This window comes from Corynebacterium sp. (assembly GCF_030532325.1).
Lineage (GTDB): Bacteria > Actinomycetota > Actinomycetes > Mycobacteriales > Mycobacteriaceae > Corynebacterium.
Genome location: NZ_JAUNLS010000019.1, coordinates 1 through 42,865, shown reverse-complemented (window position 1 = coordinate 42,865; position 42,865 = coordinate 1). Strand labels below are relative to the sequence as shown.

General features: G+C 64.9%; 36 protein-coding genes, 1 tRNA gene and 2 pseudogenes. 23 read left to right on the top strand and 16 right to left on the bottom strand.

Annotated elements, in window-relative coordinates; all coding sequences use genetic code 11:
• Position 1: 1 nt before the first annotated feature.
• Together Q4E25_RS09795 and Q4E25_RS09790 are read right to left on the bottom strand one after the other, a co-directional pair.
• A tRNA-Arg gene (locus Q4E25_RS09795) sits at positions 2-75 on the bottom strand.
• A gap of 76 nt (positions 76-151) precedes the next feature.
• Positions 152-436 carry a LysR family transcriptional regulator gene (locus Q4E25_RS09790; protein ID WP_303156620.1) on the bottom strand — a complete coding sequence of 95 codons (285 nt, stop codon included), beginning with the start codon at positions 434-436 and terminating at the stop codon, positions 152-154.
• A 77-nt stretch (positions 437-513) separates the two neighbouring features.
• Between Q4E25_RS09790 and Q4E25_RS09785 the strand changes: the two genes are divergently transcribed.
• The 5 genes from Q4E25_RS09785 to Q4E25_RS09765 all read left to right on the top strand — a co-directional run bounded on the left by Q4E25_RS09785 (position 514) and on the right by Q4E25_RS09765 (position 6,668).
• The gene (locus tag Q4E25_RS09785) at positions 514-2,610 is read left to right on the top strand and encodes a cytochrome c oxidase assembly protein (RefSeq protein ID WP_303156619.1); all 2,097 of its coding nucleotides are present in this window, start codon (positions 514-516) and stop codon (positions 2,608-2,610) included.
• 287 nt (positions 2,611-2,897) lie between these two features.
• The gene (locus Q4E25_RS09780; RefSeq protein WP_303156618.1) at positions 2,898-3,605 is read left to right on the top strand and encodes a single-stranded DNA-binding protein; all 708 of its coding nucleotides are present in this window, start codon (positions 2,898-2,900) and stop codon (positions 3,603-3,605) included.
• Positions 3,606-3,716: 111 nt separating this feature from the next.
• Positions 3,717-5,387: an energy-dependent translational throttle protein EttA gene (gene ettA / locus Q4E25_RS09775; protein WP_303156617.1), complete on the top strand. Its 1,671-nt coding sequence runs from the start codon at positions 3,717-3,719 to the stop codon at positions 5,385-5,387.
• Positions 5,388-5,501: 114 nt separating this feature from the next.
• Positions 5,502-5,930 (top strand): acyl-CoA thioesterase, encoded by a 429-nt coding sequence (locus Q4E25_RS09770; protein WP_368502626.1) that lies wholly within the window; start codon positions 5,502-5,504, stop codon positions 5,928-5,930.
• An 18-nt stretch (positions 5,931-5,948) separates the two neighbouring features.
• The gene (locus Q4E25_RS09765) at positions 5,949-6,668 is read left to right on the top strand and encodes a hypothetical protein (protein ID WP_303156616.1); all 720 of its coding nucleotides are present in this window, start codon (positions 5,949-5,951) and stop codon (positions 6,666-6,668) included.
• Here the strand turns inward: Q4E25_RS09765 and chrA are convergent.
• Positions 6,665-7,897, bottom strand: a complete 1,233-nt coding sequence (gene chrA / locus Q4E25_RS09760) for a chromate efflux transporter (protein WP_303156615.1) — start codon at positions 7,895-7,897, stop codon at positions 6,665-6,667. The genes Q4E25_RS09765 and chrA overlap by 4 nt on opposite strands.
• A gap of 183 nt (positions 7,898-8,080) precedes the next feature.
• Between chrA and ald the strand changes: the two genes are divergently transcribed.
• Complete coding sequence (ald, locus tag Q4E25_RS09755; RefSeq protein ID WP_303156614.1) at positions 8,081-9,163, top strand: alanine dehydrogenase; 1,083 nt, start codon at positions 8,081-8,083, stop codon at positions 9,161-9,163.
• Positions 9,164-9,174: 11 nt separating this feature from the next.
• Here ald and Q4E25_RS09750 read toward each other — a convergent pair whose 3' ends face one another.
• From Q4E25_RS09750 to Q4E25_RS09740, 3 genes are all read right to left on the bottom strand, one after another.
• On the bottom strand, positions 9,175-9,564 hold the full coding sequence (locus tag Q4E25_RS09750) for a globin (protein WP_303156613.1): 390 nt from the start codon (positions 9,562-9,564) through the stop codon (positions 9,175-9,177).
• A gap of 5 nt (positions 9,565-9,569) precedes the next feature.
• Positions 9,570-10,550, bottom strand: a complete 981-nt coding sequence (locus Q4E25_RS09745; RefSeq protein WP_303156612.1) for a mechanosensitive ion channel family protein — start codon at positions 10,548-10,550, stop codon at positions 9,570-9,572.
• 75 nt (positions 10,551-10,625) lie between these two features.
• Positions 10,626-12,563 (bottom strand): FAD/NAD(P)-binding domain-containing protein, encoded by a 1,938-nt coding sequence (locus tag Q4E25_RS09740; protein WP_303156610.1) that lies wholly within the window; start codon positions 12,561-12,563, stop codon positions 10,626-10,628.
• 203 nt (positions 12,564-12,766) lie between these two features.
• On the opposite strand from Q4E25_RS09740, the gene Q4E25_RS09735 reads away from it, so the two are divergent.
• The 7 genes from Q4E25_RS09735 (at position 12,767) to Q4E25_RS09705 (ending at position 20,986) form a co-directional block, all read left to right on the top strand.
• Positions 12,767-14,440 (top strand): TIGR04028 family ABC transporter substrate-binding protein, encoded by a 1,674-nt coding sequence (locus tag Q4E25_RS09735; protein WP_303156608.1) that lies wholly within the window; start codon positions 12,767-12,769, stop codon positions 14,438-14,440.
• The gene (locus Q4E25_RS09730; RefSeq protein WP_303156607.1) at positions 14,441-15,457 is read left to right on the top strand and encodes an ABC transporter permease; all 1,017 of its coding nucleotides are present in this window, start codon (positions 14,441-14,443) and stop codon (positions 15,455-15,457) included.
• Positions 15,454-16,341: an ABC transporter permease gene (locus tag Q4E25_RS09725; protein ID WP_303156606.1), complete on the top strand. Its 888-nt coding sequence runs from the start codon at positions 15,454-15,456 to the stop codon at positions 16,339-16,341. Before Q4E25_RS09730 ends, Q4E25_RS09725 begins: the two co-directional genes overlap by 4 nt.
• 3 nt (positions 16,342-16,344) lie before the next feature.
• On the top strand, positions 16,345-17,970 hold the full coding sequence (locus Q4E25_RS09720) for an ABC transporter ATP-binding protein (protein ID WP_303156605.1): 1,626 nt from the start codon (positions 16,345-16,347) through the stop codon (positions 17,968-17,970).
• A 62-nt stretch (positions 17,971-18,032) separates the two neighbouring features.
• Entirely contained in the window at positions 18,033-19,346 is a 1,314-nt protein-coding gene (locus Q4E25_RS09715; protein ID WP_303156604.1) for an alkylhydroperoxidase domain protein, read from the top strand.
• Between the two features lie 52 nt (positions 19,347-19,398).
• Positions 19,399-20,109 carry an SDR family oxidoreductase gene (locus Q4E25_RS09710; protein WP_303156602.1) on the top strand — a complete coding sequence of 237 codons (711 nt, stop codon included), beginning with the start codon at positions 19,399-19,401 and terminating at the stop codon, positions 20,107-20,109.
• A 133-nt stretch (positions 20,110-20,242) separates the two neighbouring features.
• On the top strand, positions 20,243-20,986 hold the full coding sequence (locus Q4E25_RS09705; RefSeq protein ID WP_303156601.1) for a GntR family transcriptional regulator: 744 nt from the start codon (positions 20,243-20,245) through the stop codon (positions 20,984-20,986).
• Here the strand turns inward: Q4E25_RS09705 and pepN are convergent.
• A complete protein-coding gene (gene pepN / locus Q4E25_RS09700) occupies positions 20,983-23,535 on the bottom strand; it encodes an aminopeptidase N (RefSeq protein WP_303156600.1) in 2,553 nt (850 codons plus the stop codon). The two genes, Q4E25_RS09705 and pepN, sit on opposite strands and share 4 nt — an antisense overlap.
• Positions 23,536-23,641: 106 nt before the next feature.
• On the opposite strand from pepN, the gene Q4E25_RS09695 reads away from it, so the two are divergent.
• A complete protein-coding gene (locus Q4E25_RS09695; protein WP_303156599.1) occupies positions 23,642-24,262 on the top strand; it encodes a DsbA family protein in 621 nt (206 codons plus the stop codon).
• On the opposite strand, the gene Q4E25_RS09690 is transcribed toward Q4E25_RS09695, so the two are convergent.
• Positions 24,259-25,047, bottom strand: coding sequence for a hypothetical protein (locus Q4E25_RS09690; protein ID WP_303156598.1), 789 nt, complete (start codon positions 25,045-25,047; stop codon positions 24,259-24,261). The genes Q4E25_RS09695 and Q4E25_RS09690 overlap by 4 nt on opposite strands.
• Positions 25,048-25,132: 85 nt before the next feature.
• Here Q4E25_RS09690 and Q4E25_RS09685 point away from each other — a divergent pair, with 85 nt between their 5' ends.
• On the top strand, positions 25,133-25,606 hold the full coding sequence (locus Q4E25_RS09685; RefSeq protein ID WP_303156597.1) for a ribose-5-phosphate isomerase: 474 nt from the start codon (positions 25,133-25,135) through the stop codon (positions 25,604-25,606).
• Between the two features lie 109 nt (positions 25,607-25,715).
• Here the strand turns inward: Q4E25_RS09685 and Q4E25_RS09680 are convergent, their stop codons facing one another.
• Together Q4E25_RS09680 and Q4E25_RS09675 are read right to left on the bottom strand one after the other, a co-directional pair.
• Positions 25,716-26,546 carry an aldo/keto reductase gene (locus Q4E25_RS09680; protein ID WP_303156596.1) on the bottom strand — a complete coding sequence of 277 codons (831 nt, stop codon included), beginning with the start codon at positions 26,544-26,546 and terminating at the stop codon, positions 25,716-25,718.
• Between the two features lie 272 nt (positions 26,547-26,818).
• The gene (locus Q4E25_RS09675; RefSeq protein WP_303156595.1) at positions 26,819-28,516 is read right to left on the bottom strand and encodes an HNH endonuclease signature motif containing protein; all 1,698 of its coding nucleotides are present in this window, start codon (positions 28,514-28,516) and stop codon (positions 26,819-26,821) included.
• Between the two features lie 279 nt (positions 28,517-28,795).
• Between Q4E25_RS09675 and Q4E25_RS09670 the strand changes: the two genes are divergently transcribed.
• Positions 28,796-29,086: a hypothetical protein gene (locus Q4E25_RS09670; protein WP_303156594.1), complete on the top strand. Its 291-nt coding sequence runs from the start codon at positions 28,796-28,798 to the stop codon at positions 29,084-29,086.
• A 26-nt stretch (positions 29,087-29,112) separates the two neighbouring features.
• Here Q4E25_RS09670 and Q4E25_RS09665 read toward each other — a convergent pair whose 3' ends face one another.
• From Q4E25_RS09665 to Q4E25_RS09650, 4 genes are all read right to left on the bottom strand, one after another.
• Positions 29,113-30,084: a DUF2891 family protein gene (locus tag Q4E25_RS09665; protein ID WP_303156593.1), complete on the bottom strand. Its 972-nt coding sequence runs from the start codon at positions 30,082-30,084 to the stop codon at positions 29,113-29,115.
• A 73-nt stretch (positions 30,085-30,157) separates the two neighbouring features.
• A complete protein-coding gene (locus Q4E25_RS09660) occupies positions 30,158-32,191 on the bottom strand; it encodes a TRAP transporter permease (RefSeq protein WP_303156592.1) in 2,034 nt (677 codons plus the stop codon).
• Between the two features lie 57 nt (positions 32,192-32,248).
• On the bottom strand, positions 32,249-32,752 hold the full coding sequence (locus tag Q4E25_RS09655; RefSeq protein WP_303156591.1) for a DUF1850 domain-containing protein: 504 nt from the start codon (positions 32,750-32,752) through the stop codon (positions 32,249-32,251).
• Positions 32,753-32,779: 27 nt separating this feature from the next.
• The gene (locus tag Q4E25_RS09650) at positions 32,780-33,754 is read right to left on the bottom strand and encodes a TAXI family TRAP transporter solute-binding subunit (RefSeq protein WP_303156589.1); all 975 of its coding nucleotides are present in this window, start codon (positions 33,752-33,754) and stop codon (positions 32,780-32,782) included.
• Positions 33,755-34,087: 333 nt separating this feature from the next.
• Between Q4E25_RS09650 and Q4E25_RS09645 the strand changes: the two genes are divergently transcribed.
• The 6 genes and pseudogenes from Q4E25_RS09645 to Q4E25_RS11440 all read left to right on the top strand — a co-directional run bounded on the left by Q4E25_RS09645 (position 34,088) and on the right by Q4E25_RS11440 (position 39,557).
• On the top strand, positions 34,088-34,897 hold the full coding sequence (locus tag Q4E25_RS09645; protein WP_303156588.1) for a PTS sugar transporter subunit IIA: 810 nt from the start codon (positions 34,088-34,090) through the stop codon (positions 34,895-34,897).
• A 12-nt stretch (positions 34,898-34,909) separates the two neighbouring features.
• Positions 34,910-36,493 (top strand): PTS ascorbate transporter subunit IIC, encoded by a 1,584-nt coding sequence (locus Q4E25_RS09640; protein ID WP_303156587.1) that lies wholly within the window; start codon positions 34,910-34,912, stop codon positions 36,491-36,493.
• A 224-nt stretch (positions 36,494-36,717) separates the two neighbouring features.
• Positions 36,718-38,274 (top strand): ABC transporter substrate-binding protein, encoded by a 1,557-nt coding sequence (locus tag Q4E25_RS09635; protein ID WP_303156585.1) that lies wholly within the window; start codon positions 36,718-36,720, stop codon positions 38,272-38,274.
• A 201-nt stretch (positions 38,275-38,475) separates the two neighbouring features.
• A pseudogene (locus Q4E25_RS09630) lies at positions 38,476-38,637 on the top strand (IS256 family transposase); the annotation flags it as partial.
• A 38-nt stretch (positions 38,638-38,675) separates the two neighbouring features.
• Positions 38,676-38,924: pseudogene (locus Q4E25_RS11445) on the top strand (UvrD-helicase domain-containing protein); the annotation flags it as partial.
• A 252-nt stretch (positions 38,925-39,176) separates the two neighbouring features.
• Positions 39,177-39,557, top strand: a complete 381-nt coding sequence (locus Q4E25_RS11440) for a 3'-5' exonuclease (protein ID WP_368502627.1) — start codon at positions 39,177-39,179, stop codon at positions 39,555-39,557.
• On the opposite strand, the gene Q4E25_RS09620 is transcribed toward Q4E25_RS11440, so the two are convergent.
• Entirely contained in the window at positions 39,550-40,158 is a 609-nt protein-coding gene (locus Q4E25_RS09620; protein ID WP_303156583.1) for a hypothetical protein, read from the bottom strand. The two genes, Q4E25_RS11440 and Q4E25_RS09620, sit on opposite strands and share 8 nt — an antisense overlap.
• Complete coding sequence (locus Q4E25_RS09615) at positions 40,158-41,498, bottom strand: AAA family ATPase (protein ID WP_303156581.1); 1,341 nt, start codon at positions 41,496-41,498, stop codon at positions 40,158-40,160. Before Q4E25_RS09615 ends, Q4E25_RS09620 begins: the two co-directional genes overlap by 1 nt.
• A 194-nt stretch (positions 41,499-41,692) precedes the next feature.
• Between Q4E25_RS09615 and Q4E25_RS09610 the strand changes: the two genes are divergently transcribed.
• A complete protein-coding gene (locus Q4E25_RS09610; protein WP_303156580.1) occupies positions 41,693-42,592 on the top strand; it encodes a GIY-YIG nuclease family protein in 900 nt (299 codons plus the stop codon).
• Positions 42,593-42,865 lie beyond the last annotated feature (273 nt).

Here is a 42,865-nt window from a genome sequence, read left to right as displayed (position 1 = left end):
GTGCCCCCAGCAGGATTCGAACCCGCGACACATGGGGTAGAAACCCACTGCTCTAATCCACTGAGCTATGGAGGCGCGTGCGCAAATATCTTATCTCAGCACCGAGCGGGTACTGAAATGGCAGGGTTGCTTTGTTGTGGGCTGGCGCGGCTTAGGACTCGCTGGAGGGGGCGTCCTCGGCAAAGTCCGCGAGGCGGGCCTCGGCGGTGGCAAGGAGGTTGGCCACCTCGAGGGCCACACCGTAGAGGTAGCGGCCGGCCTGGGTGGTGGTCACGCCGGTGCGGTTGCGCGAGAGGAGCTGGACGTTGAGGTCCTGCTCCAGTTTGCGCACAGCCAAACTAAGAGAAGGCTGAGTCATGTCGAGGGATTCCGCGGCGTGGGTGAAGGAGCCATGGTCCACCACCGTGCGGAAATAGTGCAGTTGGCGCGAGTTCATAGCAATCAATGTAGACGGTTCCTAAGAAGAACATACTATTTAGGTAAGAGAATGGGTGCGGCGGTAGACTGCCAACCATGACTGAAGCCCATGATTCTGCCAGCTCAGCGGCCCGCAAGGGGCACCTCACGGAGCCGCAAATCACACCTTCCGGGCGCGCCCGCAAGGCCCGCTCCTCCCGCCTGCTGCTCCTCAGCTTCGTGGTCTTCGCCGGCTTCGTCGGTGGCTTCATCTCTCTGTTCTTCCTTGCGGACTCCCTGGCAGCACTGGGCATCCCGGACCCCGGCCGCCTGACCACCTTTGGCCTGCCCTTCTTCCGTGGAGCCGGCTGGTTCCTCATGGCGCTGACCGTGGGCTCCTTTCTGGCCAGCGCGGTGCTCATCGCCCCGGCCATCCCCGAAAATGACAACGAGCAGCTCATCCGCGCGCGCCTGACCGTCGACGGTCACATCGCCGCGCGCACCGGCGTCTTTGCCGCGCTGGGCGTGGTAGTTGTCGCCCTGCTGGAGGTCCCCATGGTGATGTCGGATCTCACCGGCACACCCTTTACCCAGGTGCTCAACCCGCAGCTGCTGGGCATGGCGCTCAACCAGATTTCCACCTCGCAGGTCTGGCTGATTACCGCCGGGCTGGCGCTCGTGGTGGCCATCCTGGGCGCGACGCTGAAAAGTTGGGCCGGCCAGGTGGTGGCCTTCATGGTTTCCCTGCTGCTCATCGTGCCGTTGGGCATGGAGGGCCACTCGGCCTCCGGCGGTGACCACGATTACGGCACCAACTCGCTGCTCTTTCACCTTTTCTTTGTCACCCTGTGGGCGGGTGGGCTCATGGCGCTTATCGCCCATGTCCGCCGCCTGGGGCCGGGGCTTCCCACCGCGGTGCGCCGCTACTCGGCGATTGCCCTGTGGTGCATTGTCGCGGTGGCGGCCAGTGGTGTGATCAACGCGCTCATCCGCGTGGAGGTCTCCGATCTGTTCACCACCCGCTACGGCCTGTTGGTCTTGTCCAAGGCTGTGCTGACCCTGGTGCTGGCGGCCTTCGGCTTTGTCCACCGCCAGGCGGCCATCCCGCAGCTGGGTACCCGCCCGGCGGTGTTTATCCGCGTGGCCGTGGTGGAGGTCTTCATCATGGCCGCCACCGTGGGCGTGGCCATCTCCATGGGCCGCACCCCGCCCCCGCCGCCGCGCAACCCGAGCCTGAACAGCATGCAGATTCTCCTGGGCTACGAGCTCACCGAAAAGCCCACCACCTGGGGCGTGTGGGGCATGTTCCGCTTTGACATCATGTTCGGCACCCTGGGCTTGGTGCTCGCCGGGCTCTACCTCTACGCGCTGTGGCGCCTCAAGAAGCGCGGGCTGTCCTGGTCCGCGGGCCGCACCGCGTGGTTCCTCCTCGGCTCGCTGGGCATGACCGTCATCATGAGCACGGGCATTGGCTTGTACATGCCGGCGATGTACTCCATGCACATGCTCGTGCACATGATCCTTTCCATGGCCATCCCGCTGTGCCTGGTGCTCGGCGCTCCGCTGACCCTGGTGATGGAGGCCTTTGAGCCGGGCAAGCCTGGCCAGCCCACCATTCACGACGCCGCCGTGGCGCTGACCAAGTCCCGCATCCTGCGCTTCATCACGCACCCGGCGGTTAACCTGCTGCAGTTCATCTTCTTCCTCTACGTGCTCTACATGGATCCGCAGCTCTACCAGTTCGCCATCTCGGAGCATGCCGGCCACGTCATCATGAACTGGGTATTCCTCATCTCCGGCTACATCTACTACTGGGAGGTCGTGGGCCCCGATCCGCTTCCTTGGCGCGCGCCGACGAACATCCGCCTGGTGGTGCTCTTTGCCTCGATGCCGCTGCACCTTTTTGCCGGCGTCTACCTTATGCAGCTGCAGTCCGTGTTGGGCGAGGAGTTCTACCTCTCCCTGGACCTGCCCTGGCCGCCTGAGCTGCTCAAGGATCAGCGCGTCGGCGGCGGCATTGCCTGGGGCTTTGGCCAGTTCCCGCTGGTGGTGGTCTTTGGCAAGCTTTTCCTGGACTGGCTTCGCGACGATCGCGCGACCGCCCGGCGCCACGACGCCAAGGCTGACATCGACGGCGACGAGGACCTCGCCCAGTACAACGCCATGCTGGAGCAGATGAGCCACGGCGATGACACCAGCTTCCGCCAGCATTAGAGGGCGTCGTCAAGCAGCCCGCAAGCAGCCCGCAAGAATTCCTTAAACAACACAGCCCCGCCTGCGTCTGCCCACCTGTGGATCACTCTCAGGGGGCGGGCCGCGGCGGGGCCTTTTTGTTGACGCGGACAACGAGTTATCCACAGCCGCGCAGATGAGGCGTTGTGCGCAGTGCGCGCGTGCGGCGATGATGCCTGCTAAGGGAGGCGTTCCTCCCGCAGCACACGCAGTCATTGCATACGCAAGCACTCACACTCAAACACTCACACAGAAGGCAAGGAAAAGAAATGTCTCAACTGCCAATCACCATGACCGGGCGCCTGACTCACAACCCAGAACTGACCAAGGTCAGCGCCGATATGTACAAGACGCGCTTTCGCATCGCATCCTCGCGCCGCTACCCGGTACAGCAAAAGGACGGCCCGATTGAGTGGCGCGATATTGACCGCATCTTCCTCGACGCGGAGGTGTGGGGCCAGACCGCCATTAACGTGAAGAAGTCCCTGTTTAAGGGCATGCCCGTCATCGTGGTGGGCTCTCTGGTGACGGATTTCTGGAAGGACCGCAACGGCGTGGAGCAATCGCGCACCTTCCTCAAGGTCAACCAGGTGGGGCTGGATCTCAACCGCTTCGTGGTCAGCGCCCTGAAGGTGGAGACCGTCTACGATCAGGAGGGGATCAAGCCGCCATGGATGGGCAACAACCCGCCGGAGCCGGACATCGACCGCACGGCATCCGCTGAGGACACCGCCGCGAAGGGCGAGAACACCGAGAGCACTGAGAGTACCGAGAGCACCGAGAGCACTGAGATCGCCGCTCACGCCGACGGTGACGCCCCAGAGCCGAACGCGGAGCAGGGCCTGGAGGCCGCCGAAGCAGAGTTGGAGGCAATGCCCGAAGTAGCAGGCGAAGCAGTGCCTGCAGCGGAGGCCGACGTGGAAGCTGAGGTCGAGGCTGGGGCTGAAGCAGAGATTCGCGAGGAGGTCTTGGTCTAGGCGGCGCGGGCCTGGCGTGGCAAAGTCCGCGCAGAAACCACGGTCTTGCCCGTGTGATGTACTCTTTGTACTGATTAGAACCATTCCACATGAGTATGTAAAGGGTGAAGCATGGGCGAGTTCATCTACACGATGAAAAATGTGCGCAAGGCTATCGGCGATAAGCTGATCCTTGATAACGTCACGATGGCCTTTTATCCAGGCGCCAAGATCGGCGTTGTGGGCCCCAACGGTGCAGGTAAGTCCTCGATTCTGAAGATCATGGCCGGCCTGGATCAGCCTTCCAACGGCGAGGCCTTCATCGACCCCGGCAAGACCGTGGGCATCCTCCTGCAGGAGCCGCCGCTGAATGAAGAGAAGACGGTGCGCGAGAACGTCGAGGAGGGCCTGGGAGAGATCTTCGAAAAGAAGCAGCGCTTCGAGGAGATCGCCGAGGAGATGGCCACCAACTACACCGACGAGCTCATGGAGGAAATGGGCAAGCTCCAGGAGGAGCTCGACCACGCCGATGCGTGGGAGGTTGACTCCAAGATTGAGCAGGCCATGGAGGCCCTGCGCTGCCCGCCGTCCGACGCCCCCGTGACCAACCTCTCCGGTGGTGAGCGCCGCCGCGTGGCCTTGGCCAAGCTGCTGTTGTCCGAGCCGGATCTGCTGCTGCTCGACGAGCCCACTAACCACCTCGACGCCGAGTCCGTGCAGTGGCTGGAGAAGCACCTTGAGGATTACCCGGGTGCCGTGCTGGCCGTGACCCACGACCGCTACTTCCTCGACCACGTCGCCGGCTGGATCTGTGAGGTTGACCGCGGCAAGCTCTACCCCTACGAGGGCAACTACTCCACCTACCTGGAGAAGAAGGCCGAGCGCCTCGAGGTGGCTGGCGCTAAGGACAAGAAGCTGCAGAAGCGCCTGAAGGACGAGCTCGCCTGGGTTCGCTCCGGCGCCAAGGCGCGTCAGGCCAAGAACAAGGCCCGTCTGCAGCGCTACGAGGAGATGGCTGCGGAGGCCGAGAAGTACAAGAAGCTCGACTTCGAAGAGATCCAGATTCCGACCCCGCCGCGCCTGGGCAACAAGGTCGTTGAGGTCAAGAACCTTACCAAGGGCTTTGATGGCCGCGTGCTCATCAAGGATCTCTCCTTCACCCTGCCGCGCAACGGCATCGTCGGCGTGATCGGCCCCAACGGCGTGGGTAAGTCCACCCTGTTCAAGACCATCGTGGGCCTGGAGCAGCCGGATTCCGGCACGGTTGAGGTCGGCGAGACCGTCAAGCTGTCCTACGTGGACCAGGGCCGCGAGAACATCGACCCCGAGGCCACCGTGTGGGAGGTCGTCTCCGACGGCCTGGATTACATCCACGTGGGTCAGAACGAGATGCCTTCGCGCGCGTACCTCTCCGCCTTTGGCTTCAAGGGCCCGGATCAGCAGAAGCCGTCCAAGGTTCTCTCCGGTGGTGAGCGCAACCGCCTGAACCTGGCTCTGACGCTCAAGGAGGGCGGCAACCTGATCCTCCTCGATGAGCCGACTAACGACCTCGACGTCGAGACCCTGGGCTCTCTGGAAAACGCTCTGGAGAAGTTCCCGGGCTGTGCAGTGGTCATTTCCCACGACCGCTGGTTCCTGGACCGCACCTGTACCCATATCCTGGCCTGGGAGGGCAACGTGGAGGAAGGCAAGTGGTTCTGGTTCGAGGGCAACTTCGGCGACTACGAGAAGAACAAGGTCGAGCGCCTCGGTGAGGAAGCCGCTCGCCCGAGCCGCGTGACCCACCGCAAGCTGACCCGCTAACTGCACCATCGCAAGGGCGCCCACAGACCTGGGCGCCCTTCCTTGTTCTTTGTTTGAGCTAACCCTGTTTGAGCTAACCCTGAATCATCCCCTTATCTGAAAGAGAGCACCCCCATGGCACAGGACACCGTCCACGCACACAACGTTGAGGTTCGCTGGTCTGACTTTGACATGTACGGCCACATGATGAACGCCAACTACATCGAGATCGCCCAGGAAGCGCGCCTGGCTTTTGCTAAGGATCACTTCTACTCCCAGGGCGTGGATCTCATCGCCTTCGTGCGACACATCGAGGCCGAGTTCCTCCGTCCGTTGGTGTGGGACGGCCGGCTGAGCACCATCCGCGTGGAAACCTCCGTGGTGCGCCTGGGCACCACCTCTTTCACCACCCGCCAGGAGATCAAGGATCCTCAGGGCAACGTGGCCTGCGTGGTCAACTGCACCCAGGTGACCATCGACAAGGAGACCCAGAAGCCGCGCCCGGTGAGCGAGGAGGAGAAGAAGATCATTCTCGAGCACGCCGACGTGCAGCTCGAGAGCTAGAGCGCGAGCAGCAACGCAATGGTCAGCGAGTCACTGAAGCTGCTCAGCGGCGGCGAGAGCCTGCTTGCTTTGCTCTCCCGCGCGGTGGGCATCGATGCGGCGGCCTCGGCCCGCTTGCGGCAGCTCGACGCCGAGCTTGTCGACGTCTTCGTCACCACCCCCTTCGACGTCATCGCCGCCCGGCGGGTGAAAGGGGAAGCCTCCCGTGATGGCGCCGTGGTCTCCGCGGGCAGCCTCCACGACGGCCTCAAGGCCGCGCTGCGGCAGGCGCGCGAGGATGAACACGAGGCGGACCGCCGGGAGGACCGCGAGAAAGAGAAACGGGAGAGCCCGGCGGCCGCCCAGCCGATGCTCGTGGAACTGGGCCCGCCGCGGGATCCCTCGTGGCCGGGGGCGCTGCCGCCGACCAGCGGCTTCACGCTCATCGATACGTTGCCGGTGGACGTGGTGCGCGAGCTGGCGGATCAGGGGCGCAGCCTGGCCCGGCAGTTCTCCGGGCCGCTGGGCCCGCCGACGAGCCTGCTCAACCAGGCTGTGGTGACGGTCAGCGCGGGCGAGCAGCAGGTGGAGATCCCCATGCGGATGATCTTCGCCTGCACCAGCCTGGGGCTCATCCCCGGGTTTTCCGCGCCCCTGGATATCCCGCGCTACCTGCGGGTCTCCGGCAAGGGCCGGTGGGTGCGCGTGGACGCGCCTTTTGGCAGCGTCTACCACTCCACGCGGCTTTCACTCTTCTAGAGCAGCAGGACACCGAGCAGGGCCGCGCCCACGGCCACCGACCACGGCGGCGCCTTGAGGTGCAGCGCCGCGAAGGCGGCCACGGCCACGCCCGCTGAGAGCCAGCCGGTAACCCCGTGGGTGAGGATCGGATCCCACAGCGCGGCCAGCAGCAGGCCGATGACCGCCGCGTTGATGGCGGCAAAGGCGTTGCGCAGCCACTCCAGGTGCTGCCAGCGCGCCCAGAAGTGCAGGGCGGCCACCGTCAGCAGCGCGCCCGGCAGGAAGATGAGCACGGTGCCGAGGATGGCTCCGCCCACGCCGCCGTCGACGGCCCCCAGGTAGGAGGCGAAGGTAAACAGCGGGCCCGGAACACCCTGGGCCACGGAGTAGCCGGCCAGGAACTCCTCCTGGCCCAGCCAGCCCGCGCCCACGAAGGTGGATTCCAGAAGCGGGAGCACCACGTGGCCGCCGCCGAAGACCAGCGCGCCGGACTGGTAGAAGGCGTTGGCGCGGGTGATGAGGTAGGCATCGCTCAGCCGCGAGAGTGCCTCCAGCCCCACAAGCAGCACAAAGAACGCAGCCAGGCAGACCCAGGCCACGGGCGCGCTGACCCCGCGCAGCACGGTGGCGGAGTCCTCCCGCTGCGCCACGCCGAGGCGCCCGCGGGCCACGGTGGCGCCGATGACTCCTGCGCTCACGATGACGGCCAGCTGCCAGGAGGAGCCAGCAACGATGAGCAGTACAGTGCTGAGCACGGCGAGCACCCAGGCCAGCGGCGTGCGCAGCAGCGTGCGTGCCATGCCGAGCGCCGCATGGGCCACCACACCGGCCGCGGCGGCAAGCAGGCCGGCGAGGGCGCCGTGAAGGGCGCGGTCAAGCGGGCCCTGACCGCCTGAAGGGGCGACCACCAGGCCGCAGAGCGCCATGATGAGCGCGGAGGGAAAGGTAAAGAGGAACCAGGAATAGGCCATGCCGGCAACACCCGCGCGGTGGTAGCCCAGCGCCATGCCCACCTTGGAGCTGGCCGGGCCGGGCAGGAATTGGGACATGGCCACGAGATCGGCGTAGGAGGACTCGTCGAGCCAGCGGCGGCGCTTCACAAACTCCGTGTGGAAGTAGCCCAGGTGGGCCGCCGGGCCACCGAAGGCGGTCCAGCCCAGGGGGAGGAAGGAGCGGCGAACCTCAGCGAGCGCGCGCCGGGGCGGGGGAGTGTGCGCAGGGCGCGGATGGGGAGGGTGAGACGGCATTCCTTGAATGCTAGTGGGGCCGGGGTGATCCCGCAGGGCGAGAGGAAGCGGCAGTGGGAAAAGCCACGCGAGCCATAAGTGCATCACACTGACAAACCAAAGTGTGCCGCGTTACACTGTGGGATGGAATCATAATCAGTTTCTTTTCTGTCCAACCTTTCATCCATCCCAGGGAGGAACATCGTGCGTATTGGCGTGCCCAAGGAAATCATGAACAACGAAAACCGCGTGGCCCTGACCCCGCCGGCCGTGCAGACCTTGGTCCGCGACGGCCACGAGGTCCTGGTGGAAAGCACCGCGGGCGCCGGAGCGTCCTTCCCGGACGCCGACTACGAGGCGGTGGGCGCAACCATCGTCGCCACCGCGGAGGAGGCCTGGGGCGCGCAGATGGTGGTCAAGGTCAAGGAGCCGTTGGAGTCCGAGTACGGATTCCTGCGCGAGGATCTGCTGCTGTTTACGTACCTGCACCTGGCCGCCGATAAGGCGCTCACCCAGGCGCTCATGGAGGCGGGAACCACAGCCATCGCGTATGAAACCGTGAGCGATTCCCACGGCACCCGCCCGCTGCTCACTCCGATGTCCCAGGTGGCCGGGCGCCTGGCCGTCATCGAGGGCACCCACCACCTGCTGTCCACCCAGGGTGGGCGCGGCCTGCTGCTGCCGGGTGTTCCGGGCACCAAGCCGGCGCGCGTGGTGGTCATCGGCGGCGGCCAGGTGGGTGCCTCGGCGGTGGCCATGGCCCACGGCCTGCGCGCCGAGGTCACCGTCCTGGACCTGGATCCCTTTGTGCTGCAGCGCTTCGACGATCTCTACCACGGCACGGTGCGCACGCAGGTTTCGGAGCCGGCGACCCTGGAGGAGGAGCTGCTGGAGGCGGACCTGGTCATCGGCGCCGTGCTCGTGCCGGGCGCTGCCGCCCCGAAGCTGGTGCGCGAGGAGACCGTCAAGAAGATGAAGCCGGGCGCTGTGCTTGTCGACGTCGCCATTGACCAAGGTGGCTGCTTTGAGAACTCGCGCAAAACCTCGCACGACGAGCCGACCTTCCGCGTGCACGACACCCTGTTCTACTGCGTGGCTAACATGCCGGGCGCGGTGGCCAATACCTCGGCGCGTGCGTTGGGCTCGGCCACCCTGCCCTACGTGCGGGCGCTGGCCGCCGGCGGCTACGAGGAGGCCACCCGGCGCCACCCGGGCCTGGCTGACGGCCTCATGACCCGCGGCGGCGAGCTGCTCTCCGCGCCGGTCAAGGAGGCCCTCGGACTCTAGACCCGGTGGCTCTAGCCCGGGCGGTTGATGAGCATCGCCGCTACCCGCTGCATATGATCCCAGATCATGTGGCGGTAGGCCGACGGGATGGTCTCCTCATCGATCTGGGCTAGGGAGTTGCCCATGAGCTCCAACCAGCGGTCGTGGGCGGCAGAATCCACGGGAAAGTGCGCGTGGCGCATGCGCAGGCGCGGGTGGCCGCGCTGCTCGCTAAAGAGCTGCGGCCCGCCCCAGTACTGGGCGAGGAACCACGTCAGGCGCGCCTCGGCGCCCTCCCAGTCATCGGCGGGGTACATGGGGCCCAGGATGTCGTCCTCGCGGACTTGCTCGTAGAAGCCGTGGACGAGAGCCTCGAAGGTGGGCATGCCGCCGATGGCCTCAAAGACGCTGGTGGGTTGCATGGTTTCTAGTTCTCCTTGCTGTGCGGCAGCTCATCAAAGTCCACCACTGTCAGGCCCTGGGGGTACGGGGTATCGATGCCATTGCGGTGCATGGCGTTGAGGATCTTGGCCTGCATCTTGCGCTGCACGCTCCACTGCTGGCCCGGCAGGGTCTTGACGCTGATGCGGAAGGACATGTGATCCACCTCGAGGCTGGTGATGCCGTTGACGTCCGGCTCGCTCAGCAGATCCTCGCGGATGCCCTCCTCCTTGGCGGCCTCCATGGCCGCCTGCTCGATGACGCTGAAGGCCTTTTCTGGATCGTTGGACAGGGCCGCGGGCACCTGGATGCGGGCCACGGAGTATTGGTCGGAGTGGTTGGCCACCTGCAGGATCTCGCCGTTGCGCACGTACCACAGGGCACCGTCGATATCGCGCACGGTGGTGATGCGCAGGGAGATGGACTCGACGTCACCGAACACACCGTTGCCCAGGTCGATGCAGTCACCAATCCCGTACTGATCCTCCAAGAGCATGAAGATGCCGGAGAGGAAGTCCTTGACCAAGGACTGGGCGCCGAAGCCCAAGGCGACGCCAACAACACCGGCGGAGGCCACCAGCGGGGCGATGTTGATGCCCACCTTGTCCAGGATGGCCAGGCCCGCGCAGACCCAGATGAAGATGGCCACGGCCGAGCGTCCTACGCCGGCCAGGGTCTGGATGCGGGACACGCGCCGGGCCTCGTGGGTCTTGGCCAGCGCGGTGTCCTGCTGCCGGCGGTGGCGCTTGGGCGCGATCTGCGAGCGCAGGCTGCCACTCTTGATGCTGTTGTTAGCCAGCTGGGTGATCAGCCGGCGCAGCAGCCAGTGGGCGACAATCGCGATGATGAGGATGATCGCGATGTGAATCGGCCTTTCCACCAGCCAGGTCTGCACCATCTCGTTATCCCAAAAGGAGCTCACCGTCTCCACGGCGGAGTCGGCGGCTGCAAGCGTATCTGTGTTCATACCAACTTTCGTGTCGAGGTCAGTTCGCTCTACCGATAGTAGGCGGGCTTATCCATCGCCGGTCAAGCGGCAGGTCTAGCCCAGGGCGGCGTCGAGAAGCGAGGCGGCCGTGCGATCGGTCTCCTGCAGCATGAGCGGATCGGTGCCTGGCATCGGGGAGATGGTGGTATCGGGCCACTGCGAGTAGGTGGGGATGCCGATGATGTGCAGGCGCGGATCCTCGCTGCCGTCGGGGCGCACCACGCGGCGGCGCCAGGTGGTCTCCGGGGAGCCGGTGGGGTGGCCGTGATCCGCAAAGGGGCGCACGCGCTCGCGCAGGGACACCGCCAGCGGATCGGCCGGGCGGCGCACGTCGGGGGAGTGCATCCAGGCGTCGACAAGCCAGGCGCTGCTCGCGCTGCGGGCGCCGGAGCGCAGGCTAAAGCCCTCCTCTCCCCAGTCCAACTGGGGGCGCGGGCCGAGGAAGGTGACCAGGCCGGCCTCGGCCAGGGCGAGCAGCTGGCGGGTGCGAAACAGCGGTGGGCCGGAGCCGACCATCTGGCCAAAGGCCATGAGCTCCGCGTAGGCGCCGGTGCGCGACTCCCAGGTCATGCGGCCGAAGGAGCCGGCGATGGAGGAGGGCTTGCGTGCTGAGGAGATCACCCACAGTGCGGACTTGAGCGGGGAATCGGCCGCGGCCACGGCCTCGGTGATATCGCCCGCCAGGCCCGCGGTCACGGTGCGCTGCAGTTCTTCCTGGCTGAGCTTTTCGGTGCCGCGCAGGGGCTGGGCCCAATGGGCAAGATCGAGCGGCTCGGCGGAGGCGCCCTCCAGCGCCTGGCGCAGCTCATCGGCTTGGCCGGCCACATCGGCGGCGGCGAGCTCGGTGCCATCGATGCGCTGCAGGATCTCCTCCAGCGTCCAGTCCAGGGCGGCTGGGTTCACGCGGGCCTGGGTCTGGTAGTACTCCGCGTAGGCGTCGCGCACGATGGCCGGCAGGAGCACGCGGCTGAAGTCTAGCTCCGTGCTGGAGTTGCGGCTGTCCTCCTTCCACCGGCTCAGCGCGGCACGGAAGCGCACGAGGCCGGCCTTGGGCGGCAAGGCGTGGTATTCGGACTTGGGGATGTAGGGGTAGCCGCGCCCCGAGCTGACCACAAAGTGCGGCTCGCGGCCGGAGGCCTCGTAGCGCAGCCCGGAGGCGGTGGTGGGATCCGCGTGGAAGACGCCGCCGCGGTCGATGGTGCACAGCGCCATGACGTCGAAGAAGCCCATGCCCAGCCCGCGGACTAGGACCTTCTCCCCGGCGGGGATCTGGCTCAGCGGCTGCTCCACGGGGTTATCGGGGCGCACCCAGTGCAGCGGGTGCTCGGCGGTGGCTTGGGCGAGGGCGCGCTCCTCCTCGGTGGGGCCGGGGACCTGCCAGCCGCTGGCCAGCACGGTGGCCGCGGCGCGCAGCTCGGTGTCATCGGCCAGCGTGATGAGATCCTCGTGGCCTTCCGGGGTGATGCTCACCGCGCGGGTGTGGTGGTGGCGCACCTCGACGTGCTCCGGCAGCTGAGCCAGGGCCACCTCGTAGGCCCAGCGCAGGTAGGCGCCGTAGAGCGCGCGGGAGGGGTTGGACTCGGGGCGGGTGGCGTCGAGCTCGCCGCGGAAGGATGCGTTCGCGGCGGCCGGGTGGGCGTCGTAAAGCGCCTGCACGGCGGGGGAGATGCCGGCGCGCTGCCCGCGCAGCAGCTGGATCCACTCGTAGAGGATGGGGCCCTCGAGCACCGGGGCGCTGACGGTGGAACCCGGCTCGGTGAAGAGGGTGACCGCCCCGGCCAGGGTGTTCATGCACAGGGTGCGGGTCTGGGTGGTGTCCCAGATGCGTCCGGCGCCGGGCTGGGAGTCCTCGATGAGGTGGAGGATCACGCGGGGAGAATCCGGGCGGGCGCGCAGGTGGGCCGCGAGCCTCTCGACGGTGGAGATGCCGCGCGGGCCCATGCCGACGATGGCCAGGGCGGCGGGGGAATCGGGCTGCGTCATTTTATTCATCCTTACTCAAGCGGGCGTCACGCTCGTGTTTAAGAGCATTCATGGCCCGTTGTATAGACCGTGCTGTCTGTAAAAGGAATACTAACATGTCTGTTTTGTGTTACGTTCACTAGACCGTTGTGAGATCTTGGCGCCGGTCACAGTCCAGGCGTCTGCGTCACACGCGGTGTGTACGCCAACCACCAAGCGAAAGTAACAAGACCATGACACGCATGCGTTCCCTCACCGCCCTGCTCAGCGCCGTCGCCCTGCTCAGCGGCTGTGCCTCCGGGCCCGCCACAGGCGCTGACCCCGGCGGGGGAGGCGACGGCGATAACGTGCTGACCTACCTCGAGCCGCAGTTCTTCCGCACGCTCTACCCGCCGGCGGCGGGCTTTTATCCCAACGGCGGGGTGGTCAACCAGCTCACGGACAGGCTGCTCTACCAGGATCCGGAAACCCTCGAGCTCTCCCCGTGGATCGCCACCGAGATGCCCGAGGTCAACGCGGATGCCACCGAGTACACCTTCACCATCCGCACCGACGTGACCTACTCCGACGGCTCCCCGCTGACCGCGGAGAACGTGGTGCGCAACTTCGACCTCTATGGCAAGGGGGACAAGTCCCGCACGCTAACCGCCTCGGAGCAGATCTCCCACTACGACCACGGCGAGGCCGTGGACGAGGACACCGTGAAGTTCTACTTCTCAGAACCCTCCCCGGGATTCCTGCAAGCCACCTCCTCCTACAACGCCGGCCTGCTGGCCGATACCAGCCTGGACCTGGACAATGAGGGCTTTGGCCCCGGTAACGCCGCACGCGTCATCGGCTCCGGGCCCTTCGTGGTGGACTCGGAGAAGATCGGCACCGACTTGGTGCTCAGCACCCGCGAGGACTACGACTGGGCCCCGCCGGCGGTCACCCACCAGGGCCGGGCGGACATCGACGGCATCCACTACATCCTCGCCGCCGAGGAATCCGTGCGCACCGGCGCGGTGCTCTCCGGGCAGGCGGACATCGCCCGCCAGATCTCCGCGCCGCAGGAAAACCTCCTGGAGGACAAGGGCGTGCGGATCGTCTCCCGCGGTACCAACTCCATCAACAACCAGCTGGGCTTCCGCTTCAACCACCCGCTGCTGCAGGACAAGCGCGTGCGCCAGGCCATCATCCACGGCGTGAACCGTGAGGAGATCCTGCGCGTGCTCTTCTCGCCGACCTACCCGCTGGCCACCTCCTCGGTGGCCAAGACCGGACTGGGCTACAAGGACCAGTCGGCGGCCTACACCTTCGACCCCGAGCAGTCCAAGCGCCTGCTCGATGAGGCCGGCTGGGTGCCGGGGCCAGACGGCATCCGCGTCAAGGACGGCACACGCCTGGTGCTGCGCTCCAACACCGCGCTGCCGCAGCCGCGCTCCAAGGAGGTGATGACCATGGTCCAGGAGCAGCTGCGGGAGGTCGGAATCGGCATCGAGATCAATCCCGGCGACCAAGCTGCGCAGAGCGCGGATGCCAAGCAAATAGACAAGGTGCAGATTTATCACATCATGGTCGGCCGCGCGGACTACGACGTCATCGCCTCCATGTACTCCATCAACAACCGCGACGGCCTGCTCAATCAGGACGAGGAGGGCAAGCCCATCGACGCCCACCTGGAGCAGCTGCTGGACAAGGTCACCTCCAGCCCGCGCACCGAGGATCGCGAGAAGGCCGTGCAAGACGTCCAGGACTACCTCACCGAGCAGGCCTACGTGCTGCCGCTGTTTGAGGAGCCGGTGGTCTACGCCGTGGCCCCGGGCGTGGAGGGCTTTGCCCCGGAGTCCGTGGCCCGCCCGTGGTTCTACGAGGTCAGCCTGGATAAGGAGCAATCCAAGAACAGCCGAGAGGACGGTGCGAAGTAAATGACAAGAAAGCAACTACTCGCCCGCATCGGGCAGGCCCTCCTCGTGCTGCTGGTGACCTACACCGTGGCCTTCTTCTTGCTCTCCGCCCTGCCTTCTGACGCCGTCATGTCCCGCTTTGGTGACCCCGCCCTGGGGCTCTCCCAGGCAGAGATTGAGGAGATCCGGGAGGAGATGGGGGTGGATAAGCCGCTTCTGGTGCAGTACGTCACCAGCCTCGGCGGCTTCCTCACCGGGCACTTTGGCAACTCCACGCAGTCGGGTGCGGCGGTGTCCACGCTCATTGCCGACGCCCTCCCGCACACCCTCCTGCTCGCCGTGTGCTCGATGGTGCTCGCCGCGGTGGCGGCCTTGCTCGTCGCCTTCCTGGCCACTCTGCCCGGCCTGGGCGGAATTGCCACCTTCTTCCGCGGCCTGCCCTCGTTTATGGTCTCGCTGCCGGGATTTTGGATCGGCATCCTGCTCATCCAATTCTTCTCCTTCCAGCTGGGCTGGGTGCGGGTGATCGAGCCCTCGACGGTGGAGGGGCTCATCCTGCCCACGCTGACGCTCTCGGTGCCCATGTCCGCCCCGCTCATCCAGGTGCTCATCCGCTCCATCGATGAGACCCAGGCCATGCCCTTTGTCCAGGCCGTGCGCGCCCGCGGCGCCTCGGAGGCGTGGATTTTCTGGCGCAACATCCTGCGCAACTCGCTGCTGCCCGCGCTGACCATGGTGGGCCTGCTCTTCGGCGAGCTGGTGGGCGGCGCGGTGGTCACGGAGACGGTCTTCGGCCGCACCGGCCTGGGCACCATGACCGCGCAGGCGGTCTCCAGCCGCGATACCCCGGTGCTGCTGGCCGTCGTAATCATCGCCGCCACGGCCTACGTGGTGATCAACCTGGTGGTGGACCTGCTCTACCCCGTACTCGACGTGCGGCTGCGCCGGGCCGCGCACACCCGCCAGCCGGCCGCCGACAGCCCTGATACCCATAGCTCACTCGAGCAGGCCGTACCCAAGAAGGGAGCCCACGCATGAGCACCGCAGTGACTAACTCAACTCAGTCATTCCCTGCACAGTCCTCCGCACCCCTGCGCCGCAACCGCCGGCGCGTGGGGCGCGCCCAGCGCAACCCGTGGACCGCCCCAGCCTCGATCGCCTCGGTGGTCATCCTGGTGGTGGCCTTCCTCGCCGCGCTCTTCCCCGGGCTCTTCACCACCGCCGACCCGCTGGCCGGCACGGACGTCGCCCTGCTGCCGCCGAGCTCTGAGCACTGGTTCGGCACCGACGCCGTGGGCCGCGATCTCTACGCCCGCGTGGTCTACGGCGCGCGGCAGTCGCTGCTCGGCGCGCTCATCGCCGTGGCCGTGGGCCTGGTGGTGGGCACCCTGCTGGGCCTGGTGGCCGGCACGCTGCGCGGGGCGGTGGACGCGGTGATCTCGCGCATCCTCGACGTCTTGCTGTCCATCCCCGGCATCCTGCTCAGCCTCTCCATCATCATCGTGCTGGGCTTTGGCTCCCTGCAGGCCGCGGTGGCCGTGGGCGCGACCTCCATCGCCACCTTCGCCCGGCTGGCGCGCTCCCAGGTGATCTCCGTGGCCCAATCGGAGTTTGTCGAGGCCGCCTATGGCGCGGGCTGCACCCCGGCGCAGGTGATGTTGCGCCACATCCTGCCCAACTCGCTGACCCCGGTCATCGCCCTGGCCACCCTGCAGTTCGGATCGGCCATCCTGCAGCTGTCCATCCTGGGCTTCTTGGGCTATGGTGCGCCGGCCCCCACCCCGGAGTGGGGACTCATCATCGCCGAGGGGCGCGACTTCATGGCCACCGCCTGGTGGCTCATCATCTTGCCGGGCTTGGCGATCGTGGCCGTCGTGGTCTCCGCCAACCGGCTCTCCCAGAACTTCCGAGTGGAGGCATAACACATGAGCACACATTCTTCCGCCGCACCGGCGCTGCTTCAGGTCCGCGATCTCAACGTCTCCTACACCACTGCCGCCGGCGAGGTGCCGGCCGTGCGCGGGGTGAACCTGGAGGTCTACCCGGGGGACATTACCGCCATCGTGGGCGAATCCGGATCGGGCAAGTCCACCTCTGCCATGGCCGCCATCGGGCTTTTGGCCTCCAACGCGCAGATCGACGCCGGCACCATCAGCTACCAGGGCCGCGACATCACCGATCTCAGCAACAAGCAGTGGCGCCAGCTGCGCGGGACCTCTATCGGGCTCATCCCGCAGGACCCCAACAACTCCCTTAACCCGCTGAAAACCATCGGCGCCTCGGTGGAGGAGGGCATGGCCATCCACGGCGCGGGCGACGCCGCTTCCCGCAAGGCCCGCGCCCTGGAGTTGCTGGAGCGGGTGGGCATCGACCAGCCCGAGCGCCGCTACGCGCAGTACCCGCACGAGCTCTCCGGCGGCATGAAGCAGCGCGTGCTCATCGCCGCCGCGCTCTCCCTGGAGCCGGAGCTCATCATCGCCGACGAGCCCACCTCCGCCCTCGACGTCACCGTGCAGAAGGTCATCCTCGATCTGCTCGATGAAATGCGGCGCGAGACCGGCGTGGGCATCCTCTTCATCACCCACGACCTCGCGGTGGCTGGCGACCGCGCGGACCGCATCGTGGTCATGGAGCGCGGCCAGGTCCGCGAGTCCGGCCAGGCCGTGCGCGTGCTCACCGAGCCCCAGCACCCCTACTCGCGCCGCCTGCTTGCCGACGCCCCCTCCCTGGCCACCCCCGCCAGCCTGCGCCGCCCCGAGCCCACCGGCGAGACCATCCTGCGGGTGCGGGATCTCACGCAGCGCTACGGCGACTTCGTGGCCCTCGACGGCGTGAGCTTCGAGGTGGCCAAGGGCTCCACCCACGCGCTGGTGGGGGAGTCTGGGTCGGGCAAGACCACCACGGGCAGGTCCATCGCGCTGTTCAACCAGCCCACCTCCGGCTCCATCGAGCTGGGCGGGCAGGAGCTGACCGGACTGGGCGGCAAGCAGCAGCGCGCGGCGCGCAAGCGGGTGCAGCTGGTTTACCAGAATCCCTTCTCCTCCCTGGATCCGCGCCAGCCTATCGGGGAGGCCATCGCGGAGCCGCTGCGCAACCTGGCCGGGGCCTCCAAGGTCAAGGTGAAGCGGCGCGCCGAGGAGTTCCTGGACCTGGTGGCGCTGGATCCCAAGCACTACCAACGCCTCCCGCGGGAGCTATCCGGCGGGCAGCGCCAGCGCGTGGCGATTGCCCGGGCGATGATCGTGGAGCCCGACCTCGTGGTGCTCGATGAGGCCGTCTCCGCCCTCGACGTCACCGTGCAGGCCCAGATCCTGCACCTGCTTGCTGATCTACAAGCGGAGCTGGGGCTGACCTACATCTTCATCTCGCACGATCTCGCCGTGGTGCACCAGATCTCCGACACGGTCTCGGTGCTCTCCCACGGCCGGCAGGTGGAGGCCGGCCGCACCGCGGAGGTCTTCGCCCGCCCGCAGTCGGAGTTCACCCGCACGCTCATTGATGCCATCCCCGGTTCCCGCTACCGCGCGGGCGCCTACAACCTGGGGCTCTAAGCCAGCCCCGCACGCCCCCGCCCTCCTAATATGCCCGAACCCCCCGAAAATAAGGAGCAGACATGACAGACAACAGTAACCAGACAGACCGCAGCAACCAGACCGCCAGCATCAACCCGCTCGCCGGCGTCACCCCCGAGATCGCCGCCCTGCGCGCCCGCCGCGCCGACGCCCTGACCAACGCCCAGCTTTCCTTCCAGGCCCTGCTGGAGCCGGAGGCCACCGCCGCCTCCAGCGGTTTCAGCCACACCGAGCGCTACGCCGTGGCCGCCTTCCTCGCCGGCCTCTACCAGGCCGGGCCCGCCCACGAGTTCTACGCCGATCTGCTTGCCGACGACGCCCCCGCCTCCCTCATCAGCGCCGTCGAGGCCGCCATCGCCCACGCACTCGACGAGGGAATCTCCCAGGGCCCCTATGCGGGCGGCGGCTACACCACCTTCGAGGTGCTGGGCTCAGACGCCGAGTCCCCGGGGCTCAGCCCCCGCCTGCAGGCCGCCTTCGACTTTGCCCACCTGCTCGCGCTACACCCCAAGGACGCCTCCCCGGCGGCCATTGGCCACCTGCAGGCCGCCGGCTGGTCCGACGACGAGATCGTGAGCCTGGCCCAGCTCATCGCCTTCCTCTCCTTCCAGCTGCGCGTGGTGCACGGGCTGGCGGTGCTCAGCGGGAAGAACCCAGGCAGTAAGAACCCAGCGGCACAGCGCGTGCAGGAGGCGGGCCAGGGGGACGGTGACCAGGGGGACGTCGCCAAGCCAGCGTGGCAACCCCACGCGCGCACCCTGCAGCCCGCGGTCCACGCGCCCCGGGGCTTCGTGGCGCACCCGCTGGGCTGGAAGCCGTGGGTGGCGCCGCTGCCCGCCGAGGAGTTCACGCCCGAGCACACCGACGCCCTCATCCGCCCCGAGCGCATCAGCTCCGAGTACTTCCGGCTGCTCGCCCGCGACCCGGCCGCGCTCAAGGCGCGCACGCTGACGGACCTGGACATCTTCTACAACACCGACGGCGGCCTCGGCCGCGCCGAGCGCGAGCTGGCGGCGACGGTGGTTTCGCGCTTCAACGGCTGCGAGTACTGCGCCTCGGTGCACCAGCAGCGCTCCAAGGAGGAGGGCGGCGATGCGCAGGCCATCGACAGGCTGCTGGAGGAGGGCGTTGACGCCGACCTCGGCTCTCAGAAGTGGGACGCGCTGCGCGAGGCCGCCCTGGCGCTGACCCGCACGCCCTTCGCCTTCGACGCCACCACGGTGCAGCGCCTGCGCTCGGCGGGCCTGGATGACCTGGCGGTGATTGACCTCATCAACTCGGCGGCCTTCTTCAACTGGGCCAACCGGCTCATGCTCACCCTCGGCGCGCCGGATGTGCCGAAACGTTATCGCTAGCATGTGGGGGAGAGCAAACAGTATTTGCAGCCAGAGAAAGGGGCACATAACCATGAGCACCGCAGACAACACCCAGAACCCCCAGCCGGCCAAGGTGGCCGTGGTCACCGGCGCCACCGGCGGCATGGGCGTGGAGATCATCGCGGATCTCGCCCGCGACCACCAGGTCTTCGCCCTGGGCCGCCGCGCCGGCGAGCTGCCGGAGGCGCAGAACATCACCCCGGTGGCGGTGGATCTGCTGGGGCTGCTCGAGGGCGAGGAGCTGCCCGCCGAGCTCGCCAGCCTGGAGCGCGTCGACGTCCTCGTCCACGCCGCCGCCCGCGCCGATAAGCGCTCGGTGGACTCGGCCAGCCCGCAGGATTGGCGCGCGCAGATGGACCTCAACGTGCACGTCCCGGCGGAGCTGACCCGCCGCCTGCTGCCGCAGCTGCGCGCCGCGGAGGGCCTGGCCGTCTTCATCAACTCCGGGGCGGGCATCCACAGCTACGGCGATAACGTCATCTACGCCGCCACCAAGCACGCGCTCTACGCGCTGGCCGACGGCCTCCGCCTCGGCGAGCTCGGCATCCGCGTGAGCACCGTCGCGCCGGGCCCCACGGACACCCCGATGCTGCAGGGTCTGCAGGAGTACAACCCGGAGCACGTCATCGCCCCGGTGGAGGTGGCCAAGGCCATCCGTGCGGCTGTCGACGCCGGCCCCACCACCCAGCTCACCGAGATCCGCGTGCGCCCGCGCATTGAGCTGGCGCAGCGCAAGAAGTAGCTGCCAGAGCCAGGCGCTAGATCCAGGCCCCAGATCCAGGCCCTAGATCCAGGCCACAGTGGGGTGGCCAGCGGGGGAAGATCACTGCTGCTCAAGATGCGAAAACCGCGCAGCCCGCTAAACTCACGGAATCGTGACTACTCCTCGCCGCCCCGCCTACCTGGTGATCGCGGACGCTCTGCGCAGCAAGATTGAAAACAAGCAGCTCAGCCCCGGTGATCGCTTCCCCACCGAGCGCGAGCTCGTGCGCGAATTTGGGGTCGCCCGCATGACGGTGCGCCACGCACTCGACGTGCTGCAGGCCGAGGGGCTCATCGACCGCAAACGCGGCCGCACCGGCGGCACCTTCGTGCGCGCGGTCCCGCCCACGCTCAACCTTTCCAACCGCGACGGCATCCTCCTGCAGCTGCGCCGCCTCGGCCTGGGCTCCCGGGTGGAGCTGCTCTCCTTGGAGACCCGCGCGGCGCTGCCGCACCTAGCGGCCATCCTCGGGGTGGCCGAGGACGCCGAAGTCTGGGAAATCAAGGGCGTACACCACATCGACGGCAGGCCCGCGGTGCTCTCGCGCTACGTCCTCCCCGTGGCCCTGCTGCCGGAGCTCAACGAGGAGGATCTCCAGCAGCCGGTGCTCTCGCTCCTGGAGCGGCGGGGGCGGCGCTCCGTCTTTCAACGTGAGACCATCGCGGCGGCCTGCGCGCGGGCCGAGGAGCAGAAGCTTCTCGATGTCGGCCGCTCCCAGCCCCTCCTGCGCCTCACCCGCCTGTTCAAGGGTGAGGACGGCACCGTGCTGGCCTACGCCGAGGAGACCCTACGCCCCGACGCCGCCACGGTGGAGGTCAGCCTGGGAACTGATCCCTCGCCCCCGAGTGAGGGCTAGCGTTCCTCAGCGGCGCCGTCGACCTCCCGGTTGCGCAGCGCGCGGGAGGTGCGATCCCGCTGCTCCGCCACGGCGCGGTGCAGGCCGCCCGGCAGGCTGCGGCTAAGGAAGGCGTCGGCGCGGTCGAGGGTCTCCTGCGAGACATCCCAGGAGGGGAAGAGGCCCTGAATCGTGGTGAGGGCGAACTCGGTGGAGGGCCCGGCCCAGATCTTCTCCGCCACCTCGAAGTATTCCTCGTTGGGAAGCAGTTCCTCGGAGCCCAGGTAGGTCAGGCCCAGGATCTTGGATTCGAGATCACGGTTGGTCAGGGCGGACTTCTCAGCCCCGGCGACGATCTCCTCCCACACCGCGCGCTTGTTTTCCTCAGCGGGGATGGCGGCCAGCGCCTTGAGGGAGGCCTGGTAGCCGGTGGCGGTGTTGTCGCGTTCCAGCTCGCGCGCCACGGCCTGCTCAGCATCCTCAACACTGTCAGCGCCCAGCGCGCCGCCCGCGATGAGCGCCGTCAGCGCCTTCCAGCGCAGTCCGGCGTCCTCGGACTCCGCGGCCAGATCCTGGAAGAAGGCGCGGGAATCCTCGGTCAGCGCCACCGTGGCCAGCGCCTGGCTAAACACGATCGCCCGGGCGGGATCCTCGGATCGGGCGCCGGCGAGGAGGGCGTCGGCAAGCAGGGTGCTCTGCGCGGCCCAGGCGGGATCGGCGTAGCGCTTCTGGGCCAGCGCCGCCTGCGAGAGGATGCGCTCGAGCACCGCCAGCTCGGTCTCCGCCTGCGCGCCGCGGGCCACCAGCGCGATGAACTCGCGGGCGGGCATCGCGCCCGCGCGGGTCATCTCCCAGGCCGCCGACCAGCACAGGGTGCGCGCCATCGGGTCGGCGAACTTGTCGATGTTGCCCACCATGAACGCCCGCGACTCTTCATCCAGATCGATGAGCGCGTAGGTAAGGTCGTCGTCGTTCGGCAGCACGAAGTCGATGTCCGCGCGCTGGCGGCCCACCAGCTCCGGGATCGGGGTGGCGGCGCCGTCGATGTCCATCTCGATGCGGTCCAGGCGCTGCACCGTGCCCTCGTGCAGCCCGTAGAGGCCCACCGCGATGCGGTGCGTGCGCAGGGTATCGCCGGTCTGGGTGAAGGTGGCCTCGGTGATGGTGCCGGCGTCGTCGGTCTCCAACTGCACGCCCACGGTGTTCACACCGCTGGACTTGAGCCACTGCTGCGCCCAGAAGCTCAGGTCACGCCCGGAGGCCTCGGTGAGGTGGCGGAGCAGATCCTCGAAGGTGGCGTTGGACCACTGGTGCTTCTGGAAGTGGCGGCGCACCCCGGCCAGGAACTCCTCGCGGCCCACGTAGGCCTGCAGCTGCTTGAGGGTGGACGCCCCCTTGGCGTAGGTGATGCCGTCGAAGTTCTGCTCCACGGTTTCGATATCGGAGGCGTCGGTGGAAATCGGGTGCGTGGTGGGCAGCTGATCCTGCTCGTAGGCCCAGGCCTTCTCCACGTTGGCAAAGGTCACCCAGGCGGTATCGTATTGGGTCTCCTCCGCCTGGGAGATGGCCGCCGACCACGTGGCGAAGGACTCGTTGAGCCACAGGTCATCCCACCACTGCATGGTCACCAGGTCACCGAACCACATGTGGGCCAGCTCGTGCAGGATGGTATCGGCGCGGCGCTCGTACTTGTAATGGGAGGCCTGGGAGGTAAAGACGTACTCGTCGCGGATGGTCACGCAGCCGGCGTTCTCCATGGCCCCGGCGTTAAACTCGGGCACGAAGATCTGGTCATACTTGCCAAAGGGGTAGGCAAAACCGAAGTTGCGGTGGTAGAAGTCAAAGCCCTGCTTGGTCTCGGTGAAGAGGCGCTCATGGTCCAAGGACTCCAGCAGGGAGGGGCGGCAGTAGATGCCCAGCGGGACCTCGAGTTGCTGGGCCGGGGAGCCCTCGGGGTGGGCGGCCAGCTCGCCGCGCCAGGTATCGTGCACGCCCACGTAGGGCCCGGCGCACAGGGCCACGAGGTAGGTGGACAGCGGGTAATCGATCTCGGCGTTCCACGTGCTGCCGCTGCGGGTGACCTCGGAGTTGGTGATCACCGTCCAGTGCTCAGGGGTGTGGAAGCGCAGCGAGTAGGTGGCCTTGAGATCCGGCTGGTCAAAGCAGGCGAAGACCCGCTTGGCGTCGGCGGTTTCGAACTGGGTGTAGAGGTAGGCCTCGCCGTCGACGGGGTCGACGAAGCGGTGCAGGCCTTCGCCGGTGCGGGAGTAGGGGATGCTGGCTACGACCTTGAGCTCGTAGTCCGCCACTTGCAGGCCGGACAGGGGGATGCCGTAGGTGGGATCGTAGGCGGTGAAGGGCAGCGGGGCGCCGTTGAGGCGGACCTCCTGCACCTCGCCCGCGCGTAGATCAATGAAGGTGGATCCGGCCTCGGACACGCTAAAACGCACCACGGTGGTGGAGGTGAAGTTCTCCTCCCCGCGCAGATCGAGGTCGATATCGTAGTGGCTCACGCTGAGCATGGCTGAGCGGGCCTGGGCTTCCTCACGGGTGAGGTTGATCGAGGTCATAGGCTAAAAATCCTCCCTACGGTGTCAATGAGTTCTGCATCCACCCTAGTCCCGTGTCTAGGGTGGGGGAGGAAAGTTACAGCCCAAACTTTTGAGGAGAGAAACGATGCAGACGGTGACTTTTTGGTTTGATTGCGTGTGCCCCTTTGCGTGGGCGACCTCCCGCTGGATCAAGGAGGTGGAGAAGGTGCGCGACATCAAGGTCGAGTTTGTCCCCATGTCTCTGGCCGTGCTTAACGACGGCCGCGACCTCGACCCCGAGTACCTCGAGGGCATGAAGGCGGCCTGGGGCCCGGCCCGCGTGGCCGCCAAGGTGGCCAAGGAGGCCCCGGAGAAGATCGACGCCTATTACACCGCGATGGGCACTCTCATCCACGGCGAGGGCACCGACTACCGCAAGGGCTTCGGCGGCTACGACGAGATCATCGCCCGCGGCCTCGCGGAGGCGGGCCTGCCGGCGGAGTTCGCCGAGGTAGCCAACACCGAGGATTACGACGACATCCTGCGCGAATACCACGGCCAGGCCATCACGGAGGTCGGCGACGAGGTCGGCACCCCGGTGCTCAAGCTGGGCGATACCGCCTTCTTCGGCCCGGTGATTACCCGCGTTCCTACGGGCGAGGAGGCCGGCGAGCTTTTCGACGCCTCCATGCGCCTGGCCGCCTACCCCTATTTCTTCGAAATCAAGCGCTCGCGCACCGAGGCCCCGCAGGTGCAGGACTTCTAAGAACGATCCCGCCGAGCCTGCTCGTTCCTCCCCGCCCGCACACCTGCCACGCAGGCCAACACCGCTGCCAGCAGGCCCGCGGGGAAGTTGAACGGGAAGATGAAGAGAATCCGCACGATTCCGGCGGCTAGCATCCACCCGCGCCCGCGCGGGTCCATGGAGCCCATGGTGATCGCGATGACACCAAGGATCATTCCAAGCAAGACCGCGGCCACGCTGAATCCCGTGGTGGGATCGGCCGTGGCCTCCTGACTGAAGTAGAGGCCAATGAACTCCGGTAGAGTGAACACAGCCGCGATTATCATGGCCGCGGCGAGGATCAGGTAGCGTCGGCGCAGCGCGCGGGCCGTGGGCACCCGGTAGGCGTCCGCCCCACACAGCACGAGGGCGGCGGCCAGCCCGAGGCTCAGCGCGCCGGCGGGCAGGCCGGCGATGTTAATAATCGGCAGGAAACTTTGTGCGTGGTACTCCTCCCAGGCAGCGACCAGCCAGCTGCCCCAGGAGCCGGCGGACAGCAGCAGCGCAATCCCCACCACCAGCGCGGCCCTGGCCTTGGAGGCCACATAGCGCACGAACAGAAACACGCTGGCTCCTAAGTGCACGGCCGTGGCGCCGGCGTAGAAGATCACGGGGAGGAGAAAGTTGGGCTGGGCATAGGTGGCCTGGTCAATCCCGCGCAGCAAGAAGACAGCCGAGGCGACGGCCACGAGGCCCAGCATCCCAGCCATACTCCACGCCTGCCGGGGCGTGACGCCGAAGCGCGGGGCGGTGAACTCTGTGCTCATGGAGTCTCCTTGGGTCCGGGGTCTTCTTGCCAAAATACTTGGCGATGCCCCTTGGCCGAAAGGGATTCGCGGTAGACTTTCGTTCATGCGCGTTTATCTAGGAGCAGACCATGCAGGGTTCGAGATGAAGAATCTCATCGCCGAGCACCTGAAAGAACAAGGCCACGAAGTAAGTGATTGCGGTGCCCACGAGTACGACGCCGAGGACGACTACCCGGCGTTTTGCATCGAGGCGGCGCTGCGTACCGTCAACGATCCGGGCTCCCTGGGCATCGTGCTGGGTGGTTCCGGCAACGGGGAGCAGATTGCGGCGAACAAGGTCAAGGGCGCGCGCTGCGCGCTGGCGTGGTCCCCGGAGACCGCCCGCCTGGCCCGCGAGCACAACAATGCCCAGCTCATCGGCATCGGTGGGCGCATGCACTCCAAGGAGGAGGTGCTCGCTATCGTCGACGCCTTCCTGGACCAAGAGTGGTCCCGCGCCGAGCGTCACCAGCGCCGCATCGACATTCTGTCCGAGTACGAGCGCACCAACATCCCGCCGGAGCTGCCCGAGGCTTAAGCCCCGGCTTCACCGCTTAGCGCACCGCCCGCCACACTGCCAGAGATACCTGGCGCGTGGCGGGCGGTGGGCGTTTGGTCGGCGTTAGGGCCGCCGTGCCTGCCCGGAGCTACTTGTTGAACTCGTTCGGGTGCGGGCCGCCGCGGCCCTCCTCGCCGAGGTCGAGATCGGTGATGGCGGCCATTTCGTCGTCGGTGAGCTCGAAGCCGAAGACGTCGAAGTTCTGGGCGATGCGCTCCTTGTGCGCCGACTTGGGGAAGACAATGACGCCATTTTGCAGGTGCCAGCGGATGATCACCTGCGCCGGGCTCACGCCGTACTTCTCGGCGGGCTCGGTGATTTCCGGGATCTCAAAGAGGTCGGTCTTGCCCTGGCCCAGCGGGCCCCAGGCCTCGATCTGGACCTTGTGGGCGCGGAAGGCGTCGAGCTCGCGCCAGCGCTGCAGGTAGGGGTGCAGCTCCACCTGGTTGACGGCAGGGGTGACGTCCGTGTGGACTTCCAGCTGCTCCAGGTGCTCGAGTTCAAAGTTGGAGACACCGATGGACTTGGCCTTGCCTGACTTCTTCAGCTCGATGAGCTGCTTCCAGGCCTCCACGTAGGTGCCGCGCTCGGGGCAGGGCCAGTGGATGAGATACAGGTCGACGTAGTCCAGGCCCAGCTTCTCCAGGGACTCGTCGAGCGCGGCGACGGCGTCGGTCTGGCGGTCATTCCACAGCTTGGTGGTGATGAAGAGCTCCTCGCGCGGGATGCCGGAAGACGCGATTGCCTTGCCGACGCCCTCCTCATTGCCATAAATCGCCGCCGTATCGATGTGGCGGTAGCCCACCTTGAGGGCCTCGCTGACCAGTTCCTCGGTCTCGGCGGGATCCACCTGGAAGACGCCGAAGCCCAGCTGGGGGATAGTGTTTCCGTCGTTCAAAGTAATCTCAGGTACAGTCATGCCGCCCAGAATACGCGTCTCGCGCCCGCCGCGGCCGGGCCTGCTGGATCCTGCGGCGCCCCTTGCCCGCGCCTGCCGCGCGCCCCTGCCTGATCCCGGCGCCGCGCGCCCTGCCTGATACCAGCACCGAGCGTCCTGCCTGATCCCAGCGCCGCGCGCCCTGCCTGATCCCGGCACCGAACACCCTGGCCGCAGACATGCCGTAGACATGCCACTAACCCCAAGGCAGTGCGGTGCCGTGGGGTGTCATGCGTGGACGGTAGTGCCTGCATCTAGGCTGCTGGGAAAGAGCTTGGGAAATCGCTGATGTCGGTTGCGGGATCGCCGGGGGAGTGCCCGGCCCGCGGGTGGCCATCGGGCGGGCCCGACCGTGGACCGACACGCAGCCCTGAACCCGGCCCCGAACTCGGTCCTGAACCAGGCCCGGTCGCCGTGGTCGATCCGGAACTCGGCGGTGGAGCCTGCTCGGCGGCCTGCCGCTTCTTGCGTGCCTCGGCCTGCCGCGCGGCTCGTCGCGCCGGTGCCTCGTGTGCTGCCGGCGAGTCATTGAACCTCAGCCCGCTGGCGCCTGGGGCCCTGAACCCCACCCGGCCGGTGTCCGGGTCTCTGTCCATGTATCCCATGTTCTTGTAGCCGTCGCGGTAGTCATTGTTGTTGACGTGATGCCCGCGGCACAGCGCTGCGAGGTTCGCTATGTTCGTTGCCCCGCCGGAGGCCCAAGCTATGAGGTGGTGCATGTCGCACTCGGCAATCGGCTTATCGCAATCCTCGCCGGCACATACCAGCTGCGATGCTGCCAGCGCGATCCTTTGCCAGAAGTTCGCCGTGCGTGAGGCCCGGCCCACGTTCAGCAGGTGGCCCTTGGAGTCGACCACCGCGAAGCAATCAAAGCGAGCCAAGCCCAAGCGCAGAATATCCAGCGGGGAGAGAGCTATGCCCACGTTGGTGGGGAAGCGCGACTCCGCCGTGACGTTCTCCAGTTCCTCGATGGTGGCGGTGATGAGAATCGAGCCCACGCCGGTGGAGGGACTGTAGGTGGACTGCATGAACTGCTGGAGAATTTCCGTGAGATGGTCCGCGTTGCGTTGGGGCATCGTGCGGGTATCTTCCTCTCCCTCGACATTCCGCGAGGTGGTCTCCTTGACCTTGCCCGGCGCAAACGCCGCCTTGAGCTGTGCTGCCGCGGCGGAATCGAGGTAGCCGTTGATGCGCACGCCGCCGTCGGCATCCGGCTTGCCGATGTGCAAGTAGCGCTTGCTCAGCGAGTTGAAAGGATTAGGGCGGGTACCGCGGTTGGCGCGCCGCACCTGCTCGCGCAGCCAGTCCCGCAGCGGCGTGAGCGCGAGCTCGCGCGCCTTCTCGCAGGCCAGTGCCCGCAGCCGCGCGGGGCCCGGCTTGGCACCCGGGTTGAGGTTCTGCATCTCCCTTTCGATGAGGTTGAGCACGTTCTCCGGCAGCGGGTCGTTGAAGAGGCCGTCGCGGCGCTCCTCCTCGGCCTCGCGCTCATCGCGAACCTGCTCCGCGGCCTCGGACTCCTCGGCCGAACCGGCGCCCGCAGAGCCCCCGGCATTCTCAGTGCCATCAGTATCCTCAGTCCCCTCAGCGTCTGCACTGGCATCTGGGCCCGCGGTATCCGGCTCCGGGTGCTCCTTTTCGATGGGATTGAACAGCTTGCGCCCGCGCTCCAGGCGGGTCATCGCCTCCCCATAGGCTAGGCCCAGGCGGGAGGTGAGATAGTCCACCGCTCGGGAGGAGTGCACGCGGCGTCCGGCGTCATCCCGCTCGGCGAGGAAGGCAAAGGAGGCGTCAGTCAGAGCTTTCGAACCCATGGCCGCTTCCAGCCTTTCGAAGGCGTCATTGATGCGGCCAAAGTAGAGTTGGTCAGGGTTGCGCATGAGTCCGCGCAGCGCCGTGAGATTGCTGATGATGCTGTCGATTTTAGAGTTGATCTCGTTGTGAATATCGGCCATGACGTGGGCTCACCCCCTGAACTTCTCTGTGGAGCCAGCCTCGACGTGCCGGGCTCCTCGACCCCTCGCTTACATGTTCTATTTTAACCCCCAATCCCACCCTGTCAACCCCACAATCGAACAATTTTTCTAACTATTTAGCTGAGGTTGAAGGTTCTCGGGGGAGCCCCTCGCACCATCACGCCTCCATAACAAAGGCCGCGCCCCGGTTTCGAAAACGCGTCATCCCCGCTAGCCTGAGCCCTACCCATGAGCCCCTACTTCTGAAAGGCATCCCCCATGCTGAAGAAATCCCTCATCGTCCTGGGCACTGCCGCCCTGGCCGTCACCACCGTCCCCACCGCCGGAGCCCAAGAAACCGCCAGCGCCCAAGACCCCACCCGCGCGACCCCACAGAACCCCTTCAACCTCAGCGCCCACATCGACTTCGAAACCCAGATCCTCCAGCCGCTGCTGCCCGTCATGCTGAGCTCCCTGGCCATCGCGGACCTCCCCCGCGCCATCCTCGACCCCAACGCCTGCACCATCTTCAACGTCGATAGCGGCGCCTGCGCCGATCACTACAGCTAGGCCCCGCCCTACTCGGCGGCGCCCACTTACCCCACCGCATCCTCCGCCAACAGCGCGTAGGTCACCAGCCAGTGCGTCGACATGAAATCCCCGGCCACGATGTGCTCCCGCGCGCGGTCCACCATGGCGGGGGTATGCTTCGCGATGAACTCCTGCTCCCGCGCGCCCAGCCGGGGTACTAGCTCCCTGAGCATCCACGCCCGCGAGAGCGCTAGGCCGAAGAGATGCGCCAGCCGCCCGTCGCTGGGGTCCTTGACCTGCGGGATCGTGCAGAGCAGCGGAAGATCCTCGGCGAAGGAGGGGGCGAAGTGGGTGAGCCAGGAGGCGTCGTCAAGCACGGCGGACATGAGCACCATCTCGCACAGGCCATGGGAGAGGAAGTCGTAGCCGGAGAGCTCCCAGGCAAAGGGATAATCGCGGTCCTGACCAAAAAGCCGCAGCGCCGCCGCCCGGATGTCTGCGGCGAAGGAATCCAGCCCCAGCGTCTGCGCCGCGCGGAGGAGAAGCAGCAGGTTAAACGCCGTATTGGAGTGCACGCCGTGGCGCACCGGAACGCTCAAGGACTCCATCCATGCCTGGCAATGCTCCACGCTGAGCTCAACCAACGCGGAAAAATCCGCGCCACGGGCCACCGTGGCCAGCTGCAGGAGCCACGCGCGCCCGTAGGGAACCTCGTAGCCGGGGTGCTCGCGCAGGTACTCCAACTCCACCGCCAGCGCCTCCGGGCGGGCGCGCTGTACGAGGACCTCACTGAGCTGCACACGCGTGGCGGGGCTGAGCTCGCGCTCGAGCAGGCGATAGCCCGAGTACTGCATGTGCACGCTGGAATGCCAATCAAAACAGCCCCAGAAACTCGGGTGCAGCGTGCGCGGATGGACGTTGCAGTCCGCCTCGCTGCGGCTGGTGTGGTGCATCGCGGCGGGGTATTCCTGCTGCAGCGCCTTGACGACGCCGCCCGCCCAGGCCTCCGCCTCTATATCGAGCGTGTGAGTGGTCATGGGTGCCAGTATGCCTGAGCCCGCGGACACGGACGCATGCCTCGCTTGGCGACGCCCTCTCACCAACCATTCATCAGATGTTGCGCACGGAGAGCAGCCCCTCCTTCTTGGCGGCGATGCACTGGATGATGACAGCTACCGCGCCGAGTCCGGCGCCGATGAGATCGGTCATTAGGTTCGGTGCCATCATGGTCAGCGCTGCCGCGCCAAAGATGGTGCGCACCACCGGGTTGGCGCGCACCATGAGGTGGCCCTCCACCGCCACGGAGAGCATGAGCACGCCGACAGTACCCGTGACGATGACCAGCAGCGCCCCGCTGAGCGTGACGTCTTGTAGGAGCATCGCCGGGTTGAAGACGAAGATGAAGGGGATGATGTAGCCGGCCAGCGAAAGACGCATGGATTGGAAGCCCGTCTTGACCGGGTCCGCCCCGGAGATGCCGGCGGCGGCGAAGGCCGCCAATGCGACCGGCGGGGTGATGTTGGCAAAGAGGCCGAAGTAGAACACGAACATGTGCGCCACCAGCGGCTCCACGCCCAGCTGGCCCAGGGCGGGGGCGGCCATCGTCGCCGTGATGATGTAGGTAGGAATCGAGGGCAGACCCATGCCCAGGATGATGCAGGCCACCATGGTCAGAGCCAGGGAGAGCAGCAGGTTGCCTGCGCCCACCGTCACGATGGCGTTGGCCAGGGTCACGCCGAAGCCCGTCTGGGTCACCACGCCCACGACGATGCCCACCGCGGCACAAGCAATGGAGACAGAGACCGCGGTCTTAGCGCCCAGGGCCAGGGAATCGAGGATCTCCACAAGACTCATGCGCGTGGTGGAACGCAGCTCCGCGATGATCACCGTGACGATGATGGTGAGCAGCGCGGAGAACAGAATCGTACGGCCGGTGAAAAAGAGCATGTAGATGAGGAAGAGCAGCGGGATCATGAGGTGGCCGCGCTCCTTGAGGACCTCACCCACCGCAGGCAGGTTGTCGCGCGAAATACCCTTGAGCCCCTCGCGGGTGGCGCGCAGGTGCACCTGCGCGATGACCCCCAGGTAGTAGAGGACGGCCGGCAGGATCGCTGCGATGGCGATCTCGCGGTAGGGCATACCCAGGGTCTCGGCCATGATGAAGGCGGCCGCGCCCATGATCGGTGGCAGGATCTGGCCACCCACGGAGGCAGAGGATTCCACCGCGCCCGCAAAGACTGGTTTGTAGCCCACGCGCTTCATCATCGGGATGGTAAAAGCACCGGTGGTGACCACGTTGGCCACGGCCGCGCCGTTGATGGAGCCCAAGAAGCCGGAGGCCACCACGGCCACCTTGGCCGGGCCGCCGCGGGTCTGACCGGCCAGGGCCAGGGCGATGTCATTGAAGAACTTGCCCATGCCGGACTTCTGCAGGACGGCGCCGAAGAGAACGAAGAGGAAGATATAGGACGCGGCCACGCCGATGGCGGTGCCGAAGATGCCCTCGGTGGTCAGGTAGGTGAAGTTGAGGGTCTTCTCCCAGCTATAGCCGCGGTGGCGCAGCAGGCCGGGCATCTCGCGCCCGAAGACGGAGTAGAGCAGGAAGAGTATGGCCAGAATCGGCAGCGCCCAGCCGGTGATGCGGCGGGCCGCCTCGATGACCAGGACCACCAGGATGGCGGCAAAGACGATGTCGAGGGTCGTCGGCACGCCAGCGCGGCGCACAATCTCGTCGTAGAACAGGGCCACGTAGCCCGCTGTGGCAAAGGCTGCCAGCATGAGCAGGACGTCGTAGAAGGGAATCTTGCTGCGGTCGGCCTTGCGGAACGGCGGGTACAGGGCAAAGGCCAACACCAGGATCATCGCCACGTGCACGGAGCGGTGGATGAGCACCGGCGGGGTGCCAAAGTACGCGGTGTACATGTGGTACAGCGAGACCACCACGGCGAAGGCCGTGACCATGACGTTGACCGGGTTGGAGGCAAAGACGCGCAGGCGCGACTCGCGGTCGAACTTCTCCAGGATCTCTTGGGCTTGGTCGCTGGATTGCTCGGTGTCGATGTGGATGCGGCCCTCGGAATCGAGGTCCACTCCCTCCGCGTCGGGGGCTGGGGAGTCCTCGGCGAGGCTCTTGTTCTTAACCATGGTTGTTCTTTCTCTCGCGTGCGTCCGTGGGCCCCGAGGCCTGGGTAAGGAACGTGCCTAGGACGTGGCGGACGCTGTGACGAACGTGTGATGGGGGATTTCCGTGTCCAACACGATGGGCTCCGGTGAGCCGCGGAGAAACACCCTCAGAGTGTGGTGGGTGGCGTGGGAATGAACCCAGTGCAGCTGCCCAATCGGACGGTTGATTCCTGAGGTATGCACGGTACCGTTCTCGTTGACGGTGGTGCCCTCCAGATCAGCAGGAACCCCGGCGCCGTAGGACTTGAGGAAGACCTCGCTGAGCACCAGCTCATCGCCGTCGATCACGTAGCGTTCCCGCCACGGGGCTTTTTCAATGGAGTGGATCCACTCCAGCTCCACTGCCTCAACCTGCGTGGCCGGCACAGAGTAGAAGACCTTTCCGCCGCGGGAATCCTCCACGGTGAAGCGCGGCGCGGTCAGTGCCTGGATGAATGCCGGGGGAGCGGCCAGGGGCAGCGCCACGAGGAGCGCCATGGCGACGGCCGTGACCGCCACCACCGTGCTCCTTCGGTGCGACATCGCAATCATCCCAGTCAGCCCAGGAGGTTAGAGCGCGCCCTGCTCCTCGAAGTACTTGCGCGCGCCCGGGTGAAGCTCGGTGGCCAGGCCCTCGTCGACGGAGTCGAGGGTGATCTTCTTGGCCGCGTTGTGGGAAGCCTGGATGGCGTCGAGGTTCTCAAAGAGCGCCTTGGTGATCTCGTAGACCTGATCATCGCTGAGATCTGGGGAGACCAGCAGCTGGTTCATGATGGAGGCGGTCGGCACATCCTCGGCTTCGTCGTAGGTGCCGCCGGGGATAACGTCCTCGTTGAAGAAGGGGTACTTCTCACGCAGCTTAGCCATGCCCTCGCCCTCGATGGGGACGATGATGACGTCCTCGGTGGTGGCCAGGTCCATCACGGAGGAGTTGGGCAGGCCGGAGGTGACAAAGGCGGCGTCGATCTGGCCGTTCTTCATCTGGTCGATAGAATCGGCGTAGGAGAGGAAGCCCTCGTCGATGTCATCGTAAGAAAGGTCATGTGCCTCCAGAATCATCTGCGCGTTGAGTTCCACTCCGGAGTTCTGGTCACCCACACCGACGCGCTTGCCCTTGAGATCCGCCACGGACGTGATGCCGGACTTCTCGGTGGTCACGATCTGCACAAAGTTGGGGTAGAGGGCGGTAATCGCGGTGAGAGCAGAAATACCCTCCTTGCCCTCGAAGGGGCCGGTACCCTCGATGGCCTGACGGGTGGCATCACCCATAGCAAAGGCGACCTCCGCGCCGCCATCGGTGAGCAGCTGGATGTTCTCCACGGACGCACCGGTGGCCTGCACCGAGGTATCCGCGCCCAGGGTGTCCTTGAGCACCTGGGACATCGCGGCGCCGATTTGGTAGTAGGGCCCAGAGGTGCCGCCGGTGGCGATGGTGACAAAGTCCACGGTGCCGTCGCCAGAGCTGCCCTCGGAACCAGAGGAGGAGCAGCCGGTCAGGACCAGTGCGGCCGCGGCAAGTGCAGCGAGGGTAGAACGGATTCGCATGAGAGTCTTCCTTAGGGATAGGCAGTAGAAAAAGACGATGAGAGACACGGGCACGCTGTTGTGTCGCGCAACACCCACGTGAACAAAAGTGTTCTGGAACACTCGTTCTTGCCGGAAAGCTTAGTGGACGAAAATGACCTTCGGGCCAAAACCTTCAGATAAGTTGGCGGGCATCCGTATCGCGCGCCCGCCGGGTCCTGCACAATCTCACTTCTTTCATGCATGAAAAGTGTTCTTTGCGTGTGCGGCCTCCATTAACCTCGAACTCAGACTGTGGGAATTGTCCACTCATGTGGCGGAGGCTCTCACGGTAGGAACAAGAAGGAGGATTTCGTGTCCACACTCAGCACACTTTTAGCCCCTGGGGCGGTGGATTTGCACGGCCATGCCGGGGGCTGGCGGGAGGCAATCGTCGCAGCCGGCAGGCTCTTGGAGCACGCAGGTAAGGCCACGCCGGAGTACACCGATGCCATGGTGAAGTCTGTGGAGGATAATGGCCCCTACATCGTGGTCGCGCCTGGCTTCGCCTTCGCCCACGCGCGCCCCTCGGCTGCAGTTCATGAGACCGCGTTGGCGTGGGTGCGGCTCGAGGAACCCGTGGAATTCGGGCACAAGAACAACGACCCAGTCAGCCTCGTTGTGGCCCTGTGTGCGTTAGATTCCGGCGAGCATCTCAACGCCATGCGTGAGCTGGCAGGTCTCCTAGGCAACCGCGATGTTCGCGAGCAGCTCGACGCCGTCGGCGATGAAGAGGAGCTACGCCGCATTCTTGACGCCGCCACCCCCAACGCCAAGCGCACTGCGCAAGGGCCGCAGGCTAAGCAAAGGAAGGAAACCTCCCCCGATTCCGTGCCTTCGAAGAACAAGATTCTCACGGTTTGTGGCAACGGTCTAGGCACCTCGCTTTTTCTCAAAAACACCCTTGAGCAGGTGCTTGACCATTGGGGCTGGGGGCCATTTATTGAGGTTGAAGCTACGGACACTATCTCCGCCAAAGGGCGCGCTAAGGAGGCTGACTTCCTGCTTACCTCCGGTGAGATCGCTGCCACGCTTGGCGATGTCGGCGTTCCCGTCAGCGTCATCGACGACTTTACCGACCAATCCGAAATCGACCGGGCTCTGCGTGAGCTCTACGACGTTTAAGGAGCCGCATCCATGGATGTTCTTCTTGCCATAGCCAACTTCCTGGTTAACCAAATTCTGTCCGTCCCGGCATTTCTCATCGGCATCATCGCTGCCATCGGCTTGGCTGCCATGGGGCGGGGCATCGGTCAGGTTCTCGGCGGTGCCATCAAGGCCACCTTGGGCTTCCTGCTCATTGGCGCCGGTGCGGGTTTGGTTTCCGCATCTCTTGAGCCGCTTGGTGCAATGATTACCGGTGCAACTGGCGCTCAAGGCGTGGTTCCCACCAACGAGGCGATCGTCGGCATTGCCCAGGAACAGTTCGGTAGCCAGGTTGCCTGGATCATGATTCTGGGTTTCGCGGTCTCCATCCTCCTTGCCCGTTTCACTCCGATGAGCTATGTCTTCCTCACCGGCCACCACGTGCTCTTCATGGCGACTATGCTCACCATGGTTCTCGCACCTGCCGGTTACGACTCGTGGGTGGTCATTCTCTTCGGTGCTGTACTGCTGGGCATCCTCATGGTGTCCTTGCCAGCTATTGCTCACCCGTGGACCCGCCGCATCACCGGCGATGATTCCGTTGCCATCGGACATTTTGGCACCGCCGGCTACCTTCTCTCCGGTGCTGTGGGCCGCATGGTGGGCGGCAAAAACAAAGAGACGCAATCCAAGTCCACGGAGGAGCTCAAGCTTCCTGAGGGGCTGCGCTTCCTGCGCGACTCCATGGTTGCCACCGCGTTGTCCATGGCGCTGATGTACATCATCCTGGCCATCTTGTTCATGGTGCGCGCTGGAACGGAAGAGGCTTTCCAGGCATTTGAGGGTGGCGCAGAAAACGTCGGGGACTACATCATGCAGTCTTTCACGCAGGGCCTTGAGTTCGGCGTCGCCGTGGCCGTCATCCTTTTCGGCGTGCGCACCATTTTGGGCGAGCTTGTCCCAGCGTTCCAGGGTATTGCCGCCAAGGTGGTTCCAGGCGCGGTCCCTGCGCTCGACTGCCCGATTGTCTTCCCTTATGCGCAGAACGCCGTGCTCGTGGGTTTCATCTCTTCCTTCGTGGGTGGACTTGTGGGCCTCGCGGTCCTGTCGCTGTGGCTCAACCCAGCATTCGGCGTGGCACTCATTCTGCCGGGGCTTGTGCCGCACTTCTTTACTGGTGGTGCTGCAGGTGTTTACGGTAACGCCACGGGCGGCCGCCGCGGCGCTGTGTTTGGTGCCTTTGCCAACGGTCTGCTCATCACTTTCCTGCCTGCGTTCCTACTGGGTGTCTTGGGCTCCTTCGGGGATGCCAATACCACCTTCGGCGATGCTGACTTTGGCTGGTTTGGCCTGCTCATCGGTGCTGCATCGAGGGGTGGCACTGCGGTTGGTCTAATCTTCATGGCGCTCACTGGTGCCGCATTGCTTGCTGCCGGCTGGTTCTCCCAGCGCAAGCTTGTCGACGGCAACTGGGATCCTGCCCCGTGGCGTCAGGCAGCTAAGCCTGCTGACGCCCCTAGCTCCGACGACGTCGTTCCCCTCGCCGCTGGGCAAACCGCGGCATCGAAGAAATATCCGAAGGTGCTTCCGCCGCAGGGTGCGCCGGTGCCGCCGGCACCCAGCGTGGAAAAGTAGCGCATACGGCTACATCACCAAATGAAAAGGAGCCTGCCGCGTTGACGTCACTGTCTTCGCGGCAGGCTCCTTTCTAGTGTTGTGCATACCCAAACCCTTATCAGTGATGTCATTTACATCACTAAAGTAAGCCTTGTGTGTCACAATGCACCATAAGGGTCCCGCGGCCCAGGAACTGTTCGACGAAAGCGGCGGAGGAAGCCATGCTGAAGAAAACAGGAACAATGCTGGCAATCGCGAGCGTGGCGGCCGGAGCTGTCGCGTGCAGCAGTGGCGAGGGCGGGGCGGGCGCCGGCGACTACGTGCGCACCAATTCCACCGAACCACAAAAGCCCCTCATCCCGGCAGATACCAGTGACGTTCCTGGTGCCACGCTCATTGATCTCATCTATTCCGGACTTGTCTATCAAGATGAGAACGGCGACGTCCACAATGACATGGCGGAGAAGATTGAGAAGGAAGGGGAGACCACCTACCACGTGACGCTGAAGGATGACGTGGTCTTCGCGGACGGCACTCCCGTGCGCGCCCAAGACTTCGTGGATACCTGGAATCACGCGGTGAAGGAGAGCATGCTTTCTGCCTACTTCTTTGAGCCCATTAAGGGCTACAAGGAAGGCGCGGAGAAGATGGAGGGGCTCAGCGTCCAGGATGACAAGCACTTCACCATAGAATTGGCGGCGCCCACAGCGGACTTCGAATCCCGCCTGGGGTACTCCGTGTTCTTCCCCATGCATCCCTCCGCCTTCGATGACATCGCGGCGTACGGTCAAAATCCGGTGGGTAACGGGCCGTACAAGTTGGCCGAATGGAACCACAATCAGAACGCGGTGCTGGTCCCCAACGAGGAGTACAAGGGCGACCGCAAGGCGCAGAACGAGGGCCTCGAGTTCGTCTTCTACCCCGATGAAGATGCGGCGTACGCGGATCTCCTAGCAGGCAACCTTGATGTGCTCGATAGCATTCCTTCCTCCGCACTTGCCAACTTTGAAGCTGACCTCGGCGAGCGCGCAGTCAACCAAGAAGCGGCCATCTTCCAGTCCATTACCATCCCCGCGGACGACAAGAACTTCAGTGGGGAAGCGGGAATGCTGCGCCGCCAGGCAATCTCGATGGCCATTGACCGCGAGGAGATCACTCAGACCATCTTCCAGGGAACAGAGACCCCGGCGGTGGACTTCACCTCGCCGGTGCTCAACCCGAACGCTGAGGGTATCGAGGGTAACGCGGTCCTGAAGTATGACCCCGATAAGGCCCGTGAACTGTGGGCTGAGGCTGAAAAGATTCAGCCCTTCGAGGGCAGCTTCACCGTGGCCTATAACTCCGACGGCGGCCACAAGGAATGGGTGGACGCGGTGGTGAACTTCGTGCGCAACTCCCTGGAGATTGAGGCCGAGCCAGCACCGTACCCTGACTTCAAGTCCTTGCGTGATGAGGTCACAAACCACACCATCACCGGTGCCTTCCGCACCGGGTGGCAGGCGGTGTATCCCTCGCCGGCCAACTTCCTGGAGCCGATGTACTCAACGGGTGCCGCGACTAACGACGCCCAGTATTCCAACCCCGAGCTCGACACGCTGCTCAAGCAAGCGGCCGCGGCCCCAACCCCGGAAGAATCCACCGCGCTGCTTAACGACGCCCAAGCCATCCTCATGAAGGAGCTACCCGCGATTCCGCTGTGGTACACCAACGCCACCGGCGGCTACAGCGAGCGCGTCGACAACGTGAATTTCACGTGGAAGTCGAAGCCGCTCTACTTCGCCATCACGCTGAAGGAATAAGCCCCCTGAAGGAGCAAGCACAGCTAACTGCGCACGGACGTCCAGCCCTGGGGCGCATGGCCCAATGATGGGTGCGGTTGCGTCCGTTAGCGTGGTGTATCTGTGACCCGGGGTTGTGCTCATGTCGGTGTGTATGAGGGCGACCATCGCGGGTAACTTTCGAATCAACTCTTACCTATCTTCGAAAGGAAGTATCCCGCGATGGCCGCTGACCCTAATCATATCGACCCGACTGCCTACCTTGATGAATTGCTCGCTCAAGCCTCGCCGGATTTGATGCGTCAGATGCTGCAGGACTTCATCAACCAGATCTTATCCGCCCAGGCTGACAGCATCTGTGGGGCTGACTACGCTACTGTCAGCGACGCTCGCACGGCACGCCGCTCAACCGCAAGGAGCGCAAGGCCGTGTGGGCCATTGTGCAGCTCTTCCACGCCAAGTGCGCGGTGCACCAGCGCCTGACCTACGCCGCCTGCGCCGTGGTGGCGGCGCACATCGTGCGCTCGCGTTCCGTGGAGGGCATGTTTGATCACGTGCTTATCGACGAAGCCCAGGACTTCCACGCCGGCCACTGGCGCTTCCTGCGCGCGGTGGCCAAGAAGGGCCCCAATGACATCTTCATTGCGGAGGACTCCCACCAGCGCATCTACGGCCAGCGCCTCTCGCTGCGCAATTACGGCATCGAAACCCGCGGCCGCGCCAGCACCAAGCTGCGCGTGAATTACCGCACCACGGCACAGAACCTGGGCTACGCCACCTCCATTCTGGAGGGCACCGAGTGGATCGATTCTGAGGAACAGACCGACTCCCTGACCGGTTATCATTCCGTGCGCCAGGGCCCGGCACCGGTGGTGCTGCATTCGGCGTCGAAGGCGGAGGAGGCTGAGGCCCTCGCCGCGCGCATGGAGGAGTGGATCGCCTCCGGGGAGGATATCTCCATCGGCGTGCTCACCCGTACCAACAGCCGCCGCGCGGAAATCGCCGCCCAGCTGGGTGACTTGGGCTTGGCGGTCAGCCCGGATAGGCAGACCACCAGGCAGCGCTCGATTGCTGTGATGACCATGCACAACGCCAAGGGCTTGGAGTTCACCCACGTGGTGCTTCTCGACGTCAACGCGGAGGCTCTGCCGCAGCGCTACCTCATCCAGGGGCTGGCGCAGGCGGAGGTGGATGACACCCTGCAGCGCGAGCTGGCGTTGCTCTACGTGGCGGCCTCGCGTGCGCGCGACGTGCTCGTGGTGAGCATTGTGGGGGAGCCTTCGGAGCTCCTGCCGGTCAAATAATGGCTTGGCAGTCTACCCTTAGCTCGTCGTAAGAAGGACATCCGTCGAGGTAAGCGACGTCAGTGATGAGCGTGAGCCAGCGCGAGCGGTCGCGCTCAAAGCTGATGCGGTTCTTGCGTTTGCCACTGCGATTGAGGGCCCATTGCTCGTGTACGGCTTGTAATTGTTCCTTCGCCGCTATCCCCTCAATTGTTTTGCGCGGTGGGAGAGCAACGCCCTCCATGCCGCGAATTTTGTCCCGGAAAGCTTCGTTATGTAACGCCCACAAGACCCATGCCTCTGTCTCCTTGACTGGGATGACAGGGACGACAGACACGCTGGCCTTTGCCTTTGCTTGTGCTTCGAAGATCTCATCGCGGCGCGATTGAACGCCGGCGTTGTCAGCGTCTCGGTGTACAAAGATTGCGTCAGGCTGGCCATCCTCCAGGATGTTGTTGATACCACCTTCTACTGTCTTGTTTCCGGGAGGATATGAAGCGCCGACCACATAAGAGTCAGGGTTGAAGCCAAGGTCAACGAGGGTCGCATGGATAATTTGTGCGAGTCCCTCGTCGCTTTTTCCTTCGCAAAGGAATTGGGCGTAGATGAAACGATCTGACATCACGCAACCTCGTAGGGGCTGTGCGCGGATACCTCGAGAATCTCGTTGATTGCTTCTGGAATGACCGCTGGCGTTCGAGGATTCTTTGTGCGCCAGTTGTTCTTATCAGACACTGGGAGCAAGCGGAGTGAGCCATCGTGCGGGTGGCTGTGGGCCACGAGTAGCTCGCCCCATGTATTCCGGTGGAGAGCAAGGTAAGCAGGGGAGTGGGAATTGACAATCATCTGCTGCAGTGGATTGTCCTCGCTGACCTCACGTGATGGATCTACAGCAAGCTCGTGGAGCAGGCGGTACATAGCATCGAGCTTGTCGGGATAGATGCCGTTTTCTGGTTCCTCAAAGCACAGCACATCGTGGGCTTTGGGGTCGATGGCAAGTAGTCCCAGCGTGATGAAGCGCAGCGTACCGTCAGAAAGCGCGCGCGCAGGCAGCATAGGGGAATTACCAATCTGCGCGCTCAGCGTAATCAGCTGGCGCGAGCTATCAATATCAAGGGAGACTCCGCGTACATCGACAAGATCGAGCATGGTGTCCTCGAGGCTCGTCGTTGCTTCAGAGCCGAGCTCTTGCGTCAGCCGGGCTAGAGTGGCGGGCAGGTGTGACCCGCGCTCATCGATGCTGGATGGATCATTCATCGCACTTGGTGCGCGCATTGCACTGGGCTCAAGACCAAGGAGCTTCCAGGTGCTCAGTTCTTGGTGAGCCGCAGAAATCGCCGAATACTCGGAGTTGCGGCCGTACACGGAGAGAACAGTGGAGCCGACTTCATTGAGCGGGATTTTCGGTGCGCGTCCTGCCTTGCCGGAGCGTGCTTCGATGTACTCATCCGCGGTGGTTTCTATCGACGCTTTCCTCGTGCCCTTAATCTTGATGGCTGTGTTAAGGAATTCTTCCTTGGCCCATTTGAGCTTTTCTTTAGCGTGTTTCTTAGTTAGGGGTCTCAATTCCTCTCGGATGAGCTCAATAGTGCGCACGTTTTGCCCAGGAGCAAAAGCATGCTCTACCAGTGCAATCTCGAGTTCGTAGCGGAGGTAGGTCGTCTCCGCGGTGACTACTTGTCCAAAGTCATCCTGGAAGCTGGGTGCCACTATCAATTCAGCGGCGAAGTCAATGGTCTTGTCTTCGTTCCCGAAGATCTCGGAGATATCGCCGCGCAGACCGCGCAGGTTTGCAGCGGCATCGTTGAGCGTTCCTTCTGTGGTCGCTCCAAGGAAAGAAATTGCGTCGAAAATGTTGGACTTGCCAACGGCGTTTTGGCCGACGATGCACGTATATGGGCCAAAATCAACGCTGAATCTCTTGAGATTCTTGAAGCCATCAACTTCGAGTCGGGTGAGCATGCGTCCCACTATATCGCGTAGCTTTTGCATCCCCTACGGTGATCTGTGCCCTAAACTTCTCTGCTCGGCAGGTACAATCAATGTCCTGAAAAGGCAGTGGACAGGGGAGAGTACAACCTAATCTTGCAGCAGGGTGTGTGTCCCAATTCCGCCCTATTTCGCTCTTGGGCCCGTGTCGATATCGGAGGTGAGAAGTGTCGGCTGCAAAGACAGTGACCATGTTTTTGATGGATGGATCGCCTTCAGGACGAATCAAGGCGACACTGGCCAATTGGACTGGGCGAGTCTATGTGGTTCCGCGTACAGATTTGCCCAAGAGCAAGGACCGGCCTGAGCTCAACCAGACCGGGGTTTATATCTTGTTGGGCACCGATGAGGAGTCCGGTGAAGTAAGGGCCTATGTAGGTCAGGCACGGGGACGCAAGAACGGCAAAGGGGTACTGGCTCGAGTCAGTGAGCACGTGGGTGAAGAAAAGCTGGACTACTTCACCCATGCCATCATGGTCATCACCTCCGATGATTCGATGGGACCAACCGAAATATCATACTTAGAGAACGCACTTTACTGGCAAGCCCGGAATACTGGGCGCGTGCACACCGTGAACGGAAACGAACCGTCTCCAGGCAACGTCACCGAAGAGAAGGAAGCCGAACTCAATGAGTTCATTGAGTTTGCCAAGATCGCAATTGGCGCCCTCGGCTATCGGTTCTTTGAGCCTGTCAACGAAGCTAAGCAAGCTGCGGAAGCGATCAACGCCTGCACCGAGCGCGTCGAGCCTTTGCTATACCTCGATTTTGCAGAAGCACAAGGTCAAGGGCGGCAAACCGCCGATGGCTTCGTAGTACTGAAAGGTTCGACTCTTCGCAGTACCGTGGTGCAGTCCGCGCCGGATTCGGTGAACGCCAACCGCAAGAAATTCGCTGATCGAATTAATAAAGAGATGAGGCTGCAAAGTGACACTCTCTTTACCTCTCCTTCGGCAGCCGCGGCATTTCTTACTGGAGCATCGGTAAACGGCAGGACGTACTGGAAGAACAAGGACGGCGTGACCTTGCGAGCCCTTGAGCAAAGGCAGCTGAATCTTAGCGAATAGGAGCGTTAAATCCATCCCGGCTCAGCAGCTCGCCGCGGCCTCGAAGCGGTTGCAGGCTTAATGAACTTCGAATGAAAACGGACTTTCTCGATTTAGGCCCGAAAGGCATATCCATCGATGCGCGGTCGTCCATCGATGCGCGGTGGGGCAAGCGCAAAGTTGGCGGCGAGGATGACGGGGGAGGGGAGGGCGTCGCCAAGCAGGGCCTCAGGCCAGCACGGTTGCGTCCGTTAGCGTGGTGTATCTGTGACCCGGGGTTGTGCTCATGTCGGT

Bases quoted from the DNA above. Each gene is read 5' to 3' on its own strand.
- Q4E25_RS09790 (WP_303156620.1), bottom strand. From the start codon at position 436: ATGAACTCGCGCCAACTGCACTATTTCCGCACGGTGGTGGACCATGGC.
- Q4E25_RS09785 (WP_303156619.1), top strand. From the start codon at position 514: ATGACTGAAGCCCATGATTCTGCCAGCTCAGCGGCCCGCAAGGGGCAC.
- Q4E25_RS09780 (WP_303156618.1), top strand. From the start codon at position 2,898: ATGTCTCAACTGCCAATCACCATGACCGGGCGCCTGACTCACAACCCA.
- ettA (WP_303156617.1), top strand. From the start codon at position 3,717: ATGGGCGAGTTCATCTACACGATGAAAAATGTGCGCAAGGCTATCGGC.
- Q4E25_RS09770 (WP_368502626.1), top strand. From the start codon at position 5,502: ATGGCACAGGACACCGTCCACGCACACAACGTTGAGGTTCGCTGGTCT.
- Q4E25_RS09765 (WP_303156616.1), top strand. From the start codon at position 5,949: ATGGTCAGCGAGTCACTGAAGCTGCTCAGCGGCGGCGAGAGCCTGCTT.
- chrA (WP_303156615.1), bottom strand. From the start codon at position 7,897: ATGCCGTCTCACCCTCCCCATCCGCGCCCTGCGCACACTCCCCCGCCC.
- Q4E25_RS09750 (WP_303156613.1), bottom strand. From the start codon at position 9,564: ATGCAACCCACCAGCGTCTTTGAGGCCATCGGCGGCATGCCCACCTTC.
- Q4E25_RS09745 (WP_303156612.1), bottom strand. From the start codon at position 10,550: ATGAACACAGATACGCTTGCAGCCGCCGACTCCGCCGTGGAGACGGTG.
- Q4E25_RS09740 (WP_303156610.1), bottom strand. From the start codon at position 12,563: ATGAATAAAATGACGCAGCCCGATTCCCCCGCCGCCCTGGCCATCGTC.
- Q4E25_RS09735 (WP_303156608.1), top strand. From the start codon at position 12,767: ATGACACGCATGCGTTCCCTCACCGCCCTGCTCAGCGCCGTCGCCCTG.
- Q4E25_RS09730 (WP_303156607.1), top strand. From the start codon at position 14,441: ATGACAAGAAAGCAACTACTCGCCCGCATCGGGCAGGCCCTCCTCGTG.
- Q4E25_RS09725 (WP_303156606.1), top strand. From the start codon at position 15,454: ATGAGCACCGCAGTGACTAACTCAACTCAGTCATTCCCTGCACAGTCC.
- Q4E25_RS09720 (WP_303156605.1), top strand. From the start codon at position 16,345: ATGAGCACACATTCTTCCGCCGCACCGGCGCTGCTTCAGGTCCGCGAT.
- Q4E25_RS09715 (WP_303156604.1), top strand. From the start codon at position 18,033: ATGACAGACAACAGTAACCAGACAGACCGCAGCAACCAGACCGCCAGC.
- Q4E25_RS09710 (WP_303156602.1), top strand. From the start codon at position 19,399: ATGAGCACCGCAGACAACACCCAGAACCCCCAGCCGGCCAAGGTGGCC.
- pepN (WP_303156600.1), bottom strand. From the start codon at position 23,535: ATGACCTCGATCAACCTCACCCGTGAGGAAGCCCAGGCCCGCTCAGCC.
- Q4E25_RS09695 (WP_303156599.1), top strand. From the start codon at position 23,642: ATGCAGACGGTGACTTTTTGGTTTGATTGCGTGTGCCCCTTTGCGTGG.
- Q4E25_RS09690 (WP_303156598.1), bottom strand. From the start codon at position 25,047: ATGAGCACAGAGTTCACCGCCCCGCGCTTCGGCGTCACGCCCCGGCAG.
- Q4E25_RS09685 (WP_303156597.1), top strand. From the start codon at position 25,133: ATGCGCGTTTATCTAGGAGCAGACCATGCAGGGTTCGAGATGAAGAAT.
- Q4E25_RS09680 (WP_303156596.1), bottom strand. From the start codon at position 26,546: ATGACTGTACCTGAGATTACTTTGAACGACGGAAACACTATCCCCCAG.
- Q4E25_RS09675 (WP_303156595.1), bottom strand. From the start codon at position 28,516: ATGGCCGATATTCACAACGAGATCAACTCTAAAATCGACAGCATCATC.
- Q4E25_RS09670 (WP_303156594.1), top strand. From the start codon at position 28,796: ATGCTGAAGAAATCCCTCATCGTCCTGGGCACTGCCGCCCTGGCCGTC.
- Q4E25_RS09665 (WP_303156593.1), bottom strand. From the start codon at position 30,084: ATGACCACTCACACGCTCGATATAGAGGCGGAGGCCTGGGCGGGCGGC.
- Q4E25_RS09660 (WP_303156592.1), bottom strand. From the start codon at position 32,191: ATGGTTAAGAACAAGAGCCTCGCCGAGGACTCCCCAGCCCCCGACGCG.
- Q4E25_RS09655 (WP_303156591.1), bottom strand. From the start codon at position 32,752: ATGTCGCACCGAAGGAGCACGGTGGTGGCGGTCACGGCCGTCGCCATG.
- Q4E25_RS09650 (WP_303156589.1), bottom strand. From the start codon at position 33,754: ATGCGAATCCGTTCTACCCTCGCTGCACTTGCCGCGGCCGCACTGGTC.
- Q4E25_RS09640 (WP_303156587.1), top strand. From the start codon at position 34,910: ATGGATGTTCTTCTTGCCATAGCCAACTTCCTGGTTAACCAAATTCTG.
- Q4E25_RS09635 (WP_303156585.1), top strand. From the start codon at position 36,718: ATGCTGGCAATCGCGAGCGTGGCGGCCGGAGCTGTCGCGTGCAGCAGT.
- Q4E25_RS11440 (WP_368502627.1), top strand. From the start codon at position 39,177: ATGGAGGAGTGGATCGCCTCCGGGGAGGATATCTCCATCGGCGTGCTC.
- Q4E25_RS09620 (WP_303156583.1), bottom strand. From the start codon at position 40,158: ATGTCAGATCGTTTCATCTACGCCCAATTCCTTTGCGAAGGAAAAAGC.
- Q4E25_RS09615 (WP_303156581.1), bottom strand. From the start codon at position 41,498: ATGCTCACCCGACTCGAAGTTGATGGCTTCAAGAATCTCAAGAGATTC.